The organism is Azospirillum agricola, assembly GCF_017876095.1.
Taxonomy (GTDB): Bacteria; Pseudomonadota; Alphaproteobacteria; order Azospirillales; family Azospirillaceae; genus Azospirillum; species Azospirillum agricola.
Genome location: NZ_JAGINM010000029.1, coordinates 1 through 55,623 on the forward strand (window position 1 = coordinate 1; position 55,623 = coordinate 55,623).

Here is a 55,623-nt window from a genome sequence, read left to right on the forward strand (position 1 = left end):
CAAACCCAGGGTGGTAGTCTGCCAGATCAGAGGTGGCTGGTTATTGGACGCCGATCACCCCTGAAACTGGCCCAGTGTTGCAAGCCGATGCACACTGATCGAGATCATCGGCCAGGAAACGCCGGTTTCTGACATCGGCCGGGAGACCTGTCGCGAGATCATGGATACCCTCCGATGGCTGCCGCCAAACTCGACCAAACGGTTTCCCAAGTTGACGGCCCGCGAAATTGCTCAAAAAGCCCGCGACGCTGGAAAGGCATCCAGCCTCAGCCCAGCGACGGTGAACGGATATATGAACAAGCTGTCCTCCCTCATGACCTGGGCGGTCAACGAAGGGCTCATCGACCGGAATCCTGCGAAGGGGCTTGGCGTGGTGGACACCACGAACCGCAAGGACAAGCGGCAGCCGTTCACCCCGAAGCAGCTTCAAGGCATCTTCACCGCCCCGCTCTACACCGGTTGCCAAGACGACGACTACGGCTACGCCAAGCCGGGAGACGCCCGTCCCCGTCGGGGACGCTTCTGGGTGCCTTTGATCGGCTTGTTTTCGGGCATGCGGCTCAACGAGATCTGCCAGATGAACACGGAGGATGTCCGGGTGATCGACGGCACCCTGTGCTTCGTCGTCACAACCGAAGCGATCAAGGGGACCAACGACAAGCGGCTCAAGACCGGCAGCAGCGAGCGGGTCATCCCGGTCCATCCAACGCTGCTCGCGTCGGGATTCGAGGAGTACGTCAGCGAACAGCGGCGGAAGAGGAACGCCAAACTGTTTCCGGAACTACTTCCGGCAAAAACCGGATATTATTCGGACGTATTCTCGAAGTGGTTCCGGCGGTTCCTCCAGAAGGCGGGGGCGTCGGCAGGACGGACTTGCTTCCATAGCTTCCGCCACAATTTCCGCGATGCTCTCCGAGAGGCTCGGGTTGACCGTGAGCTTGCCCTGGCCCTTGGCGGTTGGGCCGGCGACAACGGCGACATGGGCTCGGAAAGTGCCGAGTTCTACGGCCGGGGGTTCCGGGCATCGACCCTTCTGGAGGCCATTTCCAAGGTCAACTACCCGGAACTGGAGCTTGGCCACCTGATCATCTGTTCAATCCAATAGATTGGCTCGCGGTACTACGCTATAGTAGACAGACATCGCTGTAATATTAAATTATGGACGCAGTATCTATGACCAGAAAGGCAATTCCAGCAAGAACGCAGTCAGAAGTCTTGGTTAAATCCAGGAGGCGGTGTTGTATATGCTACGGCCTAAACCGAGACACCTCTCTGAAGGCCGGTCAAATAGCTCATCTTGACCAAAAAAACAGCAATAGCTCTTTAGAAAACCTTTGCTACCTCTGCCTCGAACACCACGATGAGTACGATAGCACGACAAGGCAAAGAAAAAACTTAACGATTGACGAGGTGAAGTACTTCCGGAAGGAACTCTATGAGCACGTAGGAAAAGCATTTTCTGTTCCGGTCCACTTCGGGAACGTGACATTGCCTCCGGAGGACCCCTATGCTGGCCAATTCATTAGGATTGGCACAGATGTAGACAGTGCAGAAATCACTGTTACACCGGTGCCAGATGGCCCCGATGGATGCCCCCGGTATCATATAAGCGGATTTGCCCTTTGGGGCACGCATCGAGAGTATGGCCCCAACATGGGCGACATGAGCATACTAGGGGAAATGAATAATAAGGGCACTATTGAACACCACGAATATAATGGGTCCGAAACTTACTCCATTCTCCTGAAGTTTGACGGCGATGATATTCTTGTTGAGGAGGAAAATTGGCTAGGAAGATACGGTATGAACGTCAATTTTATTGGTTCGTACCGGAAGGCATGACCAACGAAAGAGCCGCCTATGGTGTTGACATGGCATCTGCATTCATTGCTTTGGAAGATCGCCATGTCAACATTTGATGGTTAGGAATGGCCATCAGGTCGGCTCCACGCGTCGCAACGTCAGGAAATGTTCGTTCTGGTCCAGCCACGCCTTCCGGGCCTCCCAGTCCGGCAGGATGGTTCCGACCAGCCCCCAGAAGAACCGGTCGTGGGTGCGGTGCCGCAGGTGGCAGAGTTCATGGACCACCGCGTATTCCAGTACCGTCCGGGGTGCGAAGACCAACTGCCAGTTCAGGTTCACGACGCGGTCGATCCCGCAGCTTCCCCAGACATGCTTCTGGTCCTTGACCCGGACATCCTTGGGCTTCAGCCCGTTCGGCTCGCCGTGCCGGCGGACAAGGTCGGCGACATCCTGGCGGAGCCGTTTCCTCAGCCACAACCGCAACGCCGATTCGATCAGGTCGTCGTGGGAGGTGGGAGCCACGGACCGCGGGCAACCGACCAGGAAGCCGTTGCGGTAGGCGACGCTCACCAGCGTGTCGTCGCATGGCTCCACCCGCAGCCGCATGAGCCGGCCACGGTAGGGGATCTTGGCCCCGCTGACGAACCGTCGGACAGCGTTGGAGCGGGCCATCCGCTCGGCCATGTGGCGGGTCTGCTCGTACAGCCAAGCCCGGCGGCGGTGGAGCACGCCGGCAATTTCGTCCTCGGTGGCGGCGGTGGGCACGACCACCTCGACGCTATCCGGGGTGACAGTGATACGTGCCCGCGTCGCCGAGTCGGAGCGACGCAGGACATATGGAATCTCGACGCTGCCGACCGTCAGCAGGGGCATGGGATCAGACCTTGGCGAACTGCTTGAGGGCGAATTCCTCGACCTGCTCGGAGACCTCCTTGAGGTTCCCCAGGCCGAATTCGTGGGCCAAGCCGCGGACCTGCTGTCGCAGCGACCTCCGCAGCCCCTCCTTCTCCTGCCACAGCCGCGGGGCGGTCGCATCATCCTCGTAAAGGGCGGCGATCCGCTCCGCCAGCCCGTCCGCTCCATCCCCGGCGTCGAAGGCCAGAAGGACCTGGAGGATACCGTAAGCCCCCTGCGACATACCGGCGTCCTCGTGGGCGGCCGCCTCGGCCTCCAGGTCCTTGGCGAGGTCCTCCGCCATCTTCAGCGTGTCGGCCCAGGAAAGCTGGGCACCCTCCAGCTTCTCCAGCAACTCCCGCAGCCGGTCGGAGAATTTGCCGTATTGGTGGGCGTTCTGACCCAGCCTCTCATAGACGACCTTGCGGAGTTCGGTGGTCTTGCGGATCGCCGCCGTCTTGAGATCGTCCTCCGTCTTGCCCTCGACCTTGAAGTCCTCCCAGAATTCCGGGTCGGTGATGTGGCGGAGCTTCACCGTCACGCTCAGCCCGGTGGCGTCGAGGTGGCGTTCCAGCATGTCGCGGATCTTGCGGCTGTAGGACCGCTGGTCGAACGCCTCCCGCTTCTCGATGGCCTGGGTGGCGTACTGGAGGAACAGGGCCACCCATTTCAGGTCGGCGGTGAACTCCAGCACGCAGGGGTCCGGGCTGACGGCCTCGTACAGGCCGATGAACTCGCGGGCCGCCTTGCGGAAGTCGATCCACAGTTTCTCGTCGGGTTTCAGCCGGGCGACAAGCTGGTCGAACTCGGCCTTCAGGCTGTCCTTGTCCAGTCGCCCACCGGCCCGCTTCACCCCCTTCATCATGTGGAGCACGGCGGCGTGGGCGGCCCGAAGCTGGTTGCGGAGGTCGTCGAGGTCCCGCATGGCGTTGCGGACATCGTCGGCCCGGTAGGAGGCCAGAGCCCTATCGAGATGGGCCGACACGCCGATGTAATCGACGATCAGCCCGTTCCGCTTGCGGGCGTCGGCGACCCGGTTGGTGCGGGCGATGGCCTGGAGCAGGCCGTGCTCCTTCAGCGGCTTGTCGAGATACATGACGGACTCGACAGGGGCGTCGAACCCGGTCAGCAGCTTGTCGCAGACGATCAGGAAATCCGGTCGGACGCCCTTCTTGCCGAACGCCTTCTTCACATCGATCTCGGCCTTGTCGTCCAGGTAGTGGGCGACGAGACCGTCGCGGATCGACTGGGTGTAGTCGTCCTCGCTCGGCTTCCCGTCCTCCTGCGATGACGAGTAGACGCAGGCCGACATGGCCGCCGCCATCGCCTGGGCATCCTCGGCGGGCATGCCCTCGGCCACCAGATCGGCGGCGATGACCGCATCCAAGGCCCGCTTGTAGAGGATGACCGCCTCGCGGTCGAAGGCGACGACCTGGGCCTTGAAGCCGTCGGGGCGGGCGTATTCCTTGAAGTGGGTCCAGATGTCGTAGGCGATCAGGGCGATCCGCTTCGGGTGCTTGACCAGATCGGCGACCGTCACGCCCCGCTTCTTCAGTTCGGCGAGCTTGTCGTCGGGCAGGTCGGCGAACCACTGGTCGAACAAGATGTCGATCTTGGCCTCGTCGATATGCCAGTCGGTCTTGCGGCCGGTGTAGTAGATCGGCACCGTCGCCCCGTCGGCCACGGCGTCGTCAATGCCGTACTTGTCGAGATAGCCTTCGCCGACCACGCCGAAGTTGGCGTAGGTGTCCTTGTCGTCCTTCTTGATCGGCGTGCCGGTGAAGCCGAAGAAGCGGGCGTCGGGCAGCGTCTTCCGCAAAAAGGCCCCGAGATCCTTTTCCTGGGTACGGTGGGCCTCGTCCACCATGACGATCCAGGTGGCTGAGTTCGCCACCGGATCTTCCGACCCTTGGAACTTGAAGATGGTCGAGAGGGCCATCAACCCGTCGGTCCGGCCGTCCATCAGGGTCCGCAGATCGCGGATGCTCTCGACCGGCGTAGGGTTCGGCAGGCCGCAGGCGGTGAAGGTGCCGCTGATCTGGGTGTGCAGGTCCACCCGGTCGGTCAGCACCAGGATGTTGGGATTGGTCAGTTCGGGCGACTCCACCGTCCGGTGGGTCTTCAGCTTCAGGGCGGCGAAGACCATGGTCAGCGACTTGCCCGACCCCTGGGTGTGCCAGACCAGCCCCCGGCGGTGCCGGTTCTCCACCACCCGCTCGACGATCTTGTTGACCGCCCGAAACTGCTGGTAGCGGCACATCTTTTTGACGACGCCCTCCTCGGTCTTCTCGAACACCACGAAGTGGGCGATCAGGTCGAGCAGGCGGGACGGCTCCAGCAGGCACCACAGCCCCTTGGACAACGCGTCGGTGAAGTCGGACTCCCGGCGGGGCCACGGGTCCCGCCACGCCGCGAAGAACTTCGACGGGCTGCCGGTGGAGCCGTAGAGGCAGTTGGTGCCGTCGGTGACGATGTTGAAGACGTTGGACAGGAACAGCCGGGGGATGTCCCGCTCATACTGCCGGATCTGGTCGAACGCCTCGCCGGTCTTGTCCTTGTGGTTGATCGGACTCTTGCACTCGATCACCACCACCGGGATGCCGTTCAGGTGGACCACCACGTCGGGGATGCGTGTCCGTTCCGCCTTGACGCGGAACTGGTGGGTGACGGTCAGCCGGTTGTTGGCCGGGTTGGCGAAATCGACCACCCGCAGGGTCCGCCGCGTCGCCTCCCCCTGCACCGACCGGCTGAAGTCGCCGCGGAGCTTTTTGAGCCACATTTCGTTGTCGGTGACCGACACGAGGTCGGCGTAGGCGGCCTGGGCGTCGGTCAGGGAGACGCCATTGATCCGCTGGATGGCCTCGATCAGGTGGGGACGGAACAGCACCTGATTCTCGCCGTCCCGCAGGGCGGCATGTTCCTCCGGCGGGACGAAGCGGTAGCCCATGGCCTCGAGGCCGGCGATGGTGGGTCGTTCGGCGAGGTGCCATTCCATGCCCTGGGCCACGGTGCTGCTCCCTGTGGCCGTTAGTTATAAAGCGAGGGATAAGGCGTCGGCGGAGACCCGCTTCCGGCCGGTCAGAAGGTCGGAAAGGAGAGCGGATTTGATCCTCTGTAGGGTAGACATGCGGGCGGTAGACGCGGAAACCACTCCGTCGAAAGCCTTTAGATTCGCGACTATCTCGTTCTGTTCTGCAACCGGCGGCAACGGGACCATAACCTTGCCCAGTTTATTCGCGTTGATGTTGGCCTGACTCGCTCCAGGTGTTGCGATGCTCCGAAGAAAGTCCTGATAGGTGGGCGAGGAGAGAACCGTGTGCAGGAACCAAGGGTTGCATACAGAACGTTCCGTGCGAAGTCGAATGATGTAGCTGGCAAAAGATGCATTGAGGTCCTCATTAGCAATTGCCAACTTGCCGACCAACTCTCTACTGTTGGTACGGTTGAACAGAATATCCCCTATACTAATAGAGTATTTTTCAACGTCCGCATTTGTCAGTTCTGCGTACTTCAGGCTCGCGAAATCAAGTGCATGATCCACGATATTGCCCATGCGGAGCACAGGCACCCCGAGCGGCTCTGAGGTCAGAGGTGTATTCAACCCGTAGCGGGAATCTATCAACACGTCAGAGACGGTTGCGACCTTCCACGCCTTGGGCATTTCCCCGATCTCAGTTTGCTTGAAGCAGCTGTGCCCTATGCCTTTGGTCAGTAGGCGATTGAGGACGCCCAGCTTAATCTTGCGGGTCTGCTCGACAACCGCCAGCGTCGCCTGAATTGCGTCATCTACTCCCAGAAGAAGCTCCGCAATAGAATCTTGCTCAAATACGGGGGGTAGGTGAATCTTAAATGCTAACCATTGGCTAACATCAAAAACCATCTTCTCGACATCAACGCCGACACTTGCATGGAAGCAGGTTTGCTGGAAGTAAATGGAATGCGGGAGATACAATAGGAAGTCAGGACACAAGATCGGTCTCGGGCGGAGCACTGTGTATTCATTCGACACGATAGCTCCATCCAAGGCAGGAGGCACAATGCCGCAGCCGCCATGGATGATCTGGCGGTTGGAGATCAGAAAATCCCCTTCGGATACGTAGAACTGCGTTTTCGTGAGAATATCTCTTCCCCGCAACCGCTCACGAGGAACAATACCGCCGCGTGACCGCTTGGCAGTGATTAGCTGGTACTCCTTGGAGTCATCAAGAGTAGCGGGCCGCTCTACGACCTCGAACAAGTCAGAAAAAGTGACGGTATGCCAGCCTTTCGGCGGAAAAATGAGGCGTGGTATTCCCGGCTGAACGCTGGGTGGGTAAATTGCACTACGAGCCATAACCAAGCTCCGCAAGCAGACGGCCTAGAGTTGCTTCCGCCTCGTTCCGATTGGCCTGTAGCTCGTTCAAATTTCTGATCTCTGCGGCCAAGTCGATCTCGTCCTCGTCCACACCAAGATCAACGTATCTAGTTATATTCAAGTTAAAATCTTTGCCCTTGATTTCTTCAATGTCCGCAACGTAAGCAATTTTCTCTTGGTTCTTGAATGCGTGATACGCTGCTGCAATCCGATTGACGTTTTTGTCAGACAGAGAGTTCTGCTTCTTTCCCGGAATAAACTCTTCCGCCGCATGCACAAACAACGTACGGCCCTTGCGTTCCTTCGGCTTGGACTTGCGGACGATCAGAATGCAGGCTGGGATGCCGGCCCCAAAGAACAGGTTGGGGGCGAGACCGATCACCGCCTCGATCAGGTCGTCCTTCAACAGGCACTCGCGGATGCGGCCCTCCGCCCCGCCACGGAACAGGATACCGTGGGGCAGGACCACCCCCAGGATGCCGTCCTGCTTCAGGCTGGCGATCATGTGCTGAACGAAGGCGAGGTCGCCGTAGGACTTGGGCGGGCAGCCGTAGCGGTCGCGGCCGAACCTGTCGCCCTTGCTCCAGATCTCATGTCCCCAGTCTTTCAAGGAGAAGGGCGGGTTCGCCAGCACCCGGTCAAAGGTACGGATCGCCTTGGTGCCGTCGCCGGTCAGATGTTTCGGGTCCAGCAACGTGTCGCCGCGTGCAATGTCGAAGTCCTGGATGTCGTGCAGGAACAGGTTCATCTGGGCGATGGCCCAGGTGTTCAAATTCCGTTCCTGTCCGAACAGCGACAGGCTCCGAGCGTTCTTGCCTTGCCGTTCCAGGTGGTGGACGGCCTCCAGCAGCATGCCGCCGGACCCGCAGGTGGGGTCGTAGATCGACATGCCCCCTTCGGGTCGCAGACACTCCACCAGCAGCCGCACGACCATCTTGGGGGTGTAGAACTCCCCGCCCTTCTTGCCGGAATCGTCGGCGAACTTGGCGATGAGGTATTCGTAGGCCTGCCCCAGAATGTCCGGCTCCACATCGGCGTTGCGGAGAGGAAGCTTGTCAAAGTGCTGAAGAAGCTTTTCGAGGATTGCGTCGGGAAATCGCTCCTTATAGTTGAAGTCTACATCTTGAAAGACGCCCCGTAGCCGGTGATTGGTGTCTTCGATGGCTCGGAATGCTTCATTCAGGTGTGTGCCGATATCGGTGGACCGATCCGTTATGTCCTTCCAAAAATGCCCCTCGGGGATGTGGAAGCGGTGCTCGTCCGGGTCGGCGGCCAGAGCGGCGTCGCCGTACTTGGCCATCCGCTCCTCGTACTCCTCCTCCCACACGTCGCAGAGCCGCTTGTAGAACAGCAACCCAAAGATGTAGTGCTTGTAGTCCGACGAATCGATGGACCCCCGCAGGATATCGGCGGCTTTCCACAGGTGGGATTCAAGCTGGTCCAGGGTCAGAACGGCCATCGCGAGCCCAACGTCTCTTCAAAAGTGTGCAACTCGGCGGCACCCTATCAGACCGGGTGCGGCAGGCAACGGCATTGACCGGAAGCGGGACTGCGGCACGGTGGCCGGCTCAGTCCTCTTCGTCGAAATCCTCGTCGGGGTCCGGGTACTGGGACGGGGCCTTGCCGACCGACGCGACCACCCTCGGGTAGCGTTTGCGTGGTTCCCGCTCGCCGAGGGCCAGGACCTCGACCCGGAACCGCCACTCGTCCCCATAGTCGAACAGGAACGTCATCGCCTTCCCGGCCTTCGGGAACGCCTGGGCCACCGTCGTCTTCCCGACGCTGAGGGAGTCGCCGCCCTCGCCCATGTCGGCGACGAGTTCATACCGGGGGGTGGCGTCGTAGATGTTTCCCGGCTGGCCCCGAACTGGAGGTCGAAGAAGGCCCACATGTTGAAACAGCTCGTCGTCAGGGGGCTGATCGGCGGCCCGTCCGACACATGCTCGTCCTCCGCCTTCGCCACAGCCTTGGCGTACCCCTTCGCCTCGGGCATGGCGGAGATCGCCTCGGCGAACAGGGACACCAGCGTCAGCCCCTGGACGTAGAAGGCGAAGGCGGGGTCGTAGCCCTGCTCGACGAGATCCTAGAAGCGGCTGCCGTCGAGGCCCGCCTCAGCGGCAAGCCCCGCGCCCCCGCGATACGCCGGGGTCAGCGCGGCTCGAGGCCGGTCGAGGGCAGCCGCCCGAGCGTGTCGACCAGTTCGCCCATGTGCCGCTTCAGCACATCGAGGAAGGGCAGACGGGTCAGGGCCGCCTCGTCCATGTACAGGTCTCGGGCGATCTCGATCTGCAACGCGTGAATGCCCTGGCGCGGGCGCCCGTAATGGCGGGTGGTGTAGCCGCCGGCATAGGGATTGTTGCGGCTGACCTTGTAGCCCATCCCGCGCAGGAACTGCTCGGCGGCGTTGATGACGGCGGCGGCGCAGGCGTTGCCGTAACAATCGCCCAGCACGATGTCAGGCCGGTTGCGGCCACGATCGCCACCCGCCCCCCCAGCCCCCTGCCCCGCCCCCGGCGACGGCATGGAATGGCAGTCGATCAGCAGCGCGTGGCCGAAGGCGCTGCGGGTTTCCTCGACCAGACGGCGCAGGGCCGTGTGGTACGGGGTGTAGTAGCGCTCGACGCGGTCCATCGCCTCGGCAAAGCGCAGCTTTCCTTTGTAGATGTCCTCGCCGTTGGCGACGACGCGGGCGATGGTGCCGAGCCCGGCGGCGACGCGCGGCGAACGGGTGTTGACGTAGGCCGGCAGCGGGTCGGCGAACATCTCCGGATCGAGTTCGTAGGCTTCGCGGTTGGCGTCGAGGAAGGCGCGCGGAAACAGCGCGCGGATCATCGGCACGCCGAGCGTCGGGGCGAAGGCGAAGATCTCGTCGACGAAGCAATCCTCCGACTTGCGCAGAGCCCGCGCGTCCAGACGGGCGGCGGCAAGGAAATCAGGGGGGTAGTGGCTGCCGCTGTGCGGCGAGGCCAGGACGAGCGGCAGGACCCGGCTTGTGGGAGCCAGGATCTCGAAAGCCGGCACCGAACCGGCGAAGGCGTCGTTCTGCGCGTCCATGCTGGCAACTGATGTAATGGACAGGGGGGCGTCTGTCACCGCCGCGCGGGCGACGTGGAGAGCGCTTCGGGAAAAAAGCTGCTGCGCGGAAAAAAACGACACAAAGAGCTTGCCAGCCCGTCCCGATCTGGGTACAACCCCGCCCACGCCGAACGGAGCGCCGCCAGACGCGGCACCGGACGGCGGCAGGATGGGCGCGTAGCTCAGCGGTAGAGCACTACGTTGACATCGTAGTGGTCACAGGTTCGATCCCTGTCGCGCCCACCATCCTCAAAGGCCGGAACCCCGACGGGTTGCCGGCCTTTTCCATGTCCGGGCCATGCCCGACCCGTCCCACCGCATCCTCACCGACGCGCCGACCGGAAGGTGACGCCACAGCGTTTTAAGGGCTTGCCAGCCCGTCCCGATCTGGGTACAACCCCGCCCACGCCGAACGGAGCGTCGCCAGACGCGGCACCGGACGGCGGCAGGATGGGCGCGTAGCTCAGCGGTAGAGCACTACGTTGACATCGTAGTGGTCACAGGTTCGATCCCTGTCGCGCCCACCATCTCCAAAGGCCGGAACCCCGACGGGTTGCCGGCCTTTTCCATGTCCGGGCCATGCCCGACCCGCCGCCCCATCCTCATCGACGCGCCGGAAGGCGACCGCAAGGGAAACCCCCTCCTTGCGGCGGAACGCCATGCCCACCCGCCGGTTGAAGAGGCAAGACCCCGGCACCGCCACGCGCCGAACGGGTCAGACCGCCAAGCGAGAGGACACCCATGAAACACCATCTTGCCCTCACCACCGCAGCGGTCCTGCTTCTGTCGATGCCCGCCGCCGGCATGGCCCAGCAAACGGCACCGGCCGGCAAGCCGGCGCAGGACCGATTGGCCCAAAGCCAACCCGCCCAGGACCACGCCGCGCTGTCGCAGCAGGACAGCCAGTTCCTCGAAAAGGCCGCCGTCAGCGACCAGTTCGAAATCCAGGCCGGGCGACTGGCCGCCGACAAGGCGCAGAACGCCGACGTGAAGGCGTTCGGCCAACGCATGGCCGAGGATCATGGCAAGACCGCCGAAGCCATGAAGGCCCTGGCGCAGCGCAAGGCGGCCACCCTGCCGACCCAGCCCGACGCCGAGCACCGGCAGAAGCTGGACCGGTTGAAGAGCCTGTCGGGCGCCGCCTTCGACTCCGCCTATGTCCAGGGGCAGATCGAGGCCCACCGCGCGGCCGTCGCGCTGTTCGACCGCCAGATCGAGCAGGGCCAGGACGTCGATCTGAAGCGGTTCGCCCAGCAGACCCTGCCGACCCTGCAAGAGCATCTGAACCACATCCAGGAACAGCGGCCGAAGGTCGCGTCGGCCGACGAGCGGCCCGCCGCCAGCCCGACGCAGGGGATGCAGGCCAACACCATGCTGCCGAAGGACGCCCTGACCGACGGCCGCCAGACGCAGAACGGCGCCAGCCTCGCCAAGCTGATCGGCGCGAACGTCTACGACGAGAACGGCGACAAGCTCGGCGACGTCGCCGACGTCATCCTCGATGCGCAATCGGGCAGCGCCACGGCGGTCATCCTCGACCGCGGCGGCGTGCTCGGCATCGGCGCCAAGCAGATCGCTCTCGACTACGCGCTGCTCGACGAGCGCGAGGACCGCGTCATCGCCCGCCAGATCACCGAGGAGCAGGTCAGGGCCATGCCCGAATTCCGCTACGAGGACACCACGGTGTCGCTCGGCCAGAGCGGCTCCCGCGCCCCGTCGGCGGACGCACCGCGCGCCCCGCAGTGACGCCGGGTGACGCCACACCCACGGCGGACCAGACAAGGAGACGCTTCATGACCAAGCACGAGAAGACCCGGCGGCCGACCGACGCCGACCTCAAGAACAACCCCTTGATCGGCGGGTCGAAGGGCGCCCGGATGGCGGGCGTCACCCCGGACGAGCTGGAGCAGGCGCAAGGCGCCAACACCATCGAAGGCGACGTCGAGAACGACACGAACCCCCAGGGCGGGGTCGACAAGCCGGGCAGCCGGGGCAACGCCCCGCTGCGGCTCCGGCAGGCCTGACGGCCGCCTCCGTCCGGCACGGGTGGCGGGCGCAACGCCCGCCACCACGAGGAAACCGTTTCCCCAGCAGAAAGGATGTCATCATGGCGAACGCCAGCAAGAAGCACATCGGTGTCGGCGCGCACGGCAAGAGCGCGGGCGTGGGGGCGACCACCGAACTTCCCGAGGGCGTGGTCGGCGAGAACATGGTGCTCTCCAACCGCGACAAGTCGCGCCACTCCGACGAGCGCGGCCTGGACAGCAAGACCGTCCAGACCGAACAGCTCCGCGACCACTCCGCGAACCGTCCGTTGGACGAGTGAGGGCGTCAGCCGGGTTGAAAGAGGGCGCCTCCCTTTCGGGGGGCGCTTTTTTCATGGGCGGCATCCGGCGGAAAAACCCGATGGAGGAGCCGGGTGGCGGCATCCTTTACCCCATAAACATAAAGATATCTTTATGCTTGCGTGGCGGCGTGCCCGCTGCTACACCCTGGGCAATCCCATCCCACCCTCAGGAGAGCCTGCATGGCCGCCGCCGACTTCACCGACTACAAGGTCAAGGACATCAGCCTCGCCCAGTGGGGCCGCAAGGAAATCAACATCGCCGAGACCGAGATGCCCGGCCTGATGGCCCTGCGCGCGGAGTTCGGCGATTCCAAGCCGCTGGCCGGGGCCCGCATCGTCGGCTGCCTGCACATGACCATCCAGACCGCCGTGCTGATCGAGACGCTGACCGCGCTCGGCGCCACCGTGCGCTGGTCGTCCTGCAACATCTTCTCGACCCAGGACCAGGCCGCCGCCGCCATCGCCGCCGCCGGCATCCCGGTCTTCGCCTGGAAGGGCGAGACGGAGGAGGAGTTCTGGGAGTGCATCGAGGCCACGCTGCGTGGTCCTGACGGCTGGACCCCGAACATGATCCTGGACGATGGCGGCGACGTCACCCAGATCATGCACGACAAGTATCCGGAGATGCTGGCCGAGGTCCGCGGCCTGTCGGAGGAGACGACGACCGGCGTCCACCGCCTGTACGAGATGATGAAGAAGGGCACGCTGAAGGTTCCGGCCATCAACGTGAACGACAGCGTCACCAAGTCGAAGTTCGACAACCTCTACGGCTGCCGCGAGTCGCTGGTCGACGGCATCAAGCGCGCCACCGACGTGATGATGGCCGGCAAGGTCGCCGTGGTCGCCGGCTACGGCGACGTGGGCAAGGGCTCGGCCGCCTCGCTGCGCTCGCAGGGCGCCCGCGTCATGGTGACGGAGATCGACCCGATCAACGCGCTCCAGGCCGCGATGGAAGGCTATCAGGTCGTCACCATGGACGAGGCGGCGCCGCTCGGGGACATCTTCGTCACCGCGACTGGCAACGTCGACGTCATCACGCTGGACCACATGCGCGCGATGAAGGACCGCGCCATCGTCTGCAACATCGGCCACTTCGACAGCGAGATCCAGATCGACTCCCTGCGCAACTACGCGTGGGAAGAGGTCAAGCCGCAGGTCGACGAGGTCGTGTTCCCCGACGGCAAGCGCCTGATCGTCCTGGCCCAGGGCCGTCTGGTCAATCTCGGCTGCGCCACCGGCCATCCCAGCTTCGTGATGAGCGCCAGCTTCACCAACCAGGTGCTGGCCCAGATCGAGCTGTGGACCAACGCCGCCGCCTACGAGCGCAAGGTCTACGTGCTGCCCAAGCACCTGGACGAGAAGGTCGCCCGCCTGCATCTGGACAAGATCGGCGCCAAGCTGACCACCCTGACCGAGAAGCAGGCCGCCTACATCAGCGTGCCGACCGCCGGCCCGTACAAGCCGGACCACTACCGTTACTGATCGCCGGCTTCCCGCGAAGCCAGTGTCAAGGGAAAGGGCCGCTCCGATGGGGCGGCCCTTTTTCTTTGGGGGCGTGGGGTGGGCTGCGCGCGCCCTACCGCCCTACCGCCGGACCATCGGCGCCAGATCGCGGCGGATGCCGGCGTCCAGACGGGCGTTCAGATCCTCGACCATGCGGCGGGTGATGTCGAGGAAGGTCGCCTCGCGATCGGCCAGCGCGATGTTCTCCGGCACGGTGGTCGAGTAGGTGACCGTCGCCTTGGTCATGCCGCGGAAGACGGCGCCGGTCGCGTCCGGGGCCTCGCCCGACACCTCGACCTCAAGGCGGCCGTCGTAGCGCTGGGCCTGGTCGGTGGTGAAATAGCCCTTCACCCCTTGCGTCCGGGGCAGCGGCACCTCGACGATGCCGGCGTCCTTGATGACGACGCTGACGCGGCCGGGTCCGCCCGCCGCCTGTAGGCGCTCCGCCGCCCAGCGCCGCACCGCCTCGGCGGGGGGCACGGCCGAGCGGTCCTCGACATGGTTGCCGCCCAGCGGACGGTAGGCGTTGACCACGTCGACCCTGCCGGCGTTCAGCACGATCGGGCCGAAGTTGGAGAAATCGATGGGCCGGGGGGCCGGGCGCGGCGGCGTGCTCTGGCAGGCGGACAGGGCGAGGACGGCCAGACCGGCGGCGAGGACGAGACGGCGGGGCGGCATGGGCACTCCGTGGCACGGAACGGGCGTTGGGAAAGGAGGAGGAGGCGAAGCACGGGGGGCTTCCTCCGGAAACGGCGAAAACGCCACAAGGACGCCACCCCCGCCCGGTCAGGCCGGCGGCGGAGGGCGTCCCTGTGGCGTCGGTCGCTTGGGAACGGGCCGGCGTGAGCCTCCCCGCCCCTCGCGCGGGCTATTCGAGAAGGCTGCGCAGCATCCAGGCGGTCTTCTCGTGGATTTGCAGACGCTGGGTCAGCAGGTCGGCGGTCGGCTCGTCCGACGCCTTCTCCGCGGCCGGGAAGACGGCGCGGATGGTGCGGGCGGCGGCTTCGTGGCCCTCGACGAGCTGGCGGATCATGTCGTTCGCCTTGGGAACCCCGGGCTCCTCCTTGATCGAGGCCAGCTCGGCGAACTGGGAAAAGCTGCCGGGAGCCGGATGGCCGAGCGCGCGGATGCGCTCCGCGATCTCGTCCAGCGCGTTCCACAGCTCGGTGTACTGCGTCATGAACATGGTGTGCAGGGTGTTGAACATGGGACCCGTCACGTTCCAGTGGAACGAATGGGTCTTCAGATACAGCGCGAACGTGTCGGCCAGAACCTTGTTCAGCCCCTCGGCGATGGCCTTGCGGTCACCGTCCGAAATCCCGATGTCGATCTTCATGGATTGAGATCCTTCTTGTTGTCCGGGACAACAGCTTGGTCCCGGGCGGCGGGTTTCAAGCGCCTGCGACCGAAGTTCGCACACGCATCGGCCTTGAGGCAAATCACCCCGCGGCAAACCCGCCCCGACGCCGCTCACCCCTGGCGCAAACGCCCGATGAAGCCCTTGACCTCGCGGTTCAGCGCCACCGCCTGACCGTCCAGCAGCTCGGCGGCGCGCAGCACCTCGCCGGCGGCGGTGCCGGTCTCGCCGGCGCTGGCCGACACGCCGGCGATGGTCTGCGACACCTCCCTGGTGCCGGCGGCGGCCTCCTGCACGTTGCGGGTGATCTCCTGGGTCGCGGCGGCCTGCTGCTCCATGGCGCCGGCGATCGAGCCGACGATCTCGTCGATGCCGACCACCGTGTCCCCCACCCCCTTGATCGCCGTCACCGCCGCCCCGGTCACCTGCTGCATGGCGGCGATCTGGGCGCCGATGTCCTCCGTCGCCTTCGCCGTCTGGTTGGCGAGGTTCTTCACCTCGCTGGCGACGACCGCGAATCCCTTGCCGGCCTCGCCCGCCCGCGCCGCCTCGATGGTGGCGTTGAGCGCCAGCAGGTTGGTCTGCGCCGCGATGGAGTTGATGAGGCCGACGATCTCGCCGATCCGCGCCGCCGCGTCCGACAGGCCGACGACGTGGCCGTTGGTCTCCTCCACCGCCCGCACCGCGCCGCGCACCATGTCGAAGGAGCGGCGGACCTGGGCGCCGATCTCGGCGATCGACCCGGCCATCTGCTCGGTCGCGGCGGCGGCGGTCTGCACGCTCATGCCGGCCTGCTGGCTGGCGGCGGCGACGGTGGCCGCCTGCCGGGTGGCGCCGTCGGCGCGTTCCCGCATGCCGGCGGCGTTGCCGCGCACCTGATGGGCGCCGGCCCCGACCTGCTGAACCACCTCGGCGACGCGGGCCTCGAACAGGTCGGCCAACTCGTGGATGGCGCGGCGCTTCTCCTCCTCGGCCTCCGCCTTCTGGCGGGCCTGCTCGGCGGTCAGCCGCCCGACCTCGCGGGCGTTGGTCTGGAAGACCTCCAGCGCGCGGGCCATGGCGCCGATCTCGTTCCTCATCCAGACGCCCTCGACCACCGTTTCGAGTTCCCCGGCGGCAAGGTCGGTGGTGGTGCGCGACAGGCGCCGCAGCGGGCTGGTGATCGAGCGGGCCAGCACCAGCCCGCCCGCCATCATGCCGGCCAGCAGCAGCGCCATCACCCCGGCGAAGCGAAGCCGCGCCTCGGCCGCCGCGTCGCGGGTCGCCTGGGTCGCCTCGGCGGTCGACTGGGCGATGGCCTGCTGGACGGCGACGATGCGCGCGGTCAGCGCGTTGAACTGGTCGTCGGTGTGGGCCATCATCGGGATGCCGATCAGCCGGTCGATGGCGGCCATCTGGTTCATCCCGTCGACCGCCTTGGCGTAGTCGCCGACGCGCGCCGTCACCTCGTCCAGCATCCCGCGCTCGGCCTCGGTCAGCGGCATCCCCCGCAGATCGCCGATCAGCCCGCGCGCCGCCGTCAGGTTGGCGGCGATGGACTCGCGCATCGTCTGGAGCTTGGCATCCTCGATGCCCGAGCCCGACAGCGCCAGATGGCGCGACACGTCGCTGTGGATGACGTAGGCGGTGGACACCAGCCGGTCGATCCGCTCGCGCCGTTCGGCGGCGGAGCGGTGGATGCCGTCCACCGCCGTGATCGCCTGTTCCGACTGCCGGTCGGCCAGCGCCAGCGCGACCACGGTCAGCACGATCCCGACCACCGGCGCCACGAACACGCGCGCCGCCACCGACGCGCCGGTCAGGCGCGCGAAGACACCACCGCCCATCACCACCCCCTTGCTTGATCCGTTCGCGGCGGCGCCCCGTCGCGCCGTTACTTGTAGACGCCGACGTAGGCGACGAGATCCTGGCCGGGGACCCGCTTCACGTAGGTGATCTTCGGCTCGATCCTGTTGGTGGCCGGGTTCAGCCAGCGGTACTCGACCCAGCCCTCGCCCTTGTCCCTGGCGGTGGCCAGCACATCCTGGACGATGAAGCGGCCGTCCGGATCCTTGACGTTGATGACGCTCTGCCCGACCCCGGCCGGGCGCGGCGGGTAGACCTTCCAGACGCCGGTGAAGTCGATGACGTTGACGTAGATCTCGCCGCGCTTGAACTCGCCCTCGGCGTTGAAGCTCCTGGCGGCCTCGTCCAGTCCCTTGGCGGCGATCAGGTCGGCGGCCTTCAGGGTGACGGCCTTGGCCTCCTCCTGGCTGGGTTTGGCGTCCTGGGCGGCGGCGGCCCCGGCGATCCCGATGGCGAACAGGCCGGCGAGCAGCAAACGAATCCACATGCGCATGAGTGCTTTTCCCCATAGTTTTGCAGCCCGCCCCGAACGGCGCGAGCCCGGCGCTTGTTGTTTGGACCGCCCACCCCGGCATCCCAGGCGGGCATCGTTCCACGGGATTTACTATCGGAAGGTTTCCGGATTTTGTCGCCCGCATTTCGTTGCGGTCACAGTGCGTTGCAGCGCGGCAATAGCGGTATCGCCCGAGGCAACCGGCCGCCTTCCACGGGAAAATCAATCAGGACAACGCATCCTGACGGATGATGCACCGCCGGACAGCGTCGCGCACGATCGCACGCGGCACAAGGCCGCACAACCCGTGAGGGGTTGGCCCCACCCGCGCGTGACGTCTTGACGCTCTTTTTTCCCATCGACAGGCCCGCGATTCGGGAAGAACATCATCGACATGCGGGTTCCCTCCGGCTCGGGACACGGCCGCCCGGCGGCCCCCTCCCTTCGCCGCCGCCCGAAGCCCGCCCGATCTTTTGCGCTCCACGCCAGGCATGGAGGACTCGACGCAGAGGACTCGCCCCAGGGGATTCGAACGAAGCGGGCCACCGCGAGGCCGGCGCCCGGCATCCCCCATCCGACGGCCAGCCCCGGCGCGACACGACCGGTCGACGCGTCCGTCCACATGGCCGGACCAATCAACACCAAACACTTTCGGGAGGTGCGAATGCCCCACAGCCAAATCCGGACGGCACGCTGCGCTGCGCTCGTCGGCCCCTATCTCTCCGGCAAGACGACGCTGCTGGAAAGCCTGCTGTCCGCCGCGGGCGCCATCGCCCGCAAGGGAAGCGTCCGCGACGGCAACGCCGTCGGCGACGGTTCCCCCGAGGCCAAGGCCCGGTCGATGAGCACCGAGCTGACCGTGGCCTCCTTCGAATATCTCGGCGAGCGCTGGTCGATCCTCGACTGCCCCGGCTCGGTGGAGCTGGCCTGCGAGAGCCAGAACGCGCTGATGGCCGCCGACGTCGCCGTCGTGGTGGCGGAGGCCGCGCCCGACAAGGCGGTTCTGCTCGCCCCGCTGTTCAAGTTCCTCGACGACCGCGGCATTCCCCACATCCTGTTCATCAACAAGATCGACGCGCTGGGCGACCAGCGGGTGCGCGACGTCGTCACCGCCTACCAGGCGGTGTCGGCCCGCAAGCTGGTGCTGCGCGAGGTGCCGATCCGCGAGAAGGGCGCCGTCACCGGGCTGGTCGATCTGGTCAGCGAGCGGGCCTACAGGTTCAACCCGCACAAGCCCTCCAACCTCGTGGCGCTGCCCGACGCCGTGAAGGACCAGGAGGCGGAGGCCCGCCAGTCGCTGCTGGAATCGGTCGCCGACTTCGACGATTCGCTGCTGGAGAAGCTGCTGGAAGACATGGTCCCCGACAGCGGCGAGATCTACGACAAGATGGCCCGCGAGCTGGCCGACGACCTGATCGTCCCGGTCTTCTTCGGCTCGGCGGAGAGCGACAACGGGGTGCGGCGGCTGCTGAAGGCGCTGCGCCACGACGGGCCGGAGGTCGAGACCACCGCCGCCCGCGCCGGCGTGCCGGCCAGCGCCGCGACCGCCGTGCAGGTGATCAAGACGCAGACCGGCTCCCACGCCGGCAAGCTCAGCGTCGCGCGGGTCTGGCGGGGCAGCGTGACCGACGGCATGACGCTCGGCGGCGAGCGGGTGTCCGGCATCTTCCGCCTGTTCGGGCACGAGAGCACCAAGGTGCCGCAGGCCTCGGCCGGCGATCTCGTGGCGCTCGGCCGGCTCGACAAGGCGGCGACCGGCGACCGGCTGACCGAGAAGGGCAATCTCGGCGCGCCGGAGGGCTGGCCGGAACGGCCGGCGCCGGTGCATGGGCTGGCGCTGCACGCCGAGAACCGCAACGACGAGGTCAAGCTGTCCGCCGCCCTCCAGAAGCTGGGCGAGGAGGACCCCGCGCTGGTGCTGGAGCAGTCGCCCGACACCGGCGAGATGGTGCTGTGGGGCCAGGGCGACATCCATCTGCGCATCGCCATGGACCGGCTGCGCGGCAAGTTCAACGTCGCGGTCAAGGGCCACGCGCCGCAGGTGCCCTACCGCGAGACCATCCGCAAACCCACCACCCACCACGCCCGCCACAAGCGCCAGACCGGCGGCCACGGCCAGTTCGCCGACATCCACGTCTCGATCCGTCCGCTGCCGCGCGGCGAGGGCATCCAGTTCGAGGATTCCGTGGTCGGCGGGGCGATCCCCCGCCAGTACATCCCGGCGGTCGAGGCCGGCATCCGCGAGGCGGCGGCGCGCGGACCGCTCGGCTTCCCGGTGGTCGATTTCGCGGTGACGCTGACCGGCGGGCAGTTCCACGCGGTCGACAGTTCCGACATGGCCTTCAAGACGGTGGCCCGTCAGGCAATGGCCGAGGCCCTGCCGAACTGCGAGCCGGTGCTGCTGGAGCCGATCCTCACCGTCACCATCGCGGTCCCCAGCGAGTTCACGCCGAAGGTCCAGCGTCTGGTCACCGGCCGGCGCGGCCAGCTTCTGGGCTTCGACTCCCGGCCGGGCTGGGCGGGCTGGGACGAGGTCAAGGCGCTGATCCCGCAGGCCGAGATGCAGGATTTGATCGTCGAGCTGCGCTCGCTGTCGCTCGGCGTCGGCACCTACCAATGGGTCTTCGAACGCCTCCAGGAGGTCGCCGGCAAGGCCGCCGACCGGGCGGTCGAAATCCGCCGCGAGACGCTGGCCGCGCAGTGAGGGTCCCGCTCCGCGCATAGGCACCGAAAAGCCCCTCTTCCCCTGTGGGAGAAGGGCTTCTTGGCGCCTGCGCCCGCTCCCCGGTGGGGCGGAGGGGGGATGACCGAACCGCCCTCAGTAGATCTCCGGCACCCAGTTCTGCTTCGACTTCTTCGGCCGCTTGTAGCCGTCGTCGCCCTGCCGCGGCGGCAGTTCCAGCTCCACCGGGGCGATGTCCTGGTAGGGAATTTGCTGGAGCAGGTGGTGGATGCAGTTCAGCCGCGCCTTCTTCTTGTCGTCGGCGTCGACGATGTACCAGGGCGTCAGCTTCTTGTCGGTGTGCTCCAGCATGGCGTCCTTGGCCTTGGAATACTCGACCCAGTGCTTGCGGGATTCGAGGTCCATCGGGCTGAGCTTCCAGCGCTTGATCGGGTTGCGCATCCGCTCGGTGAAGCGCTTCTCCTGCTCCTCGTCACTGACCGAGAACCAGTATTTGATCAGGATGATGCCGGAGCGGACCAGCATCTCCTCGAACTGCGGGCAGGCGCGCAGGAACTCCTGGTACTCCCCGTCGGTGCAGAAGCCCATGACCCGCTCGACGCCGGCGCGGTTGTACCAGCTGCGGTCGAACAGCACGATCTCGCCCTTGGCGGGAAGCTGCGCCACGTAGCGCTGGAAGTACCACTGCCCGCGCTCCTTCTCGGTCGGCGTTCCGAGCGCCACGATCCGGCAGACGCGCGGGTTGAGGCTTTCGGTGATGCGCTTGATGACGCCGCCCTTGCCGGCGGCGTCGCGCCCCTCGAACAGCACGCAGACCTTCAGGCCGTTGACCCGCACCCACTCCTGAAGCTTGATCAGCTCGAACTGCAACCGGGCCAGCTCGTCGACGTATTTGAGCTTCCCGCCGCCCTTCGGCGGCTTGGCGTCGCCCAGATCGCGCCAGTGGGCCTCGATGGCGGCGGCCTCCTTGGCGTCGCGCAGCACCTCGCCGCCGGTGGCCGGCACGCCGAGTCCGAGGTCCTTGAGCTTCGGCGCCTTCCGCTTCCTCTTCGGCGTGTCCTGCGCCTCGGCTCCGCCAGCCGTCTTGACCTCGTCCATCGCAGCGTCCCTTGCGTATCGTTTTCCCAACCAACCAACGCTAGGAGAAGCCGCCGCGTCAGGCAACCGCCCGCGCGGGCACCGCGACGAAGTGACCGAGGGCCCGGCCGGATCCCGCAATGGAAAAGGGCCGGCGCCCGCGCGCCGGCCCTTCCCTTTTTCACCGTCCGTCGGCGATGCCGCCGGACCTCAGTCCCGCAGGTTGCCGCAGGCGCGCTGGATGCGCTTGCACGCCTCCTCCAGCGCTTCCGTCGAGGTCGCGTAGGAGATGCGGAAGTGCGGGGCGAGGCCGAAGGCCGAACCCTGGACCACGGCGACGCCCTCGGCCTCCAGCAGGTAGGTGACGAAATCCTCGTCGGTCTCGATCACCTTGCCCTCGGGGGTCTTCTTGCCGATCGTGCCCGCGCAGGACGGGTAGACGTAGAAGGCGCCTTCCGGCTTCGGGCAGTGCAGCCCGGTCGCCTGGTTCAGCATCGACACGACCAGATCGCGGCGCTGGCGGAACACCTCCGCGCGCTCCTTGATGAAGTCCTGCGGGCCGTTCAGCGCCTCGACGGCGGCGGCCTGGCTGATCGAGGTCGGGTTGGAGGTCGACTGGCTCTGGATCGCGCCCATCGCCTTGATCAGCTCCTTCGGGCCGCCGGCGTAGCCGATGCGCCAGCCGGTCATCGAGTAGGACTTCGACACGCCGTTCACCGTCAGCGTGCGGTCGTACAGCTTCGGCTCGACCTGGGCCGGGGTGACGAACTCCAGGCCGTCGTACAGCAGGTGCTCGTACATGTCGTCGGTCATGATCCAGACATGCGGGTGCTTCACCAGCACGTCGGTCAGCGCCTTCATCTCCGCGCGCGTGTAGGCGGCACCCGACGGGTTCGAGGGCGAGTTCAGGATCAGCCACTTGGTCTTCGGCGTGATCGCGGCTTCCAGGTCGGCGGGCTGGAGCTTGAAGCCCTGCTCGGCCGGGCAGGAGACCGACACCGGGGTGCCTTCCGCCAGCTCGACCATGTCCGGGTAGCTGACCCAGTAGGGCGCCGGGATGATGACCTCGTCGCCGGGGTTCACCGTCGCCATCAGGGCGTTGAACAGAACCTGCTTGCCGCCGACACCGACCGAGATCTGGTCGGGCGTGTAGGTCAGGCCGTTCTCGCGCTCGAACTTGGCGCAGATCGCCTTCTTCAGCGCGGGGGTGCCGTCGACGGCGGTGTATTTGGTGTCGCCGCTCTCGATCGCCTTGATCGCGGCGGCCTTGATGTTGTCGGGGGTGTCGAAGTCCGGCTCGCCGGCACCCAGGCCGATGACGTCGCGACCGGCCGCTTTCAGCTCGCGGGCTTTGTTGGTCACGGCGATGGTCGGCGACGGCTTGATGCGGGACAGGCGGGACGCGAGAATCGACATGGCGATGGGCCCCCTCAGGGCTGTGGTGACAAGGTGCCGGATGGCCTGCGCGCGCGGGAGGCGCGCGACGCGGGACCTTACTTCCGGTCCACCGGCGTTGCAAGGCCGAGCGGCCGGGATTCCGCAGCGTGGCGGCGCATCGCTTTGTTTGCCACGCGAACGGATTTAAGCGGAAAAATTCGTGAAACCGCCCTTTCTTGACAGAAAGCACAACCCCATGTGTAACGTCCCTGTGGGGGGGTACTTCCACCGAGAGAGGGGTTCAAGAACCGTCATGCTGTCCCGTATCGTGATCGCGGCCACCGCCGCGCTCGTCCTGACCGGCGGCGCCGCCCTGGCGCAGCAGGATGTCATCAAGGCCCGCCAAGCCGGCTTCAGCGACTACAAGAAGGCGATGGGCGAGATCAAGGACGCGCTGGGCAAGGGCGATGTCGCCGCCGTCGCCCCGGTCGGACAGCGCATCGAGGCCTTCGCCGCCACCATTCCCAGCCTGTTCCCCGCCGGCTCCGACAAGGGCAAGACCGGCGCCAAGGAGGTCATCTGGGCCAACTTCCCGGACTTCACCGCCAAGGCCAAGGACGCCGAGAACGCCGGCAAGGCGCTGTCCGCCGCCGCCGCCACCGGCGACAAGGCCGCGACCGGCCAGGCCTTCGCGGCGCTGGCCGATACCTGCAAAGCCTGCCACCAGCGCTACCGCGCCGATTGATCGCGGGTCCGTCCGAACCGGACGGGTGTTTTGAAAAAGCCCCTCTCCCAGCCGGGAGAGGGGCTTTTTTCATGTCGAGAGACGCCCTTGGACACCCGCTCCCCGTCCCCGTCCGTCATGCCCGGCCTTGAGCCGGGCATCCACGCGCAAGCCTCCCATGCACCCGGGCAAGTGCGCCCGTGGATGACCGGGCCAAGCCCGGTCATGACGTGGCTTGAAGAAAGGCGGGCCGTCCCGGCGCGTCTTCTCAGCGCAGCATCGGCTGCGGGGTCGCCGGCAGGCTGGCCGGCAGCAGCGGGTATTCGACGCGCGGCTGCTGGCCGGTCAGGGAGTGCAGGAAGGCGGTGATCTGGTCGATCTCCTGCTCGCTCAGCTTGGCGCCGAGCTGGCTGGAGCCCATCACCGCCACCGCCTGACGCAGATCCCACACCTTGCCGGAGTGGAAGTAGGGCGCGGTCAGCGCCACGTTGCGCAGGGTCGGCGAGCGGAACACATACTCGTCGTCCGCCGTCTTGGTGACGGTGAAGCGGCCCTTGTCGCCCGGCGGCAGGATCTCGGCGCCCGGCTTCTCGACGACGCCGAACGGGAAGTAGTCCTGGCCGCCGACGTTGACGCCGTTGTGGCAGGCCGAGCAGCCCTTGTCCATGAACAGGGTCAGCCCGGCCTTCTGGGCGTCGGTCAGCGCGTCGGCCTTGCCCTCCAGGAACTGGTCGAAGGGGGAGGCCGGGGTGGTCAGGGTCGCCTCGAACGCCTCGATCGCCTTGGCGACGTTGTCGAAGGTGACCGGCTGCTTTTCGTTGGGGAAGGCGTCGGCGAATCTGGCGGTGTAGGCCGGGATGCTGGTCAGCACCGCCATCACGCGGTCGGGCGTGCTGTTCATCTCGACGCCGGCCTGGATCGGCCCCTTGGCCTGGGCCTTCAGATCCTCGGCGCGGCCGTCCCAGAACTGGGCGACGTTCAGCACCGCGTTCAGCACGGTCGGCGAGTTGCGCGGGCCCTTCTGCCAGCCGTGACCGACCGAGGTCTCGAGCCCGTCGACGCCGCCCAATCCCAGATTGTGGCAGGAATTGCAGGAGAAGATGCCGCTGGCCGACAGGCGCGGCTCGAAGAACAGCATCTTGCCCAGCTCGATCTTCTCGCGGGTGACGGCGTTGTCCTTCACCACGGGGATCGAGGCGGGAAGCGGTTTGAACAGTTCGCGGGCACGCTCCATCAGCGGGTCGGCGGCGAGCGCGCTCCCCGCGATCAGCAGAGCGCCGATGGCAGACACGGTGCCTACGGCCAGAGCCCTGAGTGTGTGTGTCATGGTCGGATGTCCCCCGGCGCGGCCGACCTGCACCCAAGCTCCGGCGTTTCGACCGGGCGAGGGTCGATTGATCCTGGGTCGGCGCTGCGTCATTGTTGAAGCGGAGCAATCTGGAGCCATTCTAATCTTGTCCGCCGGCAACCGCTGGGCGCGCATTGTCGCAGACAACCTGTAATGGCCAAAACCGCGCCGATGGACCTCCAGAAGGCGCTCTCAGGCCACCGCCCGCAAGACCAGCGCGACCAGGCCGCCCGTTGCCGCCAGGATGGCGAGCGCCAGCGCCGGCGAGGCCCGGCGCGGCTCGGCGACCGCCCCCTCGACCCGCTTGCGGCCGGTGATCATCGGACGAATCAGGTTGTCCTTCTTCACCAGCAGATAGCCCAAGACCGCCAGCACATGCAGCCCGACCAGGATCAGGATGCCGTCGGCGAGCAGCCGGTGCAGCGTGCCGAGCGTCGCCACCGCGCCGCTGGAGGCCAGCGGCACCAGCGGTCCGTCGACCAGGATGTCGTCGCTGGTGAACAGGCCGCTGCCGGCCTGCACCGCCAGCGCCAGCAGCAGCGCCACCACCATCAGGGCGCCCAGCGGGTTGTGCCCCAGCGTGGCCGGAGCCGCGCCGCCCCGCGATCCGGCGAGGTAGGCGAGGATGGCGCGCGGCCCCTTCACGAAATCGGCGAAGCGGGCCGTCTGGCTGCCGATCACCCCCCAGACCAGGCGGAAGAGCACCAGCGCCAGAATTGTTTCCCCCGCCAACATATGAATCGACAACATATCCATCTTCGCGGACACCACCGCGACCGTCACCAGCAGCACCAGCGACCAATGAAACAGACGGGTCGGCAGGTCCCAGACCCGGACGTCGCGGGTGAGTTTCTCCCGAGTCGCGGTATGACCACTTGCCATCGCTCGATCCTCGCTGTGTTTGGGCGCCCCTCATCTGGGGCTGGTCCTGGGATTTTTTGAGGCTCGTCCTGAAAAAGCCGCCGGTTTGGTGGTGGCAAAGGTCGAATGTCCTGTCAACAGGCTTGATGACGCGCACGGACGGCGGATATGAGAGTGCGAAGCATCAGCCCGAACGGGCGCCCCGAGACCCCTGTCCGAAGGACCCTGACCATGCCCGACAAACAGCTTCTCCACCTCGTGTTCGGCGGCGAACTCGTGCGTCCGGATTCCGACCAGTTCGTCGATCCGTCCAAGCTGCACATCGTCGGCATCTTCCCGAACTACGACGAAGCCTACAAGGCGTGGCGTGGCGCCACCGGGCAGACCATCGACGACGCCCACACCCGCTACTACATCGTCCACATGCACCGCTTCCTCGACCCGGCGGCGGGCGACCACAAGCATTGAGCGACGGCCGCGGCGCCCTGGAGCGGGAACCCTGCCCGCTCCAGGGCGTTGAAGTCCGCCGATGACCGTCTTCTTCACCAGCGACACGCATTTCGGGCATGGCGGCGCGCGCGGCCGGTTCCGCCGTCCCTTCGAGACGACCGCCGCCATGGACGCGGCGATGGCGGCCAATTGGAACGCCGTGGTCGGCCCCGATGACGAGGTCTGGCACCTCGGCGACTTCGCCCTGCACCTGACCGCCGACGCCATGGCGGAGCGGCTTTGCGGCCTGAACGGCGTCAAGCATCTGGTCGCCGGCAACAACGACGGCCCCGCCACATTGGCCCTGCCCGGCTGGGCCAGCGTCCGGCACTACGCCGAACTGACCCTCGACGGCACCGCGCTGGTGCTGTGCCACTACCCGTTCCGCACCTGGAACGGCATGCACAGGAAGGCGCTGAACCTGCACGGCCACAGCCACGGCCAATTGAAGGGGCTGCCCCGCCAGATCGACGTCGGCGTCGATGTCTGGAACTTCCGGCCGGTCACGCTGGCCGAACTGGCCGCCCCGCGCCGCCGCGCCAGAGGGCCGGCCACGCCGGCGCCCTGATCAGGCCGGTTCCTTGAGCCGCTTGGCCAGCAGGTCGCACGCCGCGTCGGCCGGCATCGGGCGGCCGGTCAGCCAGCCCTGGACCAGATTGCAGTTCTTGTGGCGCAGGAAATTGGCCTGCTCGGTCTTCTCCACCCCTTCCGCCACCACGTCGAGCCCGAGCATGTCGGCCATGGCGATGATGGTGGAGACGATGCCGGTGTCCTCGCGCTCCAGCGGCACGCCGTTGATGAAGGAGCGGTCGATCTTCAGGGTGGTGATCGGCAGCCGTTTCAGGTAGCTGAGCGAGGAATGGCCGGTGCCGAAATCATCCACCGCCACCCGGATGCCCATCGCCTTCAGCGCGCCCAGCACCGACAGCGCGTGGTCGAGATCCTGCATCACCGCCCCTTCGGTGATCTCCAGCTCGATCAGTTCGGGCGGCACGCGGTGGCGGTCGACGATGCGGCGGAAATCCTCGGCGGTGCGGTGGCGCAGGTGGCGGGGCGAGATGTTGACGGCCACCGGCACCGGCTCCACCCCGGCGTCGAGCCAGGCGCGCTGCTGGCGGCAGGCCTCGTCCAGCACCCAGTCGCCGAGCGGGACGATGAAGCCGGTCTCCTCCGCCACCGGGATGAACTCGCCGGGGGGGATCATGCCCTGCCCCGGCTTGTCCCAACGCAGCAGCGCCTCGAAGCCCTCCAGCGAGAAATCGACCAGCGAAACCTTCGGCTGGTAATGCAGCCGGAACTGCCGGCTGGCGAGCGCCGAGCGCAGGTCGCCGTCGAGCGCCAGATGGCGCCGCGCCTGATCGGCCAGTTCCTTGCGGAAGAAGGCGTGACGCCGCCCGCCCTGGCGCTTGGCGGCGTAGAGCGCGGTGTCGGCGGCGCGGATCAGCTCGTGCGGCTCCTCGGTGTGGTCGGGGTAGAGCGCGATGCCGATGGAGGGACGGACGTAATGCTCGTTGCCGACCAGCGTCACCGGAACGTCGAACGCCTCCAGGATGCGGTCGGCGAGGCCGGCGGCCTCCTCCGCGTCCGCGATCTCCTCCAGGATGATGGCGAAATCGTCGGTGCCGATGCGGCCGACCGTGTCGGCGGGCCGGACGGCGGCGGCGATTCGCCGCGCCACCTCCAGCAGCAGCTCGTCTCCGGCCTCGTGGCCCAGCGTGTCGGTCACCAGCTTGAAGCGCGACAGGTCGAGACAAAGCACGGCGAGATGACCGCCTTCCGGCTGGCCGAGCAGGCGCGGCCTCCGGCAGCGCCCGACCGCCGTTTCCAGCAGCGTCTCGATCATGGCACGGTTGGGCAGGCCGGTCAGCCGGTCGCGGGTGGCCAGCCGCATCAGCTCGCGCTCGTGGCGCAGGCGCTGGGTCATGTCGGCAAGCGTGCAGACGAAGCCGTGCCGCCCCTGCACCACCAGCGGCGACACGCCGAGCGAGGCGTCGACCCGCCCGTCCCTGCGCTCGATTCCCAGCGCCTCGGCGCGGGCCGGCGGACCGGCGGGCGCGTCCGCCGCCAGCAGCGCCCGCACGCGCGGCCGGTCGGCCTCGATGAACAGGGCGTCCAGCGGCTGGCCGTGCAGCCCCTCCACCGTCCGGCCGAACAGAACGAGGGCGGCCGGGTTGTGCTCGACGATGCGGCCCTGCTCGTCGGTCAGCAGGATCGCCTCGCCGACGTTGTTCATGATGCCGGCCAGCCGGGCGTCGCGCTCGATCAGCGCGCCGGCGGACCGCCGGAAGAACTCCATGGCGCGGGCCATCGAGCCGAATTCGTCGCGGCGGTTGCGGCCGGGAATGTCGATGTCGGTGCGCCCCTCGGTCAGCAGGCGCATGCGGGTGGACAGCGCCTCGATCGGGCCGACGACGTTCTGCGAGAGGAACATCGACAGCGGCCAGCTCAGCGCCAGCAGCGCCGACAGGAACAGCACGAAGGCGAAGGCCTCGACCGCGAAGGCGCGGTCGAGGTCGTCGGTGTCGCCCGCCGCCGCCACCGCCCAGCCCCAGGGCTCGAAACGGACCTGGGCGACGACCGCGTGCTCGATCGGCGGCCAGCCCGGCGGAACGATCCCGTCGGTGAAGACCGCGACATGGAAGGGGTCGCCGGCCAGCGCCCGCAACGCCAGCCGCGCCTGCGCCTGCGCGTCGTCGCGCGGGACCGCTCCGGCCCGCACCGCGGCGTCCAGGTCGCTCAGCATGGTGTGCGAGGATTCGACCAGCGCCCCGGTCATCCGCTCGCGCTCGGCGATCAGGCCATGACGCAGCAGATACAGCGCGGGGATCGCCGCCATCAGGCAGCCGATCAGGCCGACCCAGGTCAGCCATCGTATCTTGCGGCGCAGCGTCATCGAATTCGGCGTCGCCCCCCATGACCGTTCGCTTCACGAACGGTTTCCTGCATGGCCGGCAGGTTGGCGTTTTCATTTCAAACGCGCAATCGTATTTTTCTTCGCACACGCACCAGCAGGCTGTCCAATGCAACCATGAAGCGGAGGTGCGGCGCTTTGCCTCGCGTGCTGGCGGCAGCGGGTGGCGGGGGGACAGGGCGCCGGCCGGCCACTCACCCCCGGCCCGGATAGAGGCGCTGGAAGCCGTCGGTGACGCGGGCGATCACCGACGGGTCGCGGTCCCGCCAATAGCGGGGGTCGCGCATCAGCGTCCGCAGGTCGGCCTCGCCGTCGCCACCCGGCGCGCGCCCGGCCGGCATCGACAGGGCCGCCGGCTCGGTTCCCGACATCATCGCGTGCAGCGCCATCACGCCCTCATAGGTGGTCGACAGCCCCTCGACGGCCGCCGGCGGCAGATTCCGGCCCGCCCAGGCCAGGAGCTGGCGCGACACCTCGCGCCATTTCTCCTCGCCGCCGAAGCGGGCGACCAGCCGCTCGACCTCGCGTTCGGCCTGGAACTCGGCGGCGAGACGCTGGATCAGCGGCATCATCCGCTCGGCGGCGAGGTCGTAGAGGAGCTGCGCCTGGGCGGGGGTGTAGCCGGCCTCGAACAGGCGGCCGTTGATCTCGGCGTCGGGTTCGAACAGGCCATGGTCGCAGGCGATGCAATACCCCTCCGGCGCATCCGGTGCCCCCAGCGCGCGGCGGAGCTGGACCGGGTCGAGCGCCGCCGGGTCGAAGGAGGCCGGATCGGAGGGCGCCGGGGCCGGGACCTCGGGCGGAGCGGCGGACAGGCGGCGCTCCAGCTCCAGATAGGATTTCAGCAGAGCGTCCACACGGACGGCGCCGGTCTTCGGGTCACGGAACTTCTCGGGCACCGGCGGCGGCTCGGAACCGGACAGGGGCGAGGTCAGCAGATTGTCGGCCATCGGATACTCCCGGAAGGATGAAAAACAGGAAGGGTAAGGAAGGGGCGGGTCAGCGCGCCCGGCCGCGCGCCGTCAGGGCGAGGATCACGGCGACCAGCTGGCGCTGGCCCTCCAGGTGGCGCAGCGCCGCCTCCGGCGCGTCGGGACCGAGCGCGCGGTCGAGCGTCATCGCCCGCAGCACGGCCAGCACCCGCATGCCGTCCGGCCCGGCGAAGCAGCGGGCGAAGCTCGGCGACGGGTCGTCGCCACCGCCGCCCGACACCGTCGCGGCGCCGTCCAGCCAGTCCCAGCCGGCGGGATCAGACATGCGGCGCCTCCACCGGCGTGGGCCGCGGGGTCGGGGTCGGGGTCGGAACGGCGGCGGGCACGACCGCCGCAACGGCGTCCTCGGCGCGGATCAGCTTGGCGGGCACGCCGAAGGCTTCGCCCAGCCAGCGGGCGGTCGCGGCGGCGTCGACCGTCGCGGCGGCCTCCGGCCCCAACTGCCTGGCGGTGTCGAGCCAGCGCAGGGTCGCCTGCACATCGCGCTGCGCCTGGGCCTGGGCCAGGGGCGAGCGGTGCTGAAGCTCGACCAGCCGCCCGTCCACCGTAATGTCGGGGATCTCGCCGCGGCGGCGCAGGATGGCGACGGCGCGCAGCAGCAGCGGCGTCAGCATCTCCGCCTGCAAACGCCCATAGGTGGCGCCGAGCAGCCGGGCCATCTCGGCCGATCGCTCCATCACCTCGGTGGCGGTCATCCGCGCCTGCTCGACCGGCCCCAGCCGGTCCACCATCAAGGCATGGCGGATGCGCCCGCGCAGATCGTCGAGCACCAGCTGCGACACGTCGAAGCGGCCGGGGTTGGCGAGCGGCGTCAACCCGGCCGAGCCGACCGCCTTCGGAATGATCGTCCCCGGCACCAGCCGGATCGTCGCCGGGTTCAGCACGCCGTCGTCGTCGGCCTGCCAGATGCCGGTGACGGCGATCGAGGCGTTCTTCAGAACCAGCTCCACCACCTTGTTGGCGGTCTTGATGTCGGGCAACGCCTTCATCACCGGCGAGCGGCCGTAGGTCTCGCCCGGCGCCTTCAGCCAGCGGAAGTTGACGAAGGGCGACTGGACGAAGCGCCCGCGCGCCAGCCAGGACGGGTCGGCCAGACCGCTGTCCAGCACCACCGCCCAGCGGTAGGCGGTGCCGTCGGGCAGCACCGCCTCGACCAGCGGGAAGCGGGAGTCGGGCTCGGCGGCGGCGCGGCGGCGCACCTCCTCCGGCAGCTCGGCGGCGGGGAAACGGTGGACGATCTGTGCCAGCGTCGCCTCGCTGCGGCGGTAGGTGCCGTCGAGGCGGCCGTCCGGCCCCTCCTCCAGCACCGCCTCGGCCAACGGCACGGCGGTGAAGCGCAGGCTCGACGGCGAGCCGGGGGCGGCCTCCTCCATCAGCAGGCTGGCGGTGCCGACAGTGACGAGGTCGAGGAAGGCCTGATGCACCTCGACCGCGAAGTTGGAACGGTCGAGGTGCGCCTGGACGATCCCGGCGGCGCGGTCGAGCATCGGGGCGACGCGGTCCCGTTCAGCCCCGCTCAGCGCCGGACCGGGCTGGAAGCCGAACCAGCGCGACCAGGGCGGCGTCAGCTCCGACAGCAGGCTGGCGGCGAGCTGCTCCACCGCGTCGGGGGCGGTGCCGTCGAACAGGCGGTCGACCCGCCGTTCCCCCGGCGTGCCGGTGCCCCGGAAGGGCTGGCCGTTGGGCAGGGCATGGTCGTAGCAGTCCTGCCAGTGGCTTTCCCAGACGCCGCGCCGCTCGCGCGCGGCGCGGTAGCGGTCGAGCAGCGCCTCGGGCTCGGAAGGTTCGGCTCCGCGCCGGCGCCTCGCGATGGGCTGGGCGGCGGGCTGGGCGGCGTGGTCGGACATCGGGGCGGTCCCTTCATTCAAGGCCCGGAGGAAACCGGGCGGGTCAGGTGGCGATGCAGCTGCCAAGGCGTCAGCACCAGCGGGGCGTGCAGGCCGAGCAGCCGCTTGACCGCCTCGACGCAGGTGAAGGGCCCCCAAGGCGCCGGCCGGACCAGGCCGCGCCGCAGCGGAGCGGCCACCACGGTCAGGCCACGGTCGCGGTACCAGCCCGGCAGGTCATGGTCGGCCGGCAAATCCAGCACCGCGACGTCGGTGAAGGGCGCCAGCGGATCGACCACCAGCCAGTGCCGCCCGTCGTTCAGCAGGGCGAGGCAATGGCGGAAGCCCGGCCGCAGGGCCCGCAGCCACCACAGCGGCGCCTCGCCACGGAACACCACCCAGGCCCTCGGCAGCCCGGCCCCGGCCGGGACCGGAGCCGGGACCGGCATGGGGGCCGGCGCCCGGCTCATCGCGCGATGCCCTTCTGGCGCAGCACCGGGGTGACCCGTTCGAACGCCTCGCGCCACAGGGCGTGGGCGCGCTGTTCGCGGTGGCGGCCGGGGTCGGGGGCGCTGAGGCGGCGGCCGTAATGGACCAGCACATGCAGATGGTCGCGGACGAGCTGGCGGTTGCGGAAGAGACGGTCGACGACGCGCAGCACGTCGGCCGGTTCGCAGGGGCGCTGGACCAGACCGCAACCGGCGACGACACGGGCACCGGCCGCTTTGGCGTCCTGCGCCTGCACCGACCAGAACCACGCCTCCTCCCCGCTGTCGAAGGGGGTTCCGTCGGCGGTGTAGGGGTTGGAAAGGTGCCGGGACGGGGCGGAACGCACGGCGTGTCGAGACAGCATGATCGTCTCCCTGAAGGACGGGGCGCTTGCGCGCGGAAGCTTCGCCACCCTTTGCGACTCGCGCCTCAACCGATCCTCCGAACGGTTTTTCGCGGTCTGGTGGCGTTTTCGTTCGCTTTATGTTCTTGTCCGGCACCTCCGTCAACGAGAATATGAAAAAGTTCCTAGGGACCGCCTCCCGCGTTTATGAGATTATCGTCCCATGCTGAAGCATTCGGACATCTGGCGGGCCATCGACCGCCTCGCGGCGACGCACGAACTGTCGGCGTCGGGCTTGGCGCGGCGTGCCGGGCTGGATCCGACGACCTTCAACAAGAGCAAGCGCACCACCGGAGACGGCAAGCTGCGCTGGCCCTCGACCGAGAGCATCTCCAAGGTTCTCGACGCGACCGGCGCCTCCCTGTCGGAGTTCGTCAGCCTGATCGGCGAGGGCGGCGGTTCGGGAAGCTTCCAGCGCGTGCCGGTGATCGGCTACGCCCAGGCCGGCAACGCGGGCTATTTCACCGACGCCGGCTATCCGGTCGGCAGCGGCTGGGACGAGCTGATGTTCCCCGATCTCGGCGATCCCTCCGCCTACGCGCTGGAGATCGCCGGCGACAGCATGGAGCCGGTGTACCGCGACGGCGACACCATCATCGTATCGCCCGGCGCGCAGATCCGCCGCAACGACCGGGTCGTCGTCCGCACGCGCGGCGGCGAGGTGATGGCGAAGCAGCTGCTCCGCGAGACCGCGACGAAGATCGACCTCCTGTCGATCAACCGCGCCCATCCCGACCGCAGCATCCCGCGCGCCGACATCGCCTGGATCGCGCGGATCATCTGGGCCAGCCAGTAGACGTCCCACCCTCCGTCACCGGCATCCGCCCCCGGTTCCTAGGGAACATTTCCTCCGCTGCACCAAGGCGGGACGGGGCCCCCGGCGGGACCGTGAAAACCGCCCCCGCTGCGGCCGGCGGAGCGAGGGCGGCGTGATCCCGACGGGCCGTGACGCTCAGCGAAAGGCGTATTCCCAATAGAGCGCCCGCGCCCGCTTGAAGACAGGGCCGGGAGCGAAGGCGCGGTCCTCGACCTTGGTCACCGGCACGCATTTGGAATGGTTGCCGGTCGAGAAGACCTCGTCGGCCTCCAGCAGGTCGGCCGGGGTCAGGCTGCACTCCTCGACCACCGCGCCATCGGCCCGCAGCAGGGCGATGATGCGCTGGCGGGTGATGCCGTTCAGGAAGCAGCCGTTCGGCACCGGCGTCCGCACCACCCCGTCCTTGGCGATGAACAGGTTGGAGGTCGCGAACTCCGCGACGTTGCCGATGGGGTCCAGCAGGATGGCGTTCTGGAAACCGCGCTTGCGCGCCTCGGTCAGGGCGCGGGCGGCGTTGGGGTAGAGGCAGGCCGCCTTGGCCTCGGTCGGCGCCATCGAGGGCGGCGGACGGCGGCGCGAGGACAGGCAGGCGGTGAAGCCGGTCGGCGGCGGCAGCGGGTCCTCGTAGATCGAGAGGACGAAACGGGTGGTCTCCGGATCGGGGGCGACGAACCCCTCCTCGGCGAAGAACATCGGCCGGATGTAGAGTTCGGCGTCCTTGCCGAAGCGGCGGATGCCGTCCCAGCACAGCTCCTCGATCTCGCCGGCCGTCACCATCGGCGCCAGCCCCATGGCGAGCGCCGAGCGGATCGCCCGCGCGCAATGCAGGTCGAGGTCGGGAGCGACGCCCTGGAAGGCCCGCGCCCCGTCGAAGACCACCGAGGAGAGCCAGAGCGCGTGCGACAGCGGACCGACGATGGGGGGATTGCCCTCCACCCATTCGCCCCGCACCCAGCTCCACGCCTGACCCGTTGTCCCGCCCATGATTGGTTCCTTCCCTCGCTTGGTGTGTTCCGTTGTTGGCGACGCTCGTTCGAAGAGGATACCCCCTCATCGCCGCCGGTCAACCGATGCCGGGGGGAGCGCTTTGCCGCGCCCGTGGTTGACTCTCGTGATCCCAAGTCTGTTCGCGAGGACACCGACGATGCCTTGGATTTCCCCGACCCCCGGTCCGCAGCCGCTGCGCGCCGCTCCTCCCAATCCCCAACCCCGGCCGCACGAGGATGTCCCGAACGTCGACGGCCCGATCACCGACAACCCCGACCTGCCCGATCCCGGCGGGCCGGGCACGACCATGCCGCCGGTGCCGGGCGCCGACCTGCCGCCATCGCAGCCGACCGATCCGGACTTCCGCTGAGCCGCAAGCCAGCGGCAGGCCCGAACGCAAACGGGGCGCTCCTCGCGGAGCGCCCCGTCGCGTGTCGATGCGTCGCTGACGGATGGATCAGCGGCGGGCCACCATCAGCTTCTTGATCTCGGCGATCGCCTTGGCCGGGTTCAGGCCCTTGGGGCACGCCTTGGTGCAGTTCATGATGGTGTGGCAGCGGTAGAGACGGAACGGATCCTCGAGGTTGTCGAGGCGCTCGCCCGTCATCTCGTCGCGGCTGTCGGCGATCCAGCGGTAGGCCTGGAGCAGGATCGACGGACCGAGGTAGCGGTCGCCGTTCCACCAGTAGCTGGGGCAGGAGGTCGAGCAGCAGAAGCACAGGATGCACTCGTAGAGGCCGTCCAGCTTGGCGCGGTCCTCCGGCGACTGCAGCCGCTCGCGGCTCGGCGCCGGGGACTGGCTTTGCAGCCACGGCTTGATCGAGGCGAGCTGGGCGTAGATGTGCTTCAGGTCGGGGACGAGATCCTTCACCACCGGCATGTGCGGCAGCGGGTAGATCGCGACGTCGCCCTTCACGTCCTCGATGGCCTTCAGGCAGGCCAGCGTGTTCGTGCCGTCGATGTTCATCGCGCACGACCCGCAGATGCCCTCGCGGCACGAGCGGCGGAAGGTCAGCGTGCTGTCGACCTGGTTCTTGATGTAGATGATCGCGTCGAGGATCATCGGCCCGAACTTGTCGAGATCGACGACGTAGGTGTCGACGCGCGGGTTCTGCCCGTCGTCCGGGCTCCAGCGGTAGATCTTGAAGGTCTTGGCCCGCTTGGCGCCGTTCGCGACGTTGATGGTCTTGCCGACGCCGACCTTGGAGTTGGCTGGCAGGTTGAATTCGACCATGGTTGCTATCCTTGCCTTGAGCGGGGCCTTAGTACACGCGGGCCTTGGGCGGGAACACCTGGACCTCGTCGGTCAGCGTGTAGAGATGGACCGGGCGGTAGTCGAACCGCGTCTGGCCATCCTCGCCCACCCAGATCGCGGTGTGCTTCATCCAGTTCTCGTCGTCGCGGTTCGGATAATCCTCGCGCGCGTGGGCGCCACGGCTCTCCGGACGGTTCTCCGCCGAATGCAGGGTGGCGACCGCCTGGAACAGCAGGTTGTCCAGCTCCAGCGCCTCGACCAGATCCGAGTTCCACACCAGCGAGCGGTCGCTGATGGAGATGTCGTTCTTCTTGGCGAAGATCGCGTCGATCTTCTGGACGCCCTCGCTCATCACCTCGCCGGTGCGGAAGACGGCGCAGTTGTTCTGCATCGTCCGCTGCATCTCCAGCCGCAGGTCGGCCGACTTGATCGAGCCCTTGGCGTTGCGGATGCGGTCGAAGCGCTCCAGCGCGGCGTCGGCGCTGTCGGCCTTGACCGACACGGCCTTGCCCGGGGTGACGATCTCGGCGGCGCGGATGGCGGCGGCGCGGCCGAACACCACGAGGTCGAGCAGCGAGTTGGAGCCCAGCCGGTTGGCGCCGTGCACCGACACGCAGGCCGCCTCGCCGATCGCCATCAGGCCGGGGACGACCTGGTCGGGGTTGTCGGCGGTGGGGGTGACCACCTCGCAGCGGAAGTTGGTCGGGATGCCGCCCATGTTGTAGTGGACGGTCGGCAGGACCGGGATCGGCTCCTTGGTGACGTCGACGCCCGCGAAGATCTTGGCCGTCTCGGCGATGCCGGGCAGGCGCTGGTGGATGACCTCGGGCGGCAGATGCTCCAGGTGCAGGTGGATGTGGTCCTTGTGCTCACCGACGCCGCGACCCTCGCGGATCTCGATGGTCATCGAGCGCGAGACGACGTCGCGCGAGGCCAGATCCTTGGCCGACGGCGCATAGCGCTCCATGAAGCGCTCGCCGTTGGAGTTGGTGAGGTAGCCGCCCTCGCCGCGAACGCCCTCGGTGATCAGGCAGCCCGAGCCGTAGATGCCGGTCGGGTGGAACTGCACGAACTCCATGTCCTGCATCGGCAGGCCGGCGCGCAGCACCATCCCGCCGCCGTCGCCGGTGCAGGTGTGGGCCGAGGTCGCCGAGAAGTAGGCGCGGCCGTAGCCGCCGGTCGCCAGAACGACGAGCTGGCCACGGAAGCGGTGGATGGTGCCGTCGTCGAGGTTCCAGGCCAGCACGCCCTTGCAGACGCCGTCCTCCATGATCAGGTCGAGCGCGAAATACTCGACGAAGAACTCGGCCTCGTGCTTCAGCGACTGCTGGTAGAGCGTGTGCAGCATGGCGTGGCCGGTGCGGTCGGCGGCGGCGCAGGTCCGGTAGGCCTGGGTCTTGCCGTACTGCGCGGTCATGCCGCCGAAGGCGCGCTGGTAGATCTTGCCTTCCGGGGTGCGCGAGAAGGGCACGCCGTAGTGTTCCAGCTCGATGATCGCCGGGATGGCCTCGCGGCACATGTACTCGATGGCGTCCTGGTCGCCCAGCCAGTCCGACCCCTTGACGGTGTCGTACATGTGGTAGCGCCAGTCGTCCTCGCCCATGTTGCCGAGCGCCGCCGAGATGCCGCCCTGGGCGGCGACCGTGTGGCTGCGCGTGGGGAACACCTTGGTGATGCACGCCGTCTTCAGGCCCTTCTCGGCCATGCCGAAGGTGGCGCGCAGACCCGCGCCGCCGGCGCCGACGACGACGACGTCATAGGTGTGATCGATGATCTGATAGGCGGTCGCCATGATCGTCAGGCTCCGATGAAAATCTTGACGACGGCGAGCACACAGGCCGCCGCCAGCGCGAAGGACACGAACTTCACGGCGATCAGCACCGCCAGCTTCTGCCACTCGGCGCTGATGTAGTCCTCGATCACCACCTGGAGGCCCGAATGGGCGTGGTGGAAGACGACGCCGGCGGTGAGGATCATCATGACCGCCGAGAAGGGCGACTTCATCCAGGCGACGAAGGCCGCGTGGTCGGCGCCGAGATGGCCGATGACGCCGAAGACGAACCAGACGGTCAGCGGGACCAGCGCGATGGCGGTCAGCCGCTGGCCCCACCAATGCTCGGTGCCGTGCTTGGCGGAGCCCAGGCCGCGGGCGTGGGCCAGCGGCGAACGCAGGGAGGACTTGGAGGAATTGGACGCCATGCTCTCTCTCCTCACCACGCGGCCAGGCCGACGATCCACGTCAGCACGGTCAGGACGGCGGTGGCCCCCAGCACGATCTTGTTGTTGCGGTCGGCGTCGGTCAGCTCGAACGACTTGCCGGCGTCCCACACCAGATGGCGGATGCCGTTGCACAGATGGTAGTAGAGCGCCACCGACCAGCCGAACATGAACAGCAGGCCGATGGGCGAGCCGATGAAGCCCTGCGCCCTGGCGAAGGCGTCGGGGCCGACGGCGGCGGCGACCAGCCACCAGGTCAGGAGAAGGGTGCCGACGGCCAGCCCCACGCCCGTGATGCGGTGCGTGATGGACATGACCGCGGTCAGCGGAAGTCGGTAGACTTGCAGATGCGGGGAGAGCGGCCGACCGCTGCCGTTTGCCATTGCGTCGTCCTCTGTTCGCGGCCGGTCGCGGCGCAACATGACGATTGCCGCGGCGGCTGGGTGTGGTGCGTGCCCGGGATTTGGGACGGTTGTCCGTCCGATTGGTTGGCGCAATGAATTACGCCCCCGCCGGACCTGAGTCAACGGCGCGGGGCCGGACTGCGGCGATTTTGGGGCAGTGCGGGAAGTGGCTGAAAAGAAACGGCCTTCGCGGTCCGTGGTATTACCAGCGGGTTTCGCCGGCCGAGGACTGCGGACTGCTATTTGTCGAAGCGCCGCACGTTCTCCAGCATCATCGAGTACATCTGGGTGATGAGTTCCGCCGGGCGCAGACGGCCGAAGGGTATGTTTTCCTTGGCCCATTCGACCAGACCGTCGGGCGGCTTGATCGGCGCCACCTGATAGCCGGCCTTCTTCAGGGCGGCGGTCACCGACCGCGCCTGCTTGGCGTAATCCTCGTTGAAGAAGGACTTGTCGGCGTCCTTGATCGCCTTGGCGATGATGTCCTCGATGGGCGGCATGGCGCGGGCGTTTCGCGTGTCCGATAAGGTCAGGAGGGAAATGGGCGGGCGCCACCGTGTCACAGCCGGCGCGCCCGCGCAATTCCTCCCGGCATGATCGGGGCAACGGGGCCGGATGAACAGAGCGCCCTTGCCAAAGGATCCTGACACGGATGAACACGGATGCCGGCGGTGCCGGCTCACGGATGAACGGGATGAAAAGCCAAATCCGTGTTCATCCGTGTTTCAAGACGCCTCTCCCGCCTAGAGGCCCCTTGTCAGCCTGATCTCCTGGCCCTGACCGCGCGATCGCGTTCCGGCCGGCGGGCCGGGTTGCAATCCGGCGGGAAAGCGCCTAGCTCGTTGCGGTCTTCGCTTGCTGCCTTTTCTTATTGCCAGAAGGATACCTCCGTCATGGGCTTCACCGTCGCGGTCATCGGCGCCACCGACAATGTCGGGCGCGAGATCCTGCAAACGCTGGCCGAGCGGAAATTCCCGGCCGATTCCGTCGTCGCCCTGGGCACCGACCGGGCGGTCGGGCACGAGGTCTCCTACGGCGAGGACGACGTCCTGAAGGTGCAGGACGCCGCCAGGTTCGACTTCTCCACCATCGACATCGCCTTCTCGTCGTCGGATCCCAAGCTGTCGGCGCTGCACAGCCCGCGCGCGGCGACCTCGGGCTGCGTGGTGATCGACATGTCCGGCCACTACGCCACCGACCCCGAGATCCCGCTGGTGGTGCCGGAGGTCAACGGCGCGGCGCTGGCCGGCTACAAGCAGCGCTACATCGTCGCCAACCCCGGCGGCGGCGCCATCCAGCTGGCGCTGGCGCTGAAGCCGCTGCACGACCGCTTCACCGTGCGGCGCGCCGTCGTCGCCACCTACCAGGCGGTGTCGGGCGCCGGCAAGGAGGCGATGGACGAGCTGTTCACCCAGACCCGCGCCATCTTCGTCAACGATCCCGTCGCCAAGAGCGTCCTGCCCAAGCAGATCGCCTTCAATGTCATCCCGCACATCGACCGCAACCTGGACGATGGCTACACCCACGAGGAATGGCGGCTGAACGTCGAGACGAGGAAGATCCTCGACCCCAAGATCAAGGTGACGGCGACCTGCGTGCGCGTCCCGGTCTTCATCGGCGACTCCGCGGCCGTCACCATCGAGACGGAGGAGTCGATCACCGCCGAGGACGCGCTGGAGGTCCTGCGCGCCGCCCCCGGCCTGTCGGTGCTCGACCAGCGCGCCGGCGAGGGCTACATCACCCCGGTCGAGGTCGCCGGCGAGAACCCGGTCTTCGTCAGCCGCATCCGCGAGGACATCACGGTCGAGAACGGGCTGGCCTTCTGGTCGGTCGCCGACAACCTGCGCAAGGGCGCCGCGCTGAACGCGGTGCAGATCGCCGAGATCCTGGCGAGCGATCATCTGGAAGAGTGAGGAGTGGGGGCGCGCTTCGCGCCCCCTCCCCTTTTCAGCGCGCGAACAGGCGGTACAGCGCCGAGTGGTCCAGCCCGCCGTCGCCCTGCTCGGCCAGCATCTCGAACAGTTCCAGCGTCAGGCCGAGCGCCGGCAGATCCACGTCGGACTGCTCGGCGAGCTGCTCCGCCTGACGCAGATCCTTGATCTGGGTGACGACGCGCCCGCCCGGCGTGAAGTCGCCGGACACCATGCGCCCGCCATGCAGGTCGAGGATGCGGGATTCGGCGAAGCCGCCGCGGATGGCGTCGCGCACCCGCGCCGGGTCGGCCCCGGCGGCCTTGGCCAGCGCCAGCGCCTCCGCGACCGCGCCGATGGTCAGGCCGACGATGACCTGGTTGGCGGTCTTGGCGATCTGACCGGCGCCGCTGTCGCCGACCAGGGTGATCCGCCGCCCCATCGCCTGGAACAGCGGCAGGGCGCGGGCGAAGGACGCCTCGCGGCCGCCGGCCATGATGGTGAGGGTCGCCGCCTCGGCCGCGACCGTGCCGCCCGACACCGGGGCGTCGACCCAGTCGGCGCCGGCCGCGCGCACCTGCGACGCCAGCGCCCGCGTCGCGTCGACCGCGGTCGTGCCCATGTCGACGACCAGATGGCCGGGCTTCAGGGCCGGCAGCAGCGCCCCGGCGACGCTCTCGACGGCGACCGTGTCGCTCAGCATCAGGATGATGGTGTCGGTCTGGCCGGCGACGGCGATCGGGCCGGTGGCGGCCAGCATGCCCTCGGCCGCCAGTTCGGCGACCGGGCCGGGGCTGCGGCTGGAGATCACCAGCGAGGCGCCGGCGCGGGCGAGCGCGCGGGCCATCGGCTTGCCCATCAGGCCCAGACCGATGAAGCCGACGCCGCGTCCCGACAGGTCGGGGCGCGGGGGGTCGCCCGCCGGGGCGGAGGGGAGAGCGGGGGTCGTGGAAGGCGTCGTCATGGTCACCGTCACAGGCGCATGTGTCGGGCGCGGGCGCCACGCTCGATGGCGGCGGCGCACAGCCGGTCGACGCCCAGCCGGTGACGGATCATCTCCAGCATGCGCAGCTCCTCCTGCGAGGCCTTGGCGTCGGCGGCGGCGATGTCGCAGGCGACGGCGTAGGCCGTCTCGCGCAGCTTGGCCGGCAGCGCCTGCTCGACGATGGTCAGCACCGTGTCCAGCCCGTCGCTGTCGGCCAGCATGGCGGTGCATTCGCGGGTCGCCGCCATCACCTGCTCGCCGTTGAAGTCGCGGAAGATAGGCAGGTAGCGGACATTCTCGCCGATGGTCTCGAGCTCGTCGTTGGTCATGTCGCCGTCGCAGGCGGACACCAGGACCATGACGTAGATCAGCGCGCTGTGGTGGTCGATCATTGGCCTTCCTTCGCGGGGCCTCCTCCGGAACCGGGAGTCCCCGTCGCGGCTATCTTGCCCGGCGGCGACGACGCGTCAAGGGGGGCCTGCCCCGACGGGAAAGCGGCGGCGCCCCGACGGGCAGGGGTGCCATGCCCGGAACGGGAGGGTCGGCGCCTCGACGCGACCGTTCGTGATCCGTATTGTCCGCGCCATGTCCGTCGTGTTCAACGTGGCACTTCCCGTATTCGCCATCATCCTGGCGGGCGTGCTGTCCGGAAAGGCGAAGCTGCTCGGCCCCGCGTCGTCGGAGGCGCTGAACAAGTTCGTCTATTGGATGGCCCTGCCCCCGGTGCTGTTCCTCGGCACCGCGCGCCGCTCGCTGCCCGAGATCTTCAACGGCCCCTTCATCGGCGCCTTCCTCGGGGCGATGCTGGCGGTCTACGCGCTGGGCGCGCTGGCCGGCTGGCTGATCCGCCGCGACCGCACGCAGATCCACTGCATGCAGGGGCTGAACGCCGCCTTCTCCAACACCGGCTACATGGGCATCCCGCTGTTCCTGGCCGCCTTCGGTCCGGACCACCTGGCACCGACCATCCTGGCGACCGTCATCATGAGCGCCGTGATGGTCGGCATCGCCGTGATCTGGCTGGAGTTCGCCAACAGCCATGGCGGCGGGCTGGGCAAGGCGTTGCGCGACGTCGGCCGCGCGCTGCTGAAGAATCCCCTGATCATCGCGACCGCGCTGGGGATCGCGTGGTCGGCGCTGCTGCCCGGCGTCGCGGTGCCCAAGCCGGTCGCCACCTTCTGCGAGCTGATGGGCGCGCCGGCCGGCCCCTGCGCGCTGTTCGCCATCGGCCTGTTCCTGGCGACGCAGAAGCTGACGGCCGGGCTGGCCGAGGCCGGCTGGATCAGCGCGATGAAGCTGCTGGCGCAGCCGGCGCTGACCTGGGTGCTGACCGAAACGCTGTTCCCCATGGATCCCTTCTGGACCGGCTCGGCGATCATTCTGGCCGCCCTGCCCACCGGCGCCCTGACCTTCGTGGTGGCGCAGCAATACCAGCTCTATGTCGAGCGCACATCCTCGGCGATCCTGGTGTCCACGGTGCTGAGCGTCGTCACGCTGTCCGCGTTGCTCGCGGTCTACGCCCCCGCTGGTTAAGATGCTGATTTCAAAGGAAAAATCATATCCCGCGCCGGAGTTCACCCGCGACGTGGAAGACGCGCCGGAGCATTCTTGCAGGAACCGCCCAGTATGCGACCGATGGAATCGCCGATTTTAAAACAATCGGACAATCCCTGGCTTCCTTCCCGTATTTGAATGAATAATCAAGAAAAGCCGGATCATCGATCCCATATGATTCTGCGATAACGGCCATACATTTATTTTATGATTTAAAAATCATTTACGCATTCCGGAAACCGGAAAGCGATGAATAGACCAAGTGCCATCACGAATCTCACGGCTCTTGCTACATTTTGACATATGTCGAACGCTGTACTTCCATACCAGCGTATGTTACCCGTCACCCGTCGCGCGCCATGCAGTGAAAATTAAAAATCGAGCATTGCGCGCGCACACAATCATTGATAGGCGGCGGGCTCAGACAATGAAACGCTTTGAAAATTTGACAATTCGCTCAAAATTGCTGGGAATTCTTGGATCTTTCTTTCTTCTTGTCATCGGACTGGGCGTCTTCTCGCTCGACCGCCTTGCAACCCTCAACGAGGAAGCCGCCGACATTCGCGACAACTGGCTGGTCAGCGTCGGATTGCTTGGCGACATCCGCAGCACGGCCCAGTCCTACCGGTCGCAGGAAGGCACCCACATCATCTCGACCGCTCAGGCCGACCAGCAGCTTTCCGAGGAGCGCCTCGCCGGCTTCGTCAAGACGCTGAACGACAAGCGCCGCCAGTACGAGGCGCTGATCGACCTCGCCCAGGAGAAGGAGCTCTACGCCCGCTTCTCGGTGGTCTGGGAGCAGTATCTCGCCATCAGCCGCGACAAGGTGCTGGTGGCGTCGCGCAAGAACGAGAATGAGAGGGCCGGCGAGATCTTCCGCGGCGAATCCCGCGAGGCCATCGTCAAGGCGACCGCCATTCTCCAGGAACTCACCGAATTCAACACCCAGCAGGGCCGGATGGCCGCCAACCGCGGCGAGGCGGCCTACCGGAGCTCCATCTACTGGGTCATCGGCGCCATCGTCTTCGCCCTGGCCTTCGGCATCGCCGCCGCCGTGGCGGCGGTCGCCACCATCTCGCGCCCGGTCGACCGGCTGACCGCCGTCATGCACCGCCTGTCCAAGCGCGACTACGCGGCCGAGGTGAGCGGCGGCGACCGCCAGGACGAGATCGGCGCGATGGCCCGCGCCGTCCAGGTCTTCAAGGACGGGCTGATCGAGAGCGACCGGCTGAGCGCCGCCCAGGCGGCCGAGCAGGAAACGAAGCAGCGCCGGGCGGCGACCGTCGACCGCCTGATCCAGGGCTTCGAGGCGCAGGCCGCCGACGCGCTGCGCACCGTCGCCGCCGCCGCGACCGAACTAGACAGCACGGCGCAGACCATGGAGCGCACCGCCAGCCAGACCCGCGACCAGGCGACCTCCGCCGCGGCCGCGGCCGAGCAGACCAGCGCCAACGTGCAGACCGTCGCCAGCGCGTCGGAGGAGATGTCGACCTCGATCCGCGAGATCGCCACGCTGGTCACCCGTTCGACCAGCATCGCTGGACAGGCGGTGAACGAGGCGAGCCGGACCAACGACACCGTGAAGGGGTTGGCCGACGCCGCCCAGCGGATCGGCGCGGTCGTCCAGCTGATCACCAACATCGCCGGCCAGACCAACCTGCTGGCGTTGAACGCGACGATCGAGGCGGCGCGCGCCGGGGAGGCCGGCAAGGGCTTCGCCGTGGTCGCCAGCGAGGTGAAGAGCCTCGCCAACCAGACCGCCAAGGCCACCGAGGAGATCGCCGCCCAGATCACCGCGATCCAGGAGGCGACCGACGGCGCCGTCGGCGCCATCGCCGGGATCAGCGGCACGATCACCTCGATCAACGACATCTCGACCTCGATCGCCGCGGCCATCGAGGAGCAGGGTGCGGCGACCGCCGAGATCTCGCGCAACGTCCAGCAGGCCGCCGTCGGCACGCAGCAGGTGTCGGGGATCATCAGCGACGTGACCCAGGCCACCGGCGAAACGGGTGCGGCCGCCCATCAGGTGCTCGGCGCCGCCGGCAGCCTGTCGCGGCAGGCCGAGAACCTGCGCCGCGAGGTCGACCAGTTCCTGTCGGCCATCAAGGCGGCGTAGGCGGCGCGGCGCAGGCGGCGCCGCGCAGGCGGCGCCGCGCAGGCGGTCCGCCACGGCGACACGCGAAAGGGCGCCCGTTTCCGGGGGGAGGCGGGCGCCCTTTCGCGTCCGCAACCTCTGATACTTTCGATCGAACCGGCGCGAGCGGCGTTGACGCTGCGAGGGCCTCCCCCTTATCCATCCCCCACGCCGTCCCTTCCGACACGCCGAGCCATGGAAACCGGGCCCGATCGGGCCAGCCGGAACGGGGGCGGCCGTCTCCAGAAAATCGAAGACATCCGGGGGAAGCATGCTGGGCCTCTACGCCGACCATGGAACGACCTACCTGACCGTCCTGATGACGGTCACCACCCTGTCCTTCGCCCTGCCGATCTTCGTGGCGCCGTTGACCTGGGCGCGGCTGATGCTGTGGCGGGTGCCGGCTGAGACCGATCTGGCCGTCTATTTCGGCCGCTGCCTGGGTGCCTTCATCCTGATCGTCGAGTTGCTGATGCTGCGCGCCGTCACCACGGGAACCGGCCTGACCTACGCCTTCGACGTCCTGTTCTGCGTCTTCCTGCTGATGCTCGCCGTGCATGCGTACGGCGCCCTGCGCCGCATCCAGCCGGTCACCGAAACGCTGGAGATTGGCCTGTGGGCCTTCCTGCTGGTCTGCAACACCGTCTTCTACCCGGCCACGGCGCTGGTGCTCTGACGCGCCCGCCGCTTCGGCAGCCTCACCAGCCGCGCAGGAACTCCGCCGTCTCTTCGACCGCCTGCTTCAGCCCGACCCGCTTGACCTCCACCCCCTCGGGGAAGGCGCCGCACAGGCGGGTCGGCATCATCGGGTCGAGCAGCACGAACACGCCCGTGTCGTCGGCCCGCCGCACCAGCCGGCCGAAGGCCTGCTTCAGCCGCAGGCGCGTGATCATGTCCTCGTAGCGGCGGCGGCCGAAGGCGTCGCGGCGGGCGCGGTGCAGGATGTCCGGGCGCGGCCAGGGGACGCGGTCGAACACGATCAGCCGCAAGGACCGCCCCGGCACGTCCACCCCGTCGCGCACCGCGTCGGTGCCGAGCAGGCAGGCGTGCTCCTCGCCACGGAAGATGTCGATCAGCGTCGCCACGTCGAGCGGATCGACATGCTGGGCGTAGAGCGGGATGCCGACCGCGTCGAGCGGCTCGGCGATGCGCTCGCGCACGGCGCGCAGGCGGCTGATCGCGGTGAACAGACCGAGTCCGCCGCCGCCCGCCGCCAGGAACAGCGATTTGTAGGCGGCCGACACCTGGCCCAGATCGTCCTTGCGAACGTCGTTGACCACGAAGATGCGGGTGCGGCTGGGGTAGTCGAAGGGCGACGGCACCTGCGCGCGGATCGCCGGCATCGGCAGGTGGGTGGCGCCGCAGCGGTCCTCCGCCGCGCGCCAGTCCTGCCCGACGTCGCCGGTGCCGTCGGTCAGCGTCGCCGAGGTCACCACCATGCCGTGCGCCGGCCCGGCCAGCGCCTCGGCGAAGGGAACCGTCGGGTCGACCCAGTGGCGGTAGAGCCCGACGTCGACGTCGCGCCCCTCGATGCGCTCCACCGCGAACCAGTCGACGAAGTGCGACGGCGTCTCGGTCGGCAGCGTGCGCAGCATCGAGCGCCACGCCTCGACCGTCAGGGTGCCGCGCCGGTGCAGGCTGCGCGACAGCGCGTCGATGCGGCGGCGCTGGTCGGTTTCCAGCTCGGCCGATTCGTCCTCCAGCCGCTGGGCCAGCCGGCGCGACAGCGCCTCCACCGGCTCGGACAGCTTGACCAGCGCCTGCTCCAGCTCCGCCGCCGCCTCGACCAACCCATCCACCGGGTAGGCCTTGTCGGCCTCCAGGCTGTAGACGCCGCCCTGCCCGGCGGTGCGGGCATAGACCTGCTGGCGGGCCAGCCGCAGGAAGCGCTCGACCGGCCCCTGCGGGTTGTCGGCGGTCAGCCGGGCGCCCCAGCCGTCGGTCGGCAGCACGCGGGCGCCCATCAGCACGGCGTCGAGATGGGCCAGCGCCTCCTCGTCGCCGGCGACGATGTCCTCCAGCCGGCGCTTCAGGCCGCGCGCCCGGCTGCGCCCGGTCTCCTCGGCGCCGAGCAGCCAGCGCCGCAGCTCCTGCGTCTCGCGCCCGGTCAGATGGCCGGCGAAGGCGCTGTCGGCGGCGTCGAAGACATGGTGGCCCTCGTCGAAGACATAGCGGCTGGGCAGCGTCGGCTCCTCGCCGCCGCCGAGCGCCGCCTGCACCATGACCAGCGCGTGGTTGGCGATCACGACGTCGGCCCGGCGGGCGCGCCGCACGCTCTTCTCGATGTAGCAGCGGCCGTAATGGTCGCAGGCCGAATAGATGCACTCGCCGCGCCGGTCGGCGAGACCGAGCGTCGCCCCCCGCCCGGCGATGTCGACCAGCCAGCCGGGAAAGTCGCCGCCGGTCATGTCGCCGTCGCGGGTCGCCGCCGCCCAGCGCGCCATCAGCCCGACGCCGACCGCCCCGCTTCCGGAGCCGGACTGCGGCTGGAAGTGCATGGCGCGCACCGCCTCCTCCAGGTTCAGCAGGCAGAGGTAGTTCTCGCGCCCCTTGCGCAGCACGACCTTGCGTGCCTTGGTCGCCGCGTCGGGATAGAGCCGGTCCAGCTCGGCGTCGATCTGGTGCTGGAGGTTGCGGGTGTAGGTGGAGATCCAGACGGTGCCGCCGTTCTTCTCCGCCCACACCGTCGCCGGGGCGAGGTAGCCGAGCGTCTTGCCGACGCCCGTGCCGGCCTCCGCCAGCACCACGGTCGGCGTGTCGGGCGCCGGGCGCGGGGCGAAGGCGGCGGCCACGGCGCTGGAGTAATCAGCCTGCTGCGGGCGCGGCTCGGCAACCTTGCCGGGCACCAGCGCCGACAGCATGACGGCCAGCCGGCGGCGCGCCTCGTCGGGATCGACCGGGTTCTGCGCGGGCGGCGGCGGCGGCGCGCCCTCCTCCCACTCCTTGATGCGGGTCCAGACGCGCAGGCCGGAGCGGGCGGCCCCCTTTTCCGGCCCGTCCGGCTTGCCGAGCGCCGCCAGCACGGCGGGCGCCCAGAGCCAGCCGGACCGCCCCATCTCCCAGGCGAAGGCGACCGGGTCGGAGCTTTCCTCCCGCCCCGGCGCGCCGAGGTCGCCGAGCAGCCGGCGCACCGCGCGCTGCAACGCCAGCGCCTCGCCCTCGTGCCCGTCGGGGGCGGGCAGGTCGAGCGCCTCGGCCAGCCCGCGCGGGGTCGGCACGCAGAAGCGCGCGGGATGGACGAAGGCGAACAGCTCCAGCGCGTCGAAGGCGGGGAAGCCGTCGATGCCCAGCCGGCGGGCGAAGGCGCGGGCGTGGCAGAGCAGCGGCGGCTGCCGGCGCACGCGCGACGCGGCGGCGGCCAGCGTCAGTTCCTCGACCTCGCCGTCGAGCGACAGAGCCACGACGCGGCGCGCCCCGGCCACCATGGCAAGCGCGTCGTCGAGCCGGGGAAGCTGCTCTGGGTCGGAGGTCATGTCCATCGCGCGCACTATAGGGTGCCCGTCCCCGGCAAGCGAGCGCCGCTTGCGGACGACCTGCCTGTTGACGGATGCCCCCGCCGCCCCCATTGAGAACGGCGGGTTCAGCGTGGGGGTGGCATGCGGCGGCTGTTGCGGTGGGCGCTGGTCGGGGCGTTCGGTCTGGTCGGCCTGACGGTCGCCTGGGCGTTGCTCTATCGGGTGGTTCCGGTGCCGGCGACTCCGCTGATGCTGATCCGCGCCGCCGGCGGTTCCGGCCTCGACCGCGACTGGGAGCCGCTGGAGGCGATCTCGCCCCACCTCGCCCGCGCGGTGGTCGCCGCGGAGGACACCGGCTTCTGCGGCCATGGCGGCTTCGACTGGGCCTCCATCGAGGCGGCGCTGGAGGAGAACGAGGAGGGCAAGCGGCTGCGCGGCGGCAGCACGATCAGCCAGCAGACCGCCAAGAACGCCTTCCTGTGGCCCGACCGCAGCTGGACCCGCAAGGGGGCCGAGGCCTGGTTCACCCTGCTGATCGAGGGGCTGTGGCCCAAGCGCCGCATCCTGGAGGTCTATCTGAACATCGTCGAATGGGGCGACGGGATCTACGGCGCCGAGGCCGCCGCCCGGCATCATTTCCGCAAACCCGCCTCGGCGCTGACCCGGCGGGAAGCCGCCCTGCTGGCGGTGGTGCTGCCGAGCCCGCTGCGCTGGTCGCCCGCCACGCCCAGCGCCTACGTCGCCCGCCGCGCCGGACTCATCGAGCGGCGGATGGCCGTGGTGGAGCGCGACGGGCTGGCCGGCTGCGTGCGCTGACCGCCTCCCGCAAGCCGCAAACCGCGCCGGGGGGGGGGGCCGCGTCAGGGCGGCGCGGTGCTCCCGGCCAGGAACACGGTGCCGATCAGCATCGCCGCGGATTGCAGGAAGGCGATGTCGGCGGCGCTCCACTCCCGCATCGTCCCGGACTGCTCGCAGCACAGCACGCCCACCGGCACGGTCTCGTGCAGGACGATGAAGTCCAGCAGGCTGCGGACGTCGCTGTCCTTGAAGTAGCCGTCGGCGAACCCCTTCGTCGCCGGATGGCCCAGCGCGTCGGAGGCGACGATGCGGGCGTTGTTGGTCATGGCGCGGAAATAGTCGGGATGGTCGGCGCGCGCCAGCACGATGCCGGACCGGTGCTCCCGCCGCGCGGCGTCGAACAGGTTGCGGCAGACCAGGGTCTCGTGGTCCGCGTCGAAGACCCAGACGCTGGCCCGCGACACGCCGAGCCCTTCCACGATGTCCTCGCAGGCCGCCTTCCACACATCCCCGGCCTTGGCATGGCCGACCCGCAACCCGAACACCGCAGCCCGCGTTCTGTCCATCGAAACAACCCCGCCGCCATCGCCGCGATCATCTTAATCGTCACAGTAACGGCGCAGCAACGGAATGTCGAACGCCATCGAATCATCGCACCCTCAAGCTGTGATCCGGGCCGGCCGAGGTATCGATCAGATCCAACAGCACCAACCTGCGCGCGTGATCTTCGCCGGACCTGCCGAACCTCGCGTTGCCGCTTCGCAACAAAAGGAGTAGACTCGGGATTGGACAAGGAGAAAGCGGCGGGGCAACCCGTGCGCAGGCACCGTCATCCACACAGCGCGCCTGAACACCGCCCAACAACCCGCCGGGTCCTGCATGCCATCCGTCCCTTCGCGCCTTGGATCGGGGTCGCGCCGCGCCGCCTTCGCGCTGTGCGCCACCGTGGTCCTGGCGGCCGCCGTGCCGGGATGGACGCGCGCGGCGGGCGCGGAGCCGGCCGGGCAGCCGGCCGCGCGCTCCGTCGTCCGGGTGACGATGGACGACAATTACCCGCCCTTCAGCTTCCGCGACGCGAACGGCGTCCACATGGGCATCGTGGCGGATCTGTGGGCGCTGTGGTCGCGCCGCACCGGGGTGGCGGTGGAGCTTCTGCCCACCGACTGGGGGCTGGCACGCAAGGTGATGGAGGAGGGCAAGGCCGACGTCATCGAGACGATCTTCCGCAGCCCCGCCCGCGAACGGACCCTGGCCTTCTCGGCGCCCTACGCCGCCATCGACGTGCCGATCTGGTTCAACGCCGACCTCAGCGGGATCACCGGCGCCGAATCCCTGCGCGGCTTCACGGTGGGGGTGAAGGACAGCGACTTCTGCGTCGAATGGCTGAGCGACCGCGGCATCACCGGCTTCCAGCGCTTCCCGAACTTCGAGGCGATGCTCGACGCCGCCGCCCGGCGCGATCTGCTGGTCTTCTGCATCGACGACCCGTCCGCGCGCTACTACATGGCCAGACGCGGCATCCAGGGCCAGTTCCGCTACACCGACCCGCTCTACACCGGGGAACTCCGCTGGGCGGTGCGCAAGGAGGATGCGGCGCTGTTCCAGCAGGTCGCCGACGGCTTCGCGCTGATCACCCCCGAGGAGCGCCGCGCCATCGACGAGCGCTGGTTCGGCCGCAAGCTGTCCAACCCGGCCGAATCCAACCTCCTGTCGCTGCTGGCCAGGATTCTGTTGGGGGCGCTGGCGCTGGGGGCGGTGACGCTGGTCTGGATCACGCTGCTGCGCCGGCAGGTCGACGCCAAGACCGAGAGCCTGAGCGACGCCGTCGCCGCCCTGTCGGCCAGCGAGGCGCGGTTCCGCACCATCTTCGACAGCGTCAACGACGCCATCTTCATCCACGACCTCGACGGCACCGAGATCATCCAGGCCAACCGCCGGATGATCGAGATGTACGGCATCGGCGACGTGCCGCTGTCGGCGCTCGACATCGGCATGCTGAGCGCGGGCGAGCCGCCCTACAGCCTGGAGGACGCCGTCGGCTGGGTGCGCAAGGCCGCCGACGGGGACACCCCGCTGTTCGAATGGCACGCCCGCCGGCTGGACGGCAGCCTGTTCTGGGTCGAGGTCAACATGCGCCGCGCGCCGCTCGGCGGCAGCAACCGCCGGCTGCTGGTGGTGGTGCGCGACATCACCGAACGCAAGGCGGCGCAGGAGCGCATGGAGTTCCTGGCCCACCACGACCCGCTGACGCTGCTGCCCAACCGGCTGCTGGTGCAGGACCGCGCCACCCAGGCCATTGCCCGCAGCGAGCACAACGGCCGCATCGTGGCGCTGCTGGCCGGCGACCTCGACCAGTTCAAGACGGTGAACGATTCGCTGGGCCACGGCGTCGGCGACGGGCTGCTGCGCGCGGTGGCGGAACGGCTGACGGCCTGCGTCCGCGACACCGACACGGTCAGCCGGCCGGGCGGCGACGAGTTCCTGCTGCTGCTGTCCGGCCTGCCCGACGCCGACGCGGTGGTCGAGACGGTCGCCTCGCTTCACGAGGCGATGGCCCGGCCCTTCGACATCGACGGGCACGAGCTGACCGTCACCCTGTCCTTCGGCATCGCGCTTGCCCCGATCGACGGAAGCGACTTCGCGACGCTGCTGAAGAACGCCGACACCGCCCTGCACCACGCCAAGGCCAGCGGCCGCAACACCCACCGCTTCTTCGCCGAGGCGATGAACGCCGAGGCGGTGGCCCATCTCTCGACCCGGAGCGGCCTGCGCCGGGCGCTGGAGCGCAACGAGTTCCAGGTCGCCTACCAGCCCCAGGTGGCGATCGACAGCGGCGCCGTGATCGGGGCCGAGGCGCTGCTCCGCTGGAACCACCCCGAGCGCGGGTTGATCCCGCCCGGCGACTTCATCCCCATCGCCGAGGACAGCGGGCTGATCGTGCCGATCGGCGAATGGGTGCTGCGCGAATCCTGCCGGCAGGCGGCGCGCTGGCACGAGTCCGGCCTGCCGCTGACGGTGGCGGTCAATCTCTCGGCGCGCCAGCTCCAGCGGACCGATCTGGTGCGGACGGTCACCGACGCGCTGGCCGGCAGCGGCCTCGATCCGCTCTGCCTGGAGCTGGAGCTGACCGAATCGATGCTGATCCAGAACACCGATCTGGTGGTGGAGAACATCCGCCGGCTCAAGACGCTGGGCGTGCAGCTCTCGATCGACGATTTCGGCACCGGCTACTCCAACCTGTCCTACATCGGCCGTCTGGCGGTGGACAAGCTGAAGATCGACCGCTCCTTCATCGCCGATCTCTGCCGCAACCACGACAGCGCCAAGATCACCGCCGCCGTCATCCAGATGGCCCACAACCTGAACCTGACCGCCGTCGCCGAGGGGGTCGAGGACCAGGAGACGCTGGACCAGCTTCGCCACCTGCGTTGCGACGTCGCCCAGGGCTACTTCCTCGGCCGCCCCGGCCCGGCCGAGGCGGTGGAGCGCGCCGCCCGGCAGTCGCGGCCGGCGCCCCCGCCGCTTGCCGGGAATCAGCCCCGCGAGCGGGCGCCGGTCACGCCGGGCCGCCCGCCACATGAAGGCTGACGACGCCGGCGACGATCAGCACGACGCCGAGAACCTTCATGGCGCTGAGCGTCTCGCCGAACACCAGCACGCCGATCGCGGCGATGGCCGCGGTGCCGGCCGCCGACCAGACGGCGTAGGCGATGCCGACCTCCATCGTCCTCAGCGCCTGCGCCAGCAGCGCGAAGGCCGCGACATAGCCGAGCACCACGACGGCGACCGGCCAGGGCTTCGTCAGCCCATCGGACATCTTCAGCGCCGAGGTCGCGATGACCTCCAGCGCGATCGCCGCGCCCAGATACAGCCAGCTCATCGAACACACCCGGCGGAAAGCGGAAAAGGCGGCGCGAGCCTAGCCCCCCGCCCGGCGCCCGGCAAGCCCGGCGACGGCCCCCGGACGGCTTCAACGGCGCGCACCTGCGGTTGACGGCACGCCCGCCCCGCCCTAGGGTCGTTGCCCTCTTCCATTCTTATGTTTCTGGTGTCGAAAGGGTCCGACAATGACCGGCGAGCGGGATTTGGCGTTGCAGGCGAAGGCATGGCCGTTCGAGGAGGCGCGCAAACTGGTCGCGCGCTTCGCGAAAGCGCCGCCCGCCAAAGGCTACGTCCTGTTCGAGACCGGCTACGGCCCGTCGGGTCTGCCGCATCTCGGCACCTTCGGCGAGGTGGCGCGCACCAGCATGGTGCGCCACGCCTTCCAGACCATGAGCGACTTGCCCACCAAGCTGTTCTGCTTCTCGGACGACATGGACGGGCTGCGCAAGGTCCCCGACAACATCCCCAACAAGGAGCTGGTCGCCGCCAACCTCGGCAAGCCGCTGACCCAGGTGCCCGACCCGTTCGGCACCCACGACAGCTTCGGCGCCCACAACAACGCCCGGCTGCGCGCCTTCCTCGACAGCTTCGGCTTCGAGTACGAGTTCCAGTCCTCGACCGACTGGTACAAGTCCGGCCGCTTCGACGACGCCCTGCTCGGCGTGCTGCGCCATTACGACGAGGTGATGGCGGTCATGCTGCCGACGCTGGGCGCCGAGCGGCAAGCGACCTACAGCCCCTTCCTGCCGGTCTCGCCCTCCACCGGCCGGGTCCTCCAGGTGCCGGTGCTGGAGCGCAACCTCGAGGCCGGAACCATCGTCTTCGAGGACGAGGACGGGAAGAAGGTCGAGCTGCCGGTCACCGGCGGCCATGTGAAGCTGCAATGGAAGCCCGACTGGGGCATGCGCTGGTTCGGGCTGGGCGTCGATTACGAGATGTACGGCAAGGATCTGATCCCCTCGGCCGAACTGGCCGGAAAGATCTGCCGCATCCTCGGCGGCACCCCGCCGGAGGGCTTCAACTACGAGCTCTTCCTCGACGACAAGGGCCAGAAGATCTCCAAGTCGAAGGGCAACGGCCTGACCATGGAGGAGTGGCTGGCCTACGCGCCGCCGGAGAGCCTCGCCCTCTACATGTTCCAGAAGCCGAAATCGGCCAAGCGCCTGTATTTCGACGTCATCCCGCGCGCGGTGGACGAGTACCTGACCTTCGTCGACAAGGTCCATGGCGAGGAGCCGGCCCGCAAGCTGGAGAATCCGGCCTGGCACATCCATGGCGGCAAGCCGCCGGCGGTGCGCTCGGACGTCTCCTTCATCCTGCTGCTCAATCTGGCGGCGGCGGCGAACGCCGAGACCAAGGAGACCATGTGGGGCTTCATCCGCCGCTACGCGCCCGACGCCACGCCGGAGAACAGCCCCTTCCTCGACAGCATGGTCGGCTACGCGGTCCGCTACTACCAGGACCAGATCAAGCCGTCGAAGCGCTTCCGCGCGCCCACCGACGCCGAGCGCGCGGCGCTGGAGGCCCTGCTGGTCAAGCTGGACGCGCTGCCGGCCGACGCCAAGGCCGACGTCATCCAGAACGAGGTGTTCGAGGTCGGCAAGGCGCACGGCTTCACCGAGCTGCGCGCCTGGTTCCAGGCGCTCTACGAGGTGCTGCTCGGCCAGACAACCGGTCCGCGCATGGGCTCCTTCATTCAACTTTACGGAGTTGCGGAAACCAAGGCGCTCATTCGTGAGAAGCTGGCGGCCTGACCAGTCCTTCCACAGGGAAATGGAAGGAGCGCCATCCGGCGCTTCTTCCTCTTCTTGAAAACGCGACAGTCCAGATTCGGGATCATTTGCGCCTCCCTCGAAAGGATCTTTGTTCGCGGCTTGGGCAATCTTCTGCCCGCCTGCCTATTGTGCGCGCAGAAAAAGACTTATTCCGTTCCGTGCCATGCGGATGCCGCACCGCACCAATTCCAAAAGCGTGATACCGCTAACAGGGGGAGGTCCGTATACTCCGCTTCGTTACTGCATTTTGCAGTGCGTTTCCTCCCTAGACTTCAAAGGCCGCGCCCCTCGGGGCTGCGGCCTTTTTTTCTGCCCGGACGCCGCCCGGCCCGCGCCTGTGACCGCCGTCACAGCGGGATGGATAAAATGCGCGATAAATTGTCCCATCACCGCCGCGCTTCGGACAGGCGCGGGCCGATGGGGAGCTTTCCGGGATGACGACCGATCCACCGCCCTTCGTGCGCCACCACCGCGCGGCACAGGCCCTGGTCAGCACCTTCCAGGAAGCGCTGGAGCCGCAATTCTCCAGCAAGGGCGCCCTGTCGCGCGATGATTTCACCCGCGCCGTCAACCTGATGATGGCGCATTGGCCGGCC

Annotated in this window: 52 protein-coding genes and 2 tRNA genes (1 of these 54 only partly in view); 23 read left to right on the forward strand and 31 right to left on the reverse strand. The window is 68.0% G+C overall.

Features of this window, described 5'->3' with window-relative positions; translation table 11 throughout:
- Window positions 1–292 precede the first annotated feature (292 nt).
- Window positions 293–1,105, forward strand: a complete 813-nt coding sequence (locus tag J2847_RS29550) for a site-specific integrase (protein WP_209782325.1) — start codon at window positions 293–295, stop codon at window positions 1,103–1,105.
- Window positions 1,106–1,173: 68 nt separating this feature from the next.
- Window positions 1,174–1,842 (forward strand): hypothetical protein, encoded by a 669-nt coding sequence (locus J2847_RS29555; protein ID WP_209782326.1) that lies wholly within the window; start codon window positions 1,174–1,176, stop codon window positions 1,840–1,842.
- 93 nt (window positions 1,843–1,935) lie between these two features.
- On the opposite strand, the gene J2847_RS29560 is transcribed toward J2847_RS29555, so the two are convergent.
- The 5 genes from J2847_RS29560 to J2847_RS29580 form a co-directional block, all read right to left on the reverse strand.
- A complete protein-coding gene (locus J2847_RS29560) occupies window positions 1,936–2,676 on the reverse strand; it encodes a M48 family metallopeptidase (RefSeq protein WP_209782327.1) in 741 nt (246 codons plus the stop codon).
- Between the two features lie 4 nt (window positions 2,677–2,680).
- Window positions 2,681–5,704 (reverse strand): type I restriction endonuclease subunit R, encoded by a 3,024-nt coding sequence (locus J2847_RS29565; RefSeq protein WP_209782328.1) that lies wholly within the window; start codon window positions 5,702–5,704, stop codon window positions 2,681–2,683.
- 24 nt (window positions 5,705–5,728) lie between these two features.
- Window positions 5,729–7,030, reverse strand: coding sequence for a restriction endonuclease subunit S (locus J2847_RS29570; RefSeq protein WP_209782329.1), 1,302 nt, complete (start codon window positions 7,028–7,030; stop codon window positions 5,729–5,731).
- Window positions 7,020–8,510, reverse strand: coding sequence for a type I restriction-modification system subunit M (locus J2847_RS29575; RefSeq protein WP_209782330.1), 1,491 nt, complete (start codon window positions 8,508–8,510; stop codon window positions 7,020–7,022). Before J2847_RS29575 ends, J2847_RS29570 begins: the two co-directional genes overlap by 11 nt.
- 109 nt (window positions 8,511–8,619) lie before the next feature.
- Window positions 8,620–8,940: an IS1096 element passenger TnpR family protein gene (locus J2847_RS29580; RefSeq protein WP_325169509.1), complete on the reverse strand. Its 321-nt coding sequence runs from the start codon at window positions 8,938–8,940 to the stop codon at window positions 8,620–8,622.
- On the opposite strand from J2847_RS29580, the gene J2847_RS29585 reads away from it, so the two are divergent.
- A complete protein-coding gene (locus J2847_RS29585; protein WP_209782331.1) occupies window positions 8,941–9,096 on the forward strand; it encodes a hypothetical protein in 156 nt (51 codons plus the stop codon).
- 103 nt (window positions 9,097–9,199) lie between these two features.
- On the opposite strand, the gene J2847_RS29590 is transcribed toward J2847_RS29585, so the two are convergent.
- Window positions 9,200–10,105, reverse strand: coding sequence for an N-formylglutamate amidohydrolase (locus J2847_RS29590; RefSeq protein WP_209782332.1), 906 nt, complete (start codon window positions 10,103–10,105; stop codon window positions 9,200–9,202).
- 192 nt (window positions 10,106–10,297) lie between these two features.
- Here J2847_RS29590 and J2847_RS29595 point away from each other — a divergent pair.
- The 6 genes from J2847_RS29595 to ahcY all read left to right on the forward strand — a co-directional run bounded on the left by J2847_RS29595 (window position 10,298) and on the right by ahcY (window position 13,955).
- A tRNA-Val gene (locus tag J2847_RS29595) sits at window positions 10,298–10,372 on the forward strand.
- 206 nt (window positions 10,373–10,578) lie between these two features.
- Window positions 10,579–10,653, forward strand: a tRNA-Val gene (locus J2847_RS29600).
- A 214-nt stretch (window positions 10,654–10,867) separates the two neighbouring features.
- On the forward strand, window positions 10,868–11,872 hold the full coding sequence (locus J2847_RS29605) for a DUF4142 domain-containing protein (RefSeq protein WP_209782333.1): 1,005 nt from the start codon (window positions 10,868–10,870) through the stop codon (window positions 11,870–11,872).
- Window positions 11,873–11,919: 47 nt separating this feature from the next.
- Window positions 11,920–12,150, forward strand: a complete 231-nt coding sequence (locus J2847_RS29610; RefSeq protein ID WP_209782334.1) for a hypothetical protein — start codon at window positions 11,920–11,922, stop codon at window positions 12,148–12,150.
- 83 nt (window positions 12,151–12,233) lie between these two features.
- Window positions 12,234–12,452, forward strand: a complete 219-nt coding sequence (locus tag J2847_RS29615) for a hypothetical protein (RefSeq protein ID WP_209782335.1) — start codon at window positions 12,234–12,236, stop codon at window positions 12,450–12,452.
- Between the two features lie 201 nt (window positions 12,453–12,653).
- Window positions 12,654–13,955 (forward strand): adenosylhomocysteinase, encoded by a 1,302-nt coding sequence (ahcY, locus tag J2847_RS29620; protein WP_085555962.1) that lies wholly within the window; start codon window positions 12,654–12,656, stop codon window positions 13,953–13,955.
- Between the two features lie 102 nt (window positions 13,956–14,057).
- Here ahcY and J2847_RS29625 read toward each other — a convergent pair whose 3' ends face one another.
- The 4 genes from J2847_RS29625 to J2847_RS29640 form a co-directional block, all read right to left on the reverse strand.
- The gene (locus J2847_RS29625) at window positions 14,058–14,654 is read right to left on the reverse strand and encodes a hypothetical protein (RefSeq protein ID WP_209782336.1); all 597 of its coding nucleotides are present in this window, start codon (window positions 14,652–14,654) and stop codon (window positions 14,058–14,060) included.
- 190 nt (window positions 14,655–14,844) lie between these two features.
- On the reverse strand, window positions 14,845–15,312 hold the full coding sequence (locus J2847_RS29630) for a Dps family protein (RefSeq protein WP_209782337.1): 468 nt from the start codon (window positions 15,310–15,312) through the stop codon (window positions 14,845–14,847).
- A 134-nt stretch (window positions 15,313–15,446) separates the two neighbouring features.
- Window positions 15,447–17,159, reverse strand: a complete 1,713-nt coding sequence (locus tag J2847_RS29635) for a methyl-accepting chemotaxis protein (RefSeq protein WP_209782338.1) — start codon at window positions 17,157–17,159, stop codon at window positions 15,447–15,449.
- Between the two features lie 47 nt (window positions 17,160–17,206).
- Window positions 17,207–17,671 carry a cache domain-containing protein gene (locus tag J2847_RS29640; protein WP_209782339.1) on the reverse strand — a complete coding sequence of 155 codons (465 nt, stop codon included), beginning with the start codon at window positions 17,669–17,671 and terminating at the stop codon, window positions 17,207–17,209.
- 664 nt (window positions 17,672–18,335) lie between these two features.
- On the opposite strand from J2847_RS29640, the gene J2847_RS29645 reads away from it, so the two are divergent.
- Window positions 18,336–20,375, forward strand: coding sequence for an elongation factor G (locus tag J2847_RS29645; RefSeq protein WP_209782340.1), 2,040 nt, complete (start codon window positions 18,336–18,338; stop codon window positions 20,373–20,375).
- A 114-nt stretch (window positions 20,376–20,489) separates the two neighbouring features.
- Here J2847_RS29645 and ppk2 read toward each other — a convergent pair whose 3' ends face one another.
- Window positions 20,490–21,452: a polyphosphate kinase 2 gene (ppk2, locus tag J2847_RS29650; protein ID WP_209782341.1), complete on the reverse strand. Its 963-nt coding sequence runs from the start codon at window positions 21,450–21,452 to the stop codon at window positions 20,490–20,492.
- A 189-nt stretch (window positions 21,453–21,641) separates the two neighbouring features.
- On the reverse strand, window positions 21,642–22,847 hold the full coding sequence (locus tag J2847_RS29655) for an aspartate transaminase (protein ID WP_085555956.1): 1,206 nt from the start codon (window positions 22,845–22,847) through the stop codon (window positions 21,642–21,644).
- Between the two features lie 274 nt (window positions 22,848–23,121).
- Between J2847_RS29655 and J2847_RS29660 the strand changes: the two genes are divergently transcribed.
- Window positions 23,122–23,553, forward strand: a complete 432-nt coding sequence (locus tag J2847_RS29660) for a c-type cytochrome (RefSeq protein WP_085555955.1) — start codon at window positions 23,122–23,124, stop codon at window positions 23,551–23,553.
- Window positions 23,554–23,800: 247 nt separating this feature from the next.
- Here J2847_RS29660 and J2847_RS29665 read toward each other — a convergent pair whose 3' ends face one another.
- Both J2847_RS29665 and J2847_RS29670 read right to left on the reverse strand, forming a co-directional pair.
- The gene (locus J2847_RS29665; protein WP_209782342.1) at window positions 23,801–24,859 is read right to left on the reverse strand and encodes a cytochrome-c peroxidase; all 1,059 of its coding nucleotides are present in this window, start codon (window positions 24,857–24,859) and stop codon (window positions 23,801–23,803) included.
- A 213-nt stretch (window positions 24,860–25,072) separates the two neighbouring features.
- Window positions 25,073–25,762, reverse strand: coding sequence for a cytochrome b/b6 domain-containing protein (locus J2847_RS29670; protein WP_209782343.1), 690 nt, complete (start codon window positions 25,760–25,762; stop codon window positions 25,073–25,075).
- 210 nt (window positions 25,763–25,972) lie between these two features.
- Between J2847_RS29670 and J2847_RS29675 the strand changes: the two genes are divergently transcribed.
- Window positions 25,973–26,209, forward strand: coding sequence for a DUF4170 domain-containing protein (locus J2847_RS29675; protein WP_085555953.1), 237 nt, complete (start codon window positions 25,973–25,975; stop codon window positions 26,207–26,209).
- A 61-nt stretch (window positions 26,210–26,270) separates the two neighbouring features.
- Window positions 26,271–26,798 (forward strand): metallophosphoesterase family protein, encoded by a 528-nt coding sequence (locus J2847_RS29680; RefSeq protein ID WP_209782344.1) that lies wholly within the window; start codon window positions 26,271–26,273, stop codon window positions 26,796–26,798.
- Here J2847_RS29680 and J2847_RS29685 read toward each other — a convergent pair whose 3' ends face one another.
- The 6 genes from J2847_RS29685 to J2847_RS29710 form a co-directional block, all read right to left on the reverse strand.
- Entirely contained in the window at window positions 26,799–29,123 is a 2,325-nt protein-coding gene (locus tag J2847_RS29685) for an EAL domain-containing protein (protein ID WP_209782345.1), read from the reverse strand.
- 212 nt (window positions 29,124–29,335) lie between these two features.
- A complete protein-coding gene (locus J2847_RS29690) occupies window positions 29,336–30,091 on the reverse strand; it encodes a capsid assembly protein (RefSeq protein ID WP_209782346.1) in 756 nt (251 codons plus the stop codon).
- 49 nt (window positions 30,092–30,140) lie between these two features.
- On the reverse strand, window positions 30,141–30,398 hold the full coding sequence (locus J2847_RS29695; RefSeq protein WP_209782347.1) for a Bbp19 family protein: 258 nt from the start codon (window positions 30,396–30,398) through the stop codon (window positions 30,141–30,143).
- Complete coding sequence (locus J2847_RS29700; RefSeq protein WP_209782348.1) at window positions 30,391–31,980, reverse strand: portal protein; 1,590 nt, start codon at window positions 31,978–31,980, stop codon at window positions 30,391–30,393. Before J2847_RS29700 ends, J2847_RS29695 begins: the two co-directional genes overlap by 8 nt.
- Window positions 31,981–31,997: 17 nt before the next feature.
- The gene (locus J2847_RS29705) at window positions 31,998–32,429 is read right to left on the reverse strand and encodes a hypothetical protein (RefSeq protein WP_233474871.1); all 432 of its coding nucleotides are present in this window, start codon (window positions 32,427–32,429) and stop codon (window positions 31,998–32,000) included.
- Window positions 32,426–32,812, reverse strand: a complete 387-nt coding sequence (locus J2847_RS29710; RefSeq protein ID WP_209782349.1) for a hypothetical protein — start codon at window positions 32,810–32,812, stop codon at window positions 32,426–32,428. Before J2847_RS29710 ends, J2847_RS29705 begins: the two co-directional genes overlap by 4 nt.
- A 202-nt stretch (window positions 32,813–33,014) precedes the next feature.
- Here J2847_RS29710 and J2847_RS29715 point away from each other — a divergent pair, with 202 nt between their 5' ends.
- On the forward strand, window positions 33,015–33,647 hold the full coding sequence (locus J2847_RS29715) for a S24 family peptidase (protein ID WP_209782350.1): 633 nt from the start codon (window positions 33,015–33,017) through the stop codon (window positions 33,645–33,647).
- A 156-nt stretch (window positions 33,648–33,803) separates the two neighbouring features.
- On the opposite strand, the gene J2847_RS29720 is transcribed toward J2847_RS29715, so the two are convergent.
- A complete protein-coding gene (locus tag J2847_RS29720; RefSeq protein ID WP_209782351.1) occupies window positions 33,804–34,652 on the reverse strand; it encodes a branched-chain amino acid aminotransferase in 849 nt (282 codons plus the stop codon).
- Window positions 34,653–34,812: 160 nt separating this feature from the next.
- Here J2847_RS29720 and J2847_RS29725 point away from each other — a divergent pair, with 160 nt between their 5' ends.
- Window positions 34,813–35,025 carry a hypothetical protein gene (locus J2847_RS29725; protein ID WP_209782352.1) on the forward strand — a complete coding sequence of 71 codons (213 nt, stop codon included), beginning with the start codon at window positions 34,813–34,815 and terminating at the stop codon, window positions 35,023–35,025.
- 87 nt (window positions 35,026–35,112) lie between these two features.
- On the opposite strand, the gene J2847_RS29730 is transcribed toward J2847_RS29725, so the two are convergent.
- The 5 genes from J2847_RS29730 to J2847_RS29750 all read right to left on the reverse strand — a co-directional run bounded on the left by J2847_RS29730 (window position 35,113) and on the right by J2847_RS29750 (window position 39,031).
- Window positions 35,113–35,889 carry a succinate dehydrogenase iron-sulfur subunit gene (locus J2847_RS29730; protein WP_085555943.1) on the reverse strand — a complete coding sequence of 259 codons (777 nt, stop codon included), beginning with the start codon at window positions 35,887–35,889 and terminating at the stop codon, window positions 35,113–35,115.
- A 28-nt stretch (window positions 35,890–35,917) separates the two neighbouring features.
- Window positions 35,918–37,702, reverse strand: a complete 1,785-nt coding sequence (gene sdhA, locus J2847_RS29735; protein ID WP_085555942.1) for a succinate dehydrogenase flavoprotein subunit — start codon at window positions 37,700–37,702, stop codon at window positions 35,918–35,920.
- A gap of 5 nt (window positions 37,703–37,707) precedes the next feature.
- Window positions 37,708–38,109 carry a succinate dehydrogenase, hydrophobic membrane anchor protein gene (gene sdhD / locus J2847_RS29740; protein WP_209782353.1) on the reverse strand — a complete coding sequence of 134 codons (402 nt, stop codon included), beginning with the start codon at window positions 38,107–38,109 and terminating at the stop codon, window positions 37,708–37,710.
- Between the two features lie 11 nt (window positions 38,110–38,120).
- The gene (gene sdhC, locus J2847_RS29745) at window positions 38,121–38,510 is read right to left on the reverse strand and encodes a succinate dehydrogenase, cytochrome b556 subunit (RefSeq protein ID WP_209782354.1); all 390 of its coding nucleotides are present in this window, start codon (window positions 38,508–38,510) and stop codon (window positions 38,121–38,123) included.
- Window positions 38,511–38,770: 260 nt separating this feature from the next.
- The gene (locus tag J2847_RS29750) at window positions 38,771–39,031 is read right to left on the reverse strand and encodes a hypothetical protein (RefSeq protein WP_209782355.1); all 261 of its coding nucleotides are present in this window, start codon (window positions 39,029–39,031) and stop codon (window positions 38,771–38,773) included.
- A 393-nt stretch (window positions 39,032–39,424) separates the two neighbouring features.
- On the opposite strand from J2847_RS29750, the gene J2847_RS29755 reads away from it, so the two are divergent.
- Complete coding sequence (locus tag J2847_RS29755) at window positions 39,425–40,444, forward strand: aspartate-semialdehyde dehydrogenase (RefSeq protein ID WP_209782356.1); 1,020 nt, start codon at window positions 39,425–39,427, stop codon at window positions 40,442–40,444.
- A gap of 34 nt (window positions 40,445–40,478) precedes the next feature.
- On the opposite strand, the gene J2847_RS29760 is transcribed toward J2847_RS29755, so the two are convergent.
- On the reverse strand, window positions 40,479–41,405 hold the full coding sequence (locus J2847_RS29760; protein ID WP_209782357.1) for an NAD(P)-dependent oxidoreductase: 927 nt from the start codon (window positions 41,403–41,405) through the stop codon (window positions 40,479–40,481).
- 8 nt (window positions 41,406–41,413) lie between these two features.
- Complete coding sequence (locus J2847_RS29765) at window positions 41,414–41,818, reverse strand: tellurite resistance TerB family protein (protein WP_085555937.1); 405 nt, start codon at window positions 41,816–41,818, stop codon at window positions 41,414–41,416.
- Window positions 41,819–42,029: 211 nt separating this feature from the next.
- Here J2847_RS29765 and J2847_RS29770 point away from each other — a divergent pair, with 211 nt between their 5' ends.
- From J2847_RS29770 to J2847_RS29780, 3 genes are all read left to right on the forward strand, one after another.
- Window positions 42,030–42,959 (forward strand): AEC family transporter, encoded by a 930-nt coding sequence (locus tag J2847_RS29770; RefSeq protein WP_325169510.1) that lies wholly within the window; start codon window positions 42,030–42,032, stop codon window positions 42,957–42,959.
- A 448-nt stretch (window positions 42,960–43,407) separates the two neighbouring features.
- Window positions 43,408–45,099 carry a methyl-accepting chemotaxis protein gene (locus J2847_RS29775; RefSeq protein WP_209782358.1) on the forward strand — a complete coding sequence of 564 codons (1,692 nt, stop codon included), beginning with the start codon at window positions 43,408–43,410 and terminating at the stop codon, window positions 45,097–45,099.
- A 289-nt stretch (window positions 45,100–45,388) separates the two neighbouring features.
- Window positions 45,389–45,793 (forward strand): hypothetical protein, encoded by a 405-nt coding sequence (locus tag J2847_RS29780; RefSeq protein ID WP_209782359.1) that lies wholly within the window; start codon window positions 45,389–45,391, stop codon window positions 45,791–45,793.
- A 22-nt stretch (window positions 45,794–45,815) separates the two neighbouring features.
- Here the strand turns inward: J2847_RS29780 and J2847_RS29785 are convergent, their stop codons facing one another.
- The gene (locus tag J2847_RS29785; RefSeq protein WP_209782360.1) at window positions 45,816–48,596 is read right to left on the reverse strand and encodes an ATP-dependent DNA helicase; all 2,781 of its coding nucleotides are present in this window, start codon (window positions 48,594–48,596) and stop codon (window positions 45,816–45,818) included.
- 117 nt (window positions 48,597–48,713) lie between these two features.
- Here J2847_RS29785 and mtgA point away from each other — a divergent pair, with 117 nt between their 5' ends.
- Window positions 48,714–49,388, forward strand: coding sequence for a monofunctional biosynthetic peptidoglycan transglycosylase (gene mtgA / locus J2847_RS29790; protein ID WP_209782361.1), 675 nt, complete (start codon window positions 48,714–48,716; stop codon window positions 49,386–49,388).
- A gap of 44 nt (window positions 49,389–49,432) precedes the next feature.
- Here mtgA and J2847_RS29795 read toward each other — a convergent pair whose 3' ends face one another.
- A complete protein-coding gene (locus tag J2847_RS29795) occupies window positions 49,433–49,936 on the reverse strand; it encodes a GAF domain-containing protein (protein ID WP_209782362.1) in 504 nt (167 codons plus the stop codon).
- Between the two features lie 313 nt (window positions 49,937–50,249).
- Between J2847_RS29795 and J2847_RS29800 the strand changes: the two genes are divergently transcribed.
- Window positions 50,250–52,958, forward strand: a complete 2,709-nt coding sequence (locus J2847_RS29800) for an EAL domain-containing protein (protein ID WP_209782363.1) — start codon at window positions 50,250–50,252, stop codon at window positions 52,956–52,958.
- On the opposite strand, the gene J2847_RS29805 is transcribed toward J2847_RS29800, so the two are convergent.
- Complete coding sequence (locus tag J2847_RS29805) at window positions 52,927–53,250, reverse strand: DMT family transporter (RefSeq protein ID WP_209782364.1); 324 nt, start codon at window positions 53,248–53,250, stop codon at window positions 52,927–52,929. The two genes, J2847_RS29800 and J2847_RS29805, sit on opposite strands and share 32 nt — an antisense overlap.
- A 187-nt stretch (window positions 53,251–53,437) precedes the next feature.
- On the opposite strand from J2847_RS29805, the gene J2847_RS29810 reads away from it, so the two are divergent.
- Together J2847_RS29810 and J2847_RS29815 are read left to right on the forward strand one after the other, a co-directional pair.
- Window positions 53,438–55,006 (forward strand): lysine--tRNA ligase, encoded by a 1,569-nt coding sequence (locus tag J2847_RS29810; RefSeq protein WP_209782365.1) that lies wholly within the window; start codon window positions 53,438–53,440, stop codon window positions 55,004–55,006.
- A 455-nt stretch (window positions 55,007–55,461) separates the two neighbouring features.
- Window positions 55,462–55,623 carry the start of a hypothetical protein gene (locus J2847_RS29815; RefSeq protein WP_209782366.1) on the forward strand. The gene runs 753 nt beyond the window's last position, so 162 of the gene's 915 nt are visible here — the first part of the coding sequence; the start codon lies at window positions 55,462–55,464; the stop codon falls past the right edge of the window.

Coding starts and splice junctions, on each gene's coding strand:
- J2847_RS29555 (WP_209782326.1), top strand. CDS start 1,174: ATGACCAGAAAGGCAATTCCAGCAAGAACGCAGTCAGAAGTCTTGGTT.
- ahcY (WP_085555962.1), top strand. CDS start 12,654: ATGGCCGCCGCCGACTTCACCGACTACAAGGTCAAGGACATCAGCCTC.
- J2847_RS29630 (WP_209782337.1), bottom strand. CDS start 15,312: ATGAAGATCGACATCGGGATTTCGGACGGTGACCGCAAGGCCATCGCC.
- mtgA (WP_209782361.1), top strand. CDS start 48,714: ATGCGGCGGCTGTTGCGGTGGGCGCTGGTCGGGGCGTTCGGTCTGGTC.
- J2847_RS29660 (WP_085555955.1), top strand. CDS start 23,122: ATGCTGTCCCGTATCGTGATCGCGGCCACCGCCGCGCTCGTCCTGACC.
- J2847_RS29755 (WP_209782356.1), top strand. CDS start 39,425: ATGGGCTTCACCGTCGCGGTCATCGGCGCCACCGACAATGTCGGGCGC.
- J2847_RS29715 (WP_209782350.1), top strand. CDS start 33,015: ATGCTGAAGCATTCGGACATCTGGCGGGCCATCGACCGCCTCGCGGCG.
- J2847_RS29670 (WP_209782343.1), bottom strand. CDS start 25,762: ATGGCAAGTGGTCATACCGCGACTCGGGAGAAACTCACCCGCGACGTC.
- J2847_RS29775 (WP_209782358.1), top strand. CDS start 43,408: ATGAAACGCTTTGAAAATTTGACAATTCGCTCAAAATTGCTGGGAATT.
- J2847_RS29575 (WP_209782330.1), bottom strand. CDS start 8,510: ATGGCCGTTCTGACCCTGGACCAGCTTGAATCCCACCTGTGGAAAGCC.
- J2847_RS29615 (WP_209782335.1), top strand. CDS start 12,234: ATGGCGAACGCCAGCAAGAAGCACATCGGTGTCGGCGCGCACGGCAAG.
- J2847_RS29700 (WP_209782348.1), bottom strand. CDS start 31,980: ATGTCCGACCACGCCGCCCAGCCCGCCGCCCAGCCCATCGCGAGGCGC.
- J2847_RS29655 (WP_085555956.1), bottom strand. CDS start 22,847: ATGTCGATTCTCGCGTCCCGCCTGTCCCGCATCAAGCCGTCGCCGACC.
- J2847_RS29610 (WP_209782334.1), top strand. CDS start 11,920: ATGACCAAGCACGAGAAGACCCGGCGGCCGACCGACGCCGACCTCAAG.
- J2847_RS29800 (WP_209782363.1), top strand. CDS start 50,250: ATGCCATCCGTCCCTTCGCGCCTTGGATCGGGGTCGCGCCGCGCCGCC.
- J2847_RS29550 (WP_209782325.1), top strand. CDS start 293: ATGAACAAGCTGTCCTCCCTCATGACCTGGGCGGTCAACGAAGGGCTC.
- J2847_RS29795 (WP_209782362.1), bottom strand. CDS start 49,936: ATGGACAGAACGCGGGCTGCGGTGTTCGGGTTGCGGGTCGGCCATGCC.
- J2847_RS29685 (WP_209782345.1), bottom strand. CDS start 29,123: ATGACGCTGCGCCGCAAGATACGATGGCTGACCTGGGTCGGCCTGATC.
- J2847_RS29570 (WP_209782329.1), bottom strand. CDS start 7,030: ATGGCTCGTAGTGCAATTTACCCACCCAGCGTTCAGCCGGGAATACCA.
- J2847_RS29760 (WP_209782357.1), bottom strand. CDS start 41,405: ATGACGACGCCTTCCACGACCCCCGCTCTCCCCTCCGCCCCGGCGGGC.
- J2847_RS29675 (WP_085555953.1), top strand. CDS start 25,973: ATGCCCGACAAACAGCTTCTCCACCTCGTGTTCGGCGGCGAACTCGTG.
- J2847_RS29560 (WP_209782327.1), bottom strand. CDS start 2,676: ATGCCCCTGCTGACGGTCGGCAGCGTCGAGATTCCATATGTCCTGCGT.
- J2847_RS29710 (WP_209782349.1), bottom strand. CDS start 32,812: ATGCTGTCTCGACACGCCGTGCGTTCCGCCCCGTCCCGGCACCTTTCC.
- J2847_RS29695 (WP_209782347.1), bottom strand. CDS start 30,398: ATGTCTGATCCCGCCGGCTGGGACTGGCTGGACGGCGCCGCGACGGTG.
- J2847_RS29720 (WP_209782351.1), bottom strand. CDS start 34,652: ATGGGCGGGACAACGGGTCAGGCGTGGAGCTGGGTGCGGGGCGAATGG.
- J2847_RS29780 (WP_209782359.1), top strand. CDS start 45,389: ATGCTGGGCCTCTACGCCGACCATGGAACGACCTACCTGACCGTCCTG.
- J2847_RS29805 (WP_209782364.1), bottom strand. CDS start 53,250: ATGAGCTGGCTGTATCTGGGCGCGGCGATCGCGCTGGAGGTCATCGCG.
- sdhD (WP_209782353.1), bottom strand. CDS start 38,109: ATGGCGTCCAATTCCTCCAAGTCCTCCCTGCGTTCGCCGCTGGCCCAC.
- J2847_RS29730 (WP_085555943.1), bottom strand. CDS start 35,889: ATGGTCGAATTCAACCTGCCAGCCAACTCCAAGGTCGGCGTCGGCAAG.
- J2847_RS29590 (WP_209782332.1), bottom strand. CDS start 10,105: ATGGACGCGCAGAACGACGCCTTCGCCGGTTCGGTGCCGGCTTTCGAG.
- J2847_RS29645 (WP_209782340.1), top strand. CDS start 18,336: ATGCCCCACAGCCAAATCCGGACGGCACGCTGCGCTGCGCTCGTCGGC.
- J2847_RS29640 (WP_209782339.1), bottom strand. CDS start 17,671: ATGCGCATGTGGATTCGTTTGCTGCTCGCCGGCCTGTTCGCCATCGGG.
- J2847_RS29765 (WP_085555937.1), bottom strand. CDS start 41,818: ATGATCGACCACCACAGCGCGCTGATCTACGTCATGGTCCTGGTGTCC.
- sdhA (WP_085555942.1), bottom strand. CDS start 37,702: ATGGCGACCGCCTATCAGATCATCGATCACACCTATGACGTCGTCGTC.
- J2847_RS29750 (WP_209782355.1), bottom strand. CDS start 39,031: ATGCCGCCCATCGAGGACATCATCGCCAAGGCGATCAAGGACGCCGAC.
- J2847_RS29625 (WP_209782336.1), bottom strand. CDS start 14,654: ATGCCGCCCCGCCGTCTCGTCCTCGCCGCCGGTCTGGCCGTCCTCGCC.
- ppk2 (WP_209782341.1), bottom strand. CDS start 21,452: ATGGACGAGGTCAAGACGGCTGGCGGAGCCGAGGCGCAGGACACGCCG.
- J2847_RS29725 (WP_209782352.1), top strand. CDS start 34,813: ATGCCTTGGATTTCCCCGACCCCCGGTCCGCAGCCGCTGCGCGCCGCT.
- J2847_RS29605 (WP_209782333.1), top strand. CDS start 10,868: ATGAAACACCATCTTGCCCTCACCACCGCAGCGGTCCTGCTTCTGTCG.
- J2847_RS29665 (WP_209782342.1), bottom strand. CDS start 24,859: ATGACACACACACTCAGGGCTCTGGCCGTAGGCACCGTGTCTGCCATC.
- J2847_RS29810 (WP_209782365.1), top strand. CDS start 53,438: ATGACCGGCGAGCGGGATTTGGCGTTGCAGGCGAAGGCATGGCCGTTC.
- J2847_RS29680 (WP_209782344.1), top strand. CDS start 26,271: ATGACCGTCTTCTTCACCAGCGACACGCATTTCGGGCATGGCGGCGCG.
- J2847_RS29785 (WP_209782360.1), bottom strand. CDS start 48,596: ATGGACATGACCTCCGACCCAGAGCAGCTTCCCCGGCTCGACGACGCG.
- J2847_RS29690 (WP_209782346.1), bottom strand. CDS start 30,091: ATGGCCGACAATCTGCTGACCTCGCCCCTGTCCGGTTCCGAGCCGCCG.
- J2847_RS29635 (WP_209782338.1), bottom strand. CDS start 17,159: ATGGGCGGTGGTGTCTTCGCGCGCCTGACCGGCGCGTCGGTGGCGGCG.
- J2847_RS29585 (WP_209782331.1), top strand. CDS start 8,941: ATGTTGAAACAGCTCGTCGTCAGGGGGCTGATCGGCGGCCCGTCCGAC.
- sdhC (WP_209782354.1), bottom strand. CDS start 38,510: ATGGCAAACGGCAGCGGTCGGCCGCTCTCCCCGCATCTGCAAGTCTAC.
- J2847_RS29705 (WP_233474871.1), bottom strand. CDS start 32,429: ATGAGCCGGGCGCCGGCCCCCATGCCGGTCCCGGCTCCGGTCCCGGCC.